Here is a 56218-nt window from a genome sequence, read left to right on the forward strand (position 1 = left end):
GCGAGCGACGTGCCTTCGACGATGTAGTAACTGGGATTGGTGGTGCTGGATGTGGCGTTCTTGTCCACCACGATCACGTCGCCCGGTGCAGCCAGGCAGTAGTTCATGGCGACGCCGCACTTGTTCGAATAACTGTCGAGCTGCGTCGGGTTGTTGCTGTTCAACGCCACCGCGACCAGCCAGCCTTTTTGCAAGTTCGCATCGGTCACGTAGCTCGGCAACGAAGCGATCGTGCTCGGGTTGGCCTGCGCGTCGTTGCCGGCTGCAAATACAACCAAGCCACCGTTGTTGACGAATGGCGCATAGGCGGAGTCGAACGCAGCGTTGAGCGAGGCATTGGTGGTGTCCCAGGTAATCCCGCCCCAGGAATTGTTCATTACTTTTACACCAGCGTTTATCAGATCCGCGTTCACCTGCTTGAAGAAGGTCGCGTCGTCGGCTGTCACCGTTGAGGGAGGCGTGCTGCCGTTATCGTCCGGCGCAGTGTCGGAGATGATGCGCGCGGAAACCAGGTTGGCGCCGGGCGCGACACCGCCGGCATAGTTGGGAAATTGCGAGGAGGTCGCACCGGCTGCAATTTCCGATACCCACGTACCGTGGCCGACCACGTCGTCGATCTTCGTGTTGTTCTGGGTCGGATCGACGTAGATGAGCTCCTGCAGCACCCGTGAACCAACCGTCGGGTTGGAGCGCATGATGCCGCTGTCCACAACGCCGATGGTGACGCCGGCGCCGGTATAGCCTTTTTGTTGCAACCCGCTCGCATTGGTCAGCGACAGTTGGGCATCGATCGGCGGCGTCGGCACGTTGGTACTGGGCGACGGCGATGTACCCGGTGACGGCGACGGACCGGGTGACGGCGTCGGTGTGGGCGTAGGTCCGGATGAGGGCGGAAGGGTTTGCGACGGTCCGGGCGGCAGCGATGCTTTTACCGCGCTATTGCTCCCTCCCCCACCGCAGCCGCCCAGGCTCAAAGCCAGACAAATCAAGAGCGCGAGTTCACGGCGGCGCCCGGCCTGCATTTCCATTGTCATATTTCCTCACCCTGTGATCGATCTACATCCCCAGAACGCATTGGAATGCCACTGCTCCCCAATGCGGCATTACCCCATAGCTTATTCGTTTGATTTGTAAGATTGCGAGTGGGGCAAATGCACGGCGTTTCACGAAAAAAAGCACATTTGCTGCAAAGCATCGCGGGCTGCGATAATTCGCAAATTCCTTCCCTGGCGCGACGCGCCCAAAGCTCCCCCGGAGACCCCCATGTCGGACGTCAGCATTGTCATTGCCGGTGCCAAGCGCACTGCCATCGGCTCCTTCCTCGGCCAGTTCACCGGCGTACCCAGCCCCACGCTCGGCGCCACTGCGATCCGCGCGGCGCTGGAGCAATCGGGCATCGCCGCCAAGGATGTGAGCGAGGTGATCATGGGCTGTGTGCTGCCGGCCAACCTCGGCCAGGCACCTGCCCGCCAGGCAGCCCTCGGCGCAGGGTTGCCGCCCGCCACCGGCTGCACCACCGTCAACAAGGTGTGCGGATCGGGCATGAAGGCGATCATGCTGGGCCATGACCTGATCAAGGCCGGGTCGGCCGGCGTGGTGGTGGCCGGCGGCATGGAATCGATGACCAACGCGCCGCACATGGTCAACGCCCGCGGCGGCATCCGCTATGGCGATGGCAAGCTGGTCGACCATATGGCATGGGACGGCCTGACCAACCCGTACGACGGCAAGGCGATGGGCGTGTTCGGCGAACTGTGCGCCGACAAGTACCACTTCAGCCGCGAAGAACAGGATGCGTTCGCGATCGAGTCGGTCAAGCGCTCCCAGGCGGCGCAGGCTTCGGGCGCCTTTGCCGACGAGATCGTGCCGGTGACCGTGGCCGGCAAGAAGGGTGACGTGCAGGTCGACACCGACGAGCAGCCCAGCCGCTCCGACATCAATAAGGTGCCCGCACTCAAGCCGGCCTTTCGCAAGGAAAACGGCACCATCACCGCCGCCACCTCCTCCAGCATCTCCGACGGTGCGGCAGCCCTGATCCTGCTGTCGGCCGACGATGCCAAGGCGCGTGGCGTGAAGCCGCTGGCGCGCATCGTGGCCCATGCCACCCACTCGCAGGAACCGGAATGGTTCACCACCGCGCCGGTCGGGGCGATCAGCAAGGTGCTCGACAAGGCCGGCTGGAAGGTGGGCGACGTCGACCTGTTCGAAGTCAACGAAGCCTTCGCCGTGGTGGCCATGGCGCCAATGCGCGAGCTGGGCATTGCTCACGACAAGCTCAACGTCAATGGCGGCGCCTGCGCACTTGGCCATCCGATCGGCGCCAGCGGCGCGCGCATCGTGGTCACCCTGCTCAACGCCCTGAAAACCCGCGGCCTGCGCCGTGGCGTTGCCGCGCTGTGCATCGGTGGCGGCGAGGCCACCGCCATCGCCGTGGAACGTTTGGATTAAGCAAGGTGCTTGCTTATGCTGCCGGCCGGGTGCCTAACCCAGCCCGGTTTAATGCGGCATAAAAGTTGTTTGTAGAAACCGGTAGCGCCGTAAACGTGAAAGCGCTATTAATAATCCGCCAATTGGCATTCCACGGCTAAGGAGATCCACCATGAAGTTCACGCGTACCCTTCTCGCCTCTGCGCTCGTCGCGCTGCTGGCGGCTTGCAGCAACGGCGCACAGGAAGGCGCGCAGGACGCACAGAAGTCGGCTGATCAGGCCCAGCAGGCAGCAACGCAAGCTGCTGACCAGGCTCAGAAGGCTGCCGCTGCTTCCACCGCTGCTGCCCCGGCAGCCGCTCCGGCTTCCACCGCTGCTGCTCCGGCTGCTGCTCCGGCGTCCACCGCCGCTGCCGCTCCGGCTTCCACCGCACCGGCTGCTGCTGATGCGATGAAGAGCGCCGCCGCCAACGCTTCGGACGCTGCCAGCAAGGCAGCCGACGCTGCCAAGTCGGCCGCTTCCGCTGCGAAGGACGCCTCCAAGGACGCTTCGAAGGATCACTAATCCTTCTTCGTTCTGGTTGCATGAAACCGGCCGCCATCTGGCGGCCGGTTTTTTTATGGTCGCCTGCAACATGCGGAAGAACGGCACGCCCCGTTATCATCCGTGGTTTGCCCCGGTGATCTTCGCACGACCCCATGAGCGTCCTTACCTCGCAGATCGATCCCCGCTCTTCCGACTTCCAGGCCAGCAGCGCCCAACTGCGCAGCCTGGTGGATGATCTTCATCGCCAGCTTGCGCGCAGTGCCGAAGGCGGCGGCGCCAAGGCACGCGACAAACACACGGCGCGCGGCAAGCTGCTGCCGCGCGAACGCATCCGCGCCCTGCTCGATCCCGGCTCGCCCTTCCTGGAACTTTCCCCGCTCGCCGCGCACGGCATGTACGACGATGCGGCGCCGGCCGCCGGCATCATCACCGGCATCGGCCGCGTGCATGGCATCGAGGTGGTGGTCGTGGCCAACGATGCCACCGTCAAGGGCGGCACCTATTTCCCGATGACGGTGAAAAAGCACCTGCGCGCGCAGGAAGTGGCGCTGGAGAATCGCCTGCCGTGCATCTACCTGGTCGATTCCGGTGGCGCGTTCCTGCCCATGCAGGATGAAGTGTTCCCCGACAAGGAGCATTTCGGACGCATCTTCTACAACCAGGCGCGCATGTCGGGCTTAGGCGTTCCGCAGATCGCCGTGGTGATGGGCTCGTGCACCGCCGGCGGCGCCTACGTACCGGCGATGAGCGATGAAACCGTCATCGTGCGCGAGCAAGGCACGATCTTCCTCGGCGGCCCGCCGCTGGTGAAGGCGGCCACCGGCGAAGTGGTGGATGCCGAGACGCTAGGCGGCGCGGACGTGCATACCTCCACTTCCGGCGTAGCCGATCATTTCGCCGAGAACGACACGCATGCGCTGTCGATCGCGCGCGACATCGTGGCCAGTCTCAATCGCAGCAAGTCAATGCCACTGGCCGTGCGCCCGCCGCTCGAGCCCCGCTATGCGGCCGAGGAACTCTATGGCGTGGTTCCGCAAGATACGCGCCGCCCGTTCGACATCCGCGAGGTGATCGCACGCATCGTCGACGGCTCCGAATTCCACGAATTCAAGGCTCGCTACGGCAAGACGCTGGTGTGCGGCTTCGCGCATATCCATGGCTATCCGGTGGGTATCGTCGCCAACAACGGCATCCTGTTTTCCGAATCCGCGCTCAAGGGCGCGCACTTCATCGAGCTGTGCAACCAGCGCAACGTGCCGCTGGTGTTCCTGCAGAACATCACCGGCTTCATGGTCGGCAAGAAGTACGAGAACGCCGGCATTGCCAAGGACGGCGCCAAGATGGTTACCGCGGTAGCCTGCTCGCATGTGCCCAAGTTCACCGTGGTGATCGGCGGCAGTTTTGGCGCCGGCAACTACGCCATGTGCGGTCGCGCCTATGGCGCGCGTTTCCTGTGGATGTGGCCGAACGCGCGCATCAGCGTCATGGGCGGCGAGCAGGCGGCCAGCGTGCTGGCCACGGTCAAGCGCGACGGCATGGAAGCGGCCGGCCAAAACTGGAGCAGCGCGGAGGAGGAAGCCTTCAAGGCGCCGATCCGCGACCAGTACGAACGCCAGGGCCACCCGTATTACGCTACCGCGCGGCTGTGGGACGATGGCATCATCGACCCGGCCGATACGCGCCGCGTGCTGGGGCTGGCGATTTCGGCGTCGTTGAACGCGCCGATCGAGCCGCAGCGGTATGGCGTGTTCCGCATGTAACATGGGCTGCGTAGGTTGGGGTACAACCCCAACATGGCTGTCAATGCGGCATGGCGACGTTGGGGTTTGCACCCCAACCTACGGGAAAGCATCGGATCGTTTTTCAAGGAAGTACAGGGGCAAGAAACGCATGATCGTCGGCATCGATCTGGGCACCACCCATTCACTGATCGGCCACTACGGCGAGCAAGGGCCGCAACTTTTCCGCAACGCACTGGGCGATTACCTTACGCCTTCCGTCATCAGCGTCGACGATGACGGACACATGCTGATCGGCGCCGCCGCGCGCGATCGCCTGATCAGCCATCCGAACGCCAGCGTCGCCGCGTTCAAGCGCTGGATGGGTACTGCGCGCGAAGTTCAGCTGGGCAAGCGCAGCTTCCGCCCAGAGGAATTGTCCGCGCTGGTGCTGCGCTCGCTGCTGGCCGATGCCGAAGCCGCGCTGGGGGAAAAAATACTGGAAGCCGTGATCAGCGTGCCGGCGTATTTCTCCGACGCGCAGCGCAAGGCCACGCGCGCTGCCGGCGAACTGGCCGGCATCAAGGTGGAGCGCTTGATCAACGAACCCACCGCCGCCGCCCTCGCCTACGGCCTGCAAGAACGCAAGGAAGGCAGCCGCTTCCTGATCTTCGACCTGGGCGGCGGCACCTTCGACGTATCGGTGCTGGAAATGTTCGAAGGCGTGGTCGAGGTACATGCCAGCGCCGGTGACAATTATCTGGGCGGCGAGGATTTTCTCGACGCCCTGCAGAGCGCCTGCCTCGCCGACCTGAAACTGCGTGCGGATGAGTTCTCGGCGGTGGAACGCGGCCTGTTGCGGCGCCGGCTGGAACTGGCCAAGCGTTCCTTGAGCCAGCAAACCGAAACCAGCGTGGAATGCCAGGTCGGCAAACATGATATCCATTGGCGCATCGATCAGGATCGCTTCCTGCACTTGGCCGAACCCCTGCTACAACGCATGCGCATGCCGCTCGAACGCGCCTTGCGCGACGCACGCCTGCGTCCCGACCAGCTCGACGAGGTGGTACTGGTCGGCGGCGCCAGCCGCATGCCGCTGGTGTCGCGACTGATCGCGCGGATGTTCGGCAAGCTGCCGCTGCGCCACGTGAATCCGGACGAGGCCATCGCGCTGGGCGCCTGCGTCGCTTCCGGCCTGAAAAGCCGCAACGCCAAACTGGACGAAGTCATCCTCACGGATGTGTGCCCCTACACGCTGGGCGTAGAAATCGGCGAACGCGACGCACAAGGGCATGTGCAAAACGGCTTGTTCTCGCCGATCATCCAGCGCAACAGCGTGGTACCGATCAGCCGCGAAAGCAGCTACTACCCGCTGGCCGAACGGCAGGCCAAGCTCGGGCTGAAAATCTACCAGGGCGAAAACCCGATGGTGGAAAACAACATCAAGCTGGGCGAACTGGAAATCGCCCTCAACCCGACCTTGCCGATCCATGAGAACGAAGTGGTCGTGCGCTTCACCTACGACATCAACGGTGTGCTGCAGGTGGAAGCCACGCCCAAGGCCAGCGGCATCCGCCACGAGCTGGTGCTGCAGCAGAACCCCGGCATGCTCGACGACGCGGAAATTCGCGCCCGGCTGGCCGCGCTTTCGGAGCTGAAGATCCATCCGCGCGCGAAGCAGGAAAACATCGCCCTGCTTGCGCGCGCCGAGCGTCTGTACGAAGAACATCTCTCCGCGCGGCAGACCTTGCAGCAGTGGATCGGCCACTTCCGGCAGGTGCTGGAAACGCAGGACGAACGCCTGATCCAGGAACACCGGCAGAACTTCAGCCAGGCGCTGGATTCGCTGGAGGCGCACGTTTGAACTGGGCGTTCGAACTGCTGGGGCTCCGGCCGGATGCGGAGGCGGCTGACGTCAAGCGCGCTTATGCACGCCTGCTGCGCACGACGCGGCCGGATGAAGATGCAGAGGCGTTCCAGCGGCTGCATGCGGCGTACAAGACGGCCCTGGCGCACGCCAACCGAAAAGCCGCCGCCAGCCCTGCGGCATCGATAAGCGCTCCACATACCGAAGCAGCGCGGCCATCACCTGCGCTCACGGCGGCACCCGCAACGCCACCCTCGACACCGGCCCATGCGCCGAATGTGAGCGTACCCGTCGTTGCGATGGGTCCGCTGACCGGCGCGGTCATTCAAGCCGCGGTGGACGCCCAGAACGGCAACGCGTTGCTGCGCTGGCTGCAGAGCCGCGCCGAGTTCTGGTCCATCCAGGTCAAAAGCCAGGCCGCGCAAGTGGTGCTGCAACGCCTGTTCCAGCAACCGCAGGCGATATCCGCCGAATGCATGGACACGTTGCTGCAGTTCTTCGATCTCAACCACGTGCTGTCCGGCGTCAATCCGGTTGCCTTGCAAAATTTGCGCATGCGGCAGCGGACTTTGTGGGAGCTGGTTCCGCAGAACCATCATGAACTGGCGCGACGCGCTGGCCTCATGCGCAATGGCCGGCCTGACGTGCTGCTGCTGAGGAAGAATCTTGCGCTGCTTGAACGCACTTTGCATTGGATCGGCGCAACCCGCGCGGCCATGCAATCCGATCGCGCGCGTAGCTTGGCCAACCTGGTTCGCGTGTTGTCCAACAACGGCCGTATCGATGACCTGCCACCGTCCATTGACCGGCCGCACGCGACGTTCTGGCTTCGCGCCGCAACGGCTGGTGCGCAACTGACACGTGAGCGCTTTATCCTCAATTCGTTGCGTGCAAGCGTGTTTGCGCTCATTACCGTGCTTGTGGTGGTTGGCGTTGGCGTGCTCAGCGCAGGTAGCGACGGCGTGAATTGGAGGGAGATGGCACGCGTATCGGGCGTTCTGGGCGGAAGCGTGCTCGGGCTGTGGCTGCTGCTTGCCGGATGCTGGTGGTTCGATCAATGGCAAGGCATGCCCGAAAGCGCGCCGACACGCTGGCCGTGGCTGCGCCGGCTTGCCATTCCCGCGGTATGCGCATCGAGCCTTGCCGTATACAGCATCAATCAGGCAACGCTGACGCAGCTGCTGATTTCGCTGTGCTTTATTTTCAGTATCCGCAAGCTTCGACGGCGGCTTATCGATGCAGGCGGCATCGGCAAGCGCTTCGATATTCCGCTCACCCCGATCATCTGGGTCGGCATCATGACGATAAGCGTGCTGTCGCGCATGCATAGCATCAGCGATATTTCCTTGATGCCGGTGCTGGCACTGCTCACGCTTGCGATCTCGATCGCAGATTTGTGGCGTCATCGCGCCTATCTGCATCCCAAGCTTGCACGTAACTGACCTTCGCTGCGCCTTCGTCAGATGCGTGCAAGTTACGTATCACGTTTCGATCGATCTGAACCGCTTCGCGTTCACTCGCTTGTGACGAAGGCGCACGCCGCTTAAACGCGCACCGCGTTTGCCACCTCGCAGAAAGATTCCTGTCATTCGCACCCGCTGAGATGCGCGCCTTCGGCTGAAGGGGAAAACCCGGCATCGCCGGCCAGCCGAAAGGTCGCGCACGGAGGGAGGGCGACAGGGGATCAGCGCAGGGAGTGCGACAACCTAACTCGACATAAGGACCAAGTCATGAAAAATCGTTGTGAACGTTCCAGCCTTGCCAAGGCCGCGCTGGCGGCCGTTTGCGCTTTCGGCGTCGCGCTGCCTGCGTTTGCGCAGCAGACGCTGGTGATCGAACCCGACCAGGGGCTTAGCTCGATCTACAGCCTGATCAACTCCGCCAGGTCGACCATCGACATGACGATGTACGAGCTGCAAGACACCACGGCGCAGAACGACCTGTGCAATGCAGCGGCACGTGGCGTCAAGGTGCGCGTCATCCTCGACGTGAACCATGAGCAGAGCAACAACACCTCCGCGTTCAACCAGCTCAGCAACTGCGGTGTGAGTGTGAAGTGGGCCTGGACCACATACGCGGCCACACACCAGAAGAGCATCCTGATCGACTACGGCACCTCGAATGCGCAAGTGGCGATCATGTCGCTGAACCTGACCAGTCGCTACTACAGCACCAGCCGCGACTATGCCGTGATCGAGAGCGACCCGGTCGACATGGGCGCGATCGAGGCCACCTTCAACAAGGACTTCGCGCATACCTCGGTGACGCCCTCGAACGGCGATGACCTGGTATGGAGTCCCACCAACTCGCGCACGACCCTGCTCAACGTCATCAACAACGCCACCACCAGCCTGCTGGTGGAAAACGAGGAGATGAGCGACAGCGGCATCGTCAGCGCGCTGGAAAACGCGGCCTCTGCCGGCGTGAACGTGACGATCGTGATGACCGACAACAGCAAGTACTACACCAATCTCGACGCGTTGAAGTCGTCCGGCGCGAACATCGCCACCTATCCGAACGACAACACCTCGCTGTACATCCATGCGAAGGCGATCGTGGCCGATTACGGCACCTCGAGCGCGGTGGCGTTCGTGGGCTCGGAGAACTTCTCGTATTATTCGTTGAACAAGAACCGCGAGCTGGGCTTGACCACGACCGATTCGGGCGTGCTGGATCAGCTCAACAGCACGATCAGCAACGATTATTCGGGTGCCAATCCGTACTAAAGATGTTTACCTGCGGATTGGAGCGGGCCTTGCGCTCGCTCCAATTCGCCGGCAAGCACAGTAGGTTGGGGTGCAAACCCCAACGTCGAAATGTATGGGCACGGCAACGTTGGGGTTTGCACCCCAACCTACGGAACTCAACGCTGCCGCGGCTTGAATTCCAGTGGCATGGCTTCGCCACGCGCACTCGCCGGCGGCTTGGGGCCGCACGCACCGCAGGTGCTGCAGCCATCGCTGCAGTTGCCGGTCGCCTGCGTTGGCTGCAGGCGACGCCCGAACGCGCGCACCCATGCCGCATGACCGGGCGCGCTGAAATGGATCGACGCGGCCGCCAGCCAGCGATTGGTGACCTGCGGCGCCAGCTTGCGGAACGCATACGTTGCACTGGCCAGCACCGCGAGGCCAATCACTACATATTGAAGCAGCAGACTCATGCTCACGAGAACAACCTCGCCACCTGATAGGTGATGAAGGATGCTGTGTACGCCACGGCAAACATGTAGCCGAAGGAGATCGCCACGTTGCGCCAGGAATTGGTTTCGCGGCGGATCACCGCCAACGTCGACATGCACTGGGGCGCAAACGCAAACCACACCAGCAGCGACAGCGCCGAGGCCAGCGAGAAATTATCGGTAAGCGCGTGCGCCAGGCCGCCGCTCTGCGCATCGCCACCAACGGCGTAGATCGTCGCCAGCGTGGCCACCGCCGTTTCGCGCGCCGCGAACGCGGGAATCAGCGACAGGCTGATCTGCCAGTTGAAGCCCAACGGCGCAAAGATGTGCTGCAGGAAACGCCCGAGATAGCCGGCGAAGCTGTAATTGATCGCCGGCCCGGTGGCGCCTTCCGGCGGCGCCGGGAAGCTGGAAATGAACCACATCAGCACCGTCAGTGCCAGGATCACGCCGGTCAGGCGCTTGAGGAAGATGGTGCCGCGTTCCCACAAGCCGATCGCGATGTCGCGCGCCCGCGGCAAGCGGTACGAAGGCAGTTCCATCAGCAATGCATGCTCGCTCTTGTCACGACGCAGGCGCTTGATCACCCAGCCCACCGCCATCGCGCCGGTGATACCCGCCACATACAGCGCAAACAACACCACGCCCTGCAGATTGAACACACCCAGCACACGCCGCGCGGGAATGAATGCGCCGATCAACAGCGCGTACACCGGCAGGCGCGCCGAACACGTCATCAGCGGCGCGACCAGGATAGTGGCCAGGCGATCGCGCGGATCGGTGATGCTGCGCGTACCCATGATGCCGGGAATGGCGCAGGCGAAACTCGACAATAGCGGAATGAACGAGCGACCGGTCAGGCCTACCGACACCATCAGGCGATCGAGCAGGAACGCCGCGCGCGGCAGGTAGCCCGATTCCTCCAGCATGAGAATGAAAAAGAACAGCACCAGGATCACCGGCAAAAAGCCGAGCACCGTGCCGAGGCCGCCGAAGATGCCGCTGACCACCAGATCGTGTAGCGGCCCAGCCGGCAGCACTGCGGCGGTATGCTCGCCCAGCCAGGCGAAGCCGTTGCCGATCAGGTCGCTCATCGGCTTGCCCGATGCATACACCGCCTGGAACACCAGGAACATCACCAGCCCTAGCGTGAGCAAGCCGAACACCGGATGCAGCGCCCAGCGATCGAGCGCATCGTCGATCACCGCCGTCGCGCGCGGCATCGTCACGGTGGCGGCCATCAGTTGACGCACTTCGCCGTGCAGATCGGCGCGGCTGGCCGGATCGTCCGGCAAGGCCGGGGGCGCTTGCGGCAAATCGCCATCCACGCGCTCGACCAGCGCGCGCGTACCGCCGCGTTTCACGGCGATGGTTTCCACCACCGGGATGCCGAGGCGACGCTGCAGCTCCGGCACGTCGATGGTGATGCCGCGATGGCGTGCTGCATCCATCATGTTCAAGGCCAGCACCACCGGACGGCCCAGGCGCTTCACTTCCAGCACGAAGCGCAGGTGCAGGCGCAGGTTGGTGGCGTCGGCCACGCAGATGATCAGATCGGGCGCCGCTTCGCCCGGATAATTGCCTTCGAGTACGTCGCGGGTGATCTGTTCGTCGGGGCTGGCCGCATCGAAACTATAGGTGCCGGGCAGGTCCAGGATCTGCATCACGCGGCCGGAGGGCGCGGTGAATCGCCCTTCCTTGCGCTCGACCGTGACGCCGGCGTAATTGGCGACCTTCTGGCGCCCGCCGGTGAGCTGGTTGAACAACGCCGTCTTGCCGCAATTGGGGTTGCCGACCAGGGCGATGCGCAGGCTGCCGGCGCTCATGCGATCTCCCGTACTGTCACGCGCGCGGCCTCGGCGCGGCGCAGCGCGAAGCGGGTCGAGCCGATCTGGATCAGCAGCGGATCCGCGCCGACCGGCCCGCGCGCCACCAGGCGCACCCGCTCGCCCGCCACAAACCCCAAGTCGCGCAGGCGCTGCGCGATCAGGTCTTCGGCATGGGCATCTTCGACTCGTTCAACCACGGCGTAAGCACCTTTCGGCAAATCGGACAGGCGCACGGTTGTCATGCTTCTAAATAAGAATGGTTCGCATTGTATCCTCTTTTCGCATTGGGTGCAGGACCGCACTCCCGAAGCGAGCGGGGCTTGCTCTACGCTTTAAGAAATCCCCGCACGGACGACCCCATGCCCACGACCATCCAGATCGCCGACCACGCCGGCATCCGCGAGCTTCGCCTCAACCGCCCGGACGTCCACAACGCCTTCGACGACCGGCTGATTGCCGAGCTTACCGCTGCCCTGGAAGACGCCGGCCGCGATCCTGCAGTGCGCGTAGTGGTGCTGACCGGCGTGGGCGCAAGTTTTTCCGCCGGCGCCGACCTCAACTGGATGCGCGGCATGGCCAAGGCCAGCGAGGCGGACAATCGTGCGGATTCGCTACGGCTGGCCGCCCTGATGCGCACGCTGCAGTTCCTGCCCAAGCCCACCATGGCCCGCGTGAACGGCGCCGCTTATGGCGGCGGCGTGGGCCTGATCGCCTGCTGCGACATCGCCATTGGCGTGGACACCGCCAAGTTCGGGCTGACCGAGGTGAAGCTGGGCCTGGTGCCGGCGGTGATCTCGCCGTACGTGATCGCCGCGATCGGCGTGCGGCAGGCCAGGCGCCTGTTCCTGACCGGCGAAATTTTCGACGCGGATACCGCCGCACGCATTGGCCTGTTGCATGAAGTGGTGTCGGCCGAATACCTGGACGACACCGTACACACCTTACTCAAGCAACTGGCCAAGGCCGGACCCGTGGCGCAGCACGAAGCCAAGCAACTGGCCTTCGGCATGCATGGCCTTACGCAAGCCGCGGCCGAGCGTATCGATCAGGAAAACGCTGCGCTGATCGCCCGCCTGCGCGTATCGCAGGAAGGCCAGGAAGGCCTGGCGGCTTTTCTCGACAAGCGCACGCCGGCCTGGATACAACCCAGCTGACGCCATGCTGGCAGCAGTTCCCCGCTAGCTTGTTCTCCACCCTTCCCCACCGAACGCGAGGCACGCCATGAAGCGCATCATCAATGTCGCCGATATCGAACTGGAACCCCGCCCACCCGGCTTCGCCGCCACCGGCGATGCCGCGCAACGCTTCGATGCACGCATGGGTCGCGTATCCATGCAACTGGGCGCGCAGAAGCTTGGCTACAACATCACCGCGGTGCCGCCCGGCAAGCGCGCGTTTCCGTTGCACAACCATCGCGTGAACGAAGAGATGTTCTTCGTGTTGGAAGGCGAAGGGGAAATCCGCATCGGCGAGGAGCGCCACCCGATCCGCCAGGGCGACATCATCGCCTGCCCGCCCGGTGGTCCGGAAAGCGCGCACCAGATCGTCAACACTGGATCGGTTGAAATGCGTTATCTCGCGGTGAGCAGCAAGCTATCCCCGGAGATCTGCGAATACCCCGACTCCAACAAGTACGGCATCCTGGGCGAGTTCGGGCCGGATGCGGAAGGCAAGCCGCAGATGGTTCGGATCGTAATGCGGCAAGGCGATACGACCGATTATTGGGAAGGCGAGTAGGTTGGGGTGCAAACCCCACCATCACGCGGCATGAAGATGGCGACGTTGGGGTTTGCACCCCAACCTACCTGTGCTGCGCCGCGCATCGGCGAGATCGCGCAATTCTGCTAGCTTTATGCGCTTTGCATCCCCAAGCAGCCCGGTGGAACCCGCATGTTCGAGCGCGTACTGATTGCCAATCGCGGCGAGATCGCCTGTCGCGTCATCCGCACCTGCCGCCGCCTGGGTATCCACACCATCGCGGTGTATTCCGAAGCGGACAAGGATGCGCAGCACGTACGCCTGGCCGATGAAGCCTGGCCGATCGGCGGGCCGCGTCCGGCCGAATCGTATCTGCGCGGCGATGCGATTCTCGACGTCGCCAAGCGGACCGGTGCGCAGGCAATCCATCCCGGTTACGGTTTTCTTTCCGAGAACACCGCCTTTGCGCGCGCATGCACGCAAGCCGGCGTGACGTTCATCGGCCCGCGTCCGGAGAGCATCGAAGCGATGGGTTCGAAGGCAGCCGCCAAGGCGTTGATGGAGAAACACAACGTTCCGCTGGTGCCGGGCTATCACGGCGACGACCAGGACACTGCCGTGCTTGCCGAGCAGGCGCGCAAGACCGGCTTTCCACTGATGATCAAGGCCGCGGCCGGTGGCGGCGGCAAGGGCATGCGCATCGTGCGCACGGAAAAGGAATTCGCCGATGCGCTGGCTTCCGCGCAGCGCGAAGCGGCCAGTTCGTTCGGCGATACGCGCGTGATTCTGGAGCGCTACGTCGAGCATCCGCGCCACATCGAATTCCAGGTATTCGGCGATGCGCACGGCACCGTCATCCACTTGAACGAACGCGAGTGCTCGGCGCAGCGCCGTTATCAAAAAGTGCTGGAAGAAACACCCTCGCCGTTTCTCGACGCCAAACGTCGCCAGGCAATGGGCGAAGCCGCCGCCGCCGCGGCCAAGGCGGTGAACTACGTGGGCGCGGGCACGGTGGAATTCATCGTCGGCCAGGACGGTACGTTCTATTTCATGGAAATGAATACGCGCCTGCAGGTGGAACACCCCGTCACCGAAGAAACGCTCGGCCTGGACCTGGTCGAATGGCAACTGCGCATAGCCGCCGGCGAAGTGCTGCCGCTGCAACAGCACCAGATCCAGGCGCGCGGCCATGCGATCGAAGTGCGTCTGTATGCCGAAGATCCGGATCAGAACTTCCTGCCCGGCTCGGGCAAGCTGCGCACGCTGCGCCTGCCGGCGCCATCCCGCCATGTCCGCCTGGATGGCGGCGTGGTCGAAGGTGACACCGTAACGATTTTTTATGATCCGATGATCGCCAAGCTGATCGTGCACGACTCCAATCGCGTGCAGGCCTTGCAACGCCTGCGCGAGGCACTGGCCGATTGCGAGATCGTCGGGCCGAAATCGAACATCGCTTTTCTCGAACGCCTGGCACGCCATCCGATAGTGGTCGAAGGCCGCATCGATACCGGTTATCTGGATCGCCACCTTGATGAATTTCTAACTGGTGATGCGGCACCCTCCGAGCATGCCCTACTCGCTGCCGCCACCGCTGCGTTGCTTCACGACGAACGTGCGGTGGTCGCCGCGACGGCGCACGGTAGCGATCCGCATTCGCCCTGGTCGCGCGCCGATGCATGGCGCATCGGGCACGCCGGCAAGCGCATCGTCGCGCTCAGTCTGCGCGAGCAGCGCTACGAGATCGAAGCGCATGGCCATGACGGCAATTATTCATTGCGACATCATTCGGCGCAGTGCGAAGTGCATGGCGCGCGCTTGCAGGATGACGCGCTCAGCGCACGCTTCGATGGCCAGGGCGTTCGCCTTGCCGTGCATGTCGATCAGGATCGCATCACCTTGCACGATGCAAACGGCCAACGCTACGCCTTCGCCCGCGCCGCGGCCTTTGCCTGGGCATCGAAGGAAGGCAGCGGCGGCAACCAGATCGTGGCGCCCATGCCCGGGCGCGTCGTGCTGGTGAAAGCAAACGCCGGCGATACCGTGGAAGAAGGACAGGAACTGCTGGTGATGGAAGCCATGAAGATGGAACTGGCCTTGAAGGCGCCGCGCGCCGGCACTATTGAAAGCGTGGGTGCAACACAAGGCGAATTTGTGGAAGCTGATGCCGTACTCGTTCGGTTCGCATCGTAACCGGCGCAAAAGTAACAGGAGCATCACATGAATACGAAGAGTCTTTATTCGTATGCCAACTGCTTCGCGTTGTGCCTGGGTGATCGTCAGGCGGCAGCGCGTGGCGCAGCGCCAGACGGGCCGTCTGGTAAAGCCGCGCGCTGCCGCCTGACAGTCACCCAGGTGCAACGAGGAGTGCTTGGCATATGAATACAGACTCTCAGGTCCGCATCGTCGAAGTTAGTCCACGCGACGGCTTGCAGAACGAAAAGACGCTACTGCCGCCCGACATCAAGATCGCGCTGATCGATCGGCTGTCCGCCACCGGGCTCAGGACCATTGAAACCACCAGCTTCGTCAGTCCGCGCTGGGTGCCGCAACTGGCCGACGCGGCGGAAGTGTTTCAACGCATCCGCAAGGTGCCCGGCGTGACCTACCCGGTGCTGGTGCCGAACGAACAGGGCTATCGGATCGCGCGCGAAGCGGGCGCCACCGAGGTATCGGTTTTCACGGCGGCTTCCGAAGCGTTCAATCGCGCCAACATCAATGCATCCATCGAGGAGTCACTGCAGCGCTTCGAACCGGTACTGCAGGAAGCGAAAGCCGAAGGCGTGAAAGTGCGCGGGTATGTTTCCACCGCGCTGGGCTGTCCGTACCAAGGTGACGTGCCGATCGAGGACGTAGTCAACGTCGCCAAGCGGCTGTACGAGATGGGCTGCTATGAGATCTCGGTGGCCGACACCATTGGCGTCGGCACGCCGGCCAAGGCGCGCGCCATGCTGCACGCCGTGGCGCAGGAAATTCCGATGCGCGCCTTGGCCGTGCATTTCCACGATACCTACGGCCAGGCGCTGGCCAATATCCTCGCCTGCCTGGAAGAAGGCGTACGCGTGGTCGACAGCGCCGTGTCCGGCACCGGCGGCTGCCCCTATGCAAAAGGCGCCAGCGGCAACGTCGCCAGCGAAGATGTGGTGTACATGCTGCACGGCATGGGCCTGGAAACCGGCATCAACCTGGACATGCTGGTCGCCACCGGCGCGTGGCTTTCGGCGCAGCTCAACAAACCCACCGCCAGCCGGGTGACCAAGGCGCGCACCACGGCGGCATGATCGAGGTGGGTGTTGGGGTTTGCACCCCAACCTACGTCACTCCCCTTGCGTCCGGGCGACCTGATATTTTTGGCGCCATGCCCAACGTCTTGATACGTCCCATCGAGCCGCGCGACAACGCCGCCATCGCCGCGATCATCCGCACGGTCATGCCGGAGTTCGGCGCCGATGGCCCCGGCTTCGCCATCCACGATCCCGAAGTGAACGACATGCACGCTGCCTACACGCGACCGCGCAGCGCGTATTTCGTGGTGGAACGCGATGGCGTGGTGGTCGGCGGCGGTGGCGTCGCCCCGCTGGAAGGCGGCGAGGCGGATGTCTGCGAGCTGCGCAAGATGTATTTCCTTCCCGAGGCGCGCGGCATCGGCGCGGGCAACGCGATGATGCTGCGCTGCCTGGAGACGGCTCGCGATTTGGGTTTCAAGCGCTGCTATATCGAAACGCTCACCGGCATGGACGCCGCGCAAGCGCTTTACCAGAAGCACGGTTTCACCGCTTTATGCGCACCGCTGGGTGGCACCGGGCATTTCGGTTGTGATCGGTTCTTCATCCGCGATTTGTAGCGAGCCACGCCATGACCCACCGCGATCCACGCATGAAGGCAAGCTCCGCAATTGGAAATACATGAAATGATTCGCACCGCCCGCCCCGACGACGCCGAAGCGATACACACGATCTACGCGCCCGCCATCGCCCATACCGCCATTACCTTCGAAACCGAATTGCCGGGCGCGGACGTGATGCGCCAGCGCATCATCACTCGCTTGCAGCATTACCCATGGCTGGTGTGGGAGGACCACGGCGAAGTGCTTGCGTATGCCTACGCCACGCGTTTCCGTGAACGCGCCGCCTACGACTGGATCGCCGAGACGTCGATCTATGTACACGAGAACGCCAGACGTCGCGGCATCGCGCGCAAGCTTTATGGCGTACTGCTAGACGTGATACGCCTGCAAGGCATCAACCAAGCGGTGGGCGTGATCACCATGCCGGGCGAAGTCAGCGTGGCATTGCACAATGCGCTGGGTTTCGAACCGGCCGGGATCTGGCGCAAGGCCGGCTACAAGCTGGGGAAGTGGTGGGACGTGGGCGTATGGCAAAAGGAATTGCAGACGCCGGTTATATCGCCCGCCTCCGTCGTTCCATTTCCTGCGCTTGATGCAGCGCCATTGCAAGCCGTGTTGAACGCCGCCGGATAAACTGCGCGGTATCCGGATTGGCCGACACATCACCAGCGACCCCTCCATATATATCGCGCAAAAATCCGACCCGACCGTCGGCTTTGGCGTCTGTTTGTTCGTCTTCCACCGGTGCTCAATGGAACTGCGTCGCAAGCGACGCATATCTACATTGCACGGGGAAACTTATGAACATGCATACCATCGTCAACTCGGCAGCCTGCTGTGCCATCGTGTTGCTGGGCTTGTGCTCAACGCCGCCTGCGCGGGCTGCCAATGCAGCTTCCATCAGCGCAGCCTACGTCGACATGTCCGACTACCTGCCTACCTGGCAACAGCAGGAAGCCTGGCTCAATCTTCAATATGCCCTGAAGCGGGATTTCGATAACGTCTGCGGCGATACCTTCTGTTCCGGGGAATACACCAATATCCAAGCGCTGAGGTATCGCTGCTCGGTCAACCGCACCACCGGGGTCATCGGCGAATGCATCTGGACCTTCGCAGCCAGTGACGAAAGCATCGATCCCGGCAGTGGCAAGGTGGTGGTACAGCCGCGCATATGGCAATGCCGCAGCCCGCTCGCGCCGTATACGCACGCGGAGGAACTGATCCAGGCCCTGGGAACCAGCCAGCCGTTGAGCAGGCCCTTGCCGCGTAGCAACCAGTCCTTGCATTACTCGTTGTCGGATTGTCTGTATTGAATGCCCATCCCACCGGCGGCGGCCCCCTCTCCTGCTTGCAGGGGAGGGTTGGGGAGGGTTGTACAAACTTGCCGCGCCGCTGAAATACACTGCGAGGTTGCTTCATCCCACCCTAGCCCTTCCCTCCTACACGTAGGGAAGGGAACACATTCCGGCACCCTGGTTACGGCCGAACCGTACCTGCCCTGGGTTACCATTACGCCTTTCGCTTTCCAGGGCATCCCATGCAACTCAACCAAGTCAAAGCCATCGTGACCGGCGGTGCGTCCGGTCTCGGCCATGCGGTGGCGCAGCATCTGGTGGCCAGCGGCGGACGCGTCGCCCTGTTCGACGTGAACGAGGACAAGGGCCAGGAAGTCGCCAAGGCGCTGGGCGCGTCGTTCCACCGCACCGACGTAACTTCCGAGGAAGGTGTAAGCGGCAACGTCGCCGCCGCCCGCGATGCATTGGGTGGATTGAACGTGGTGGTCAATTGCGCAGGCATTCTTGGCGCCGGACGCGTACTCGGCAAGGAAGGCCCGATGGCGCTCAGCACTTTCGCCACCACGGTAATGGTGAACCTGGTGGGCAGCTTCAACGTCGCCAAGGCCGCCGCTGCCTTGATGCAGCACAACGAAGCCGGCGAAGACGGCGAGCGCGGCGTGATCATCAACACCGCCAGTGTGGCCGCCTACGAAGGCCAGATCGGCCAGGCCGCGTATTCCGCATCCAAAGGCGGCGTAGTGGGCATGACCCTGCCGATGGCGCGCGAACTGTCGCGCTTCGGCATCCGCGTGGCGACGATCGCGCCGGGTATCTTCTGGACGCCGATGGTGGACAACATGCCGCCACAGGTGCAGGAATCGCTGGGCGCGTCGATCCCCTTCCCTTCGCGCCTGGGCAAGCCGGAGGAATTCGCCAGCACCGTGGCCTTCATCCTCGGCAATCGCTACATCAATGGCGAGACGATTCGCCTGGATGGCGCGGTGCGATTGCAGACCAAGTAATCCCCTTCATTCCAACTACCGACTCTTCTCATGAAAGCTTCCGACGTCAAGAAAGGTAATGTGGTCGAACACGAAGGCACCGTCTACCAGGTGCGCGATATCGAGCGCAGCTCGCCCACCGCGCGTGGCGGCAACGTCACCTTCCGTTTCACGCTGTATTCGATTCCGGGCGGACGCAAGTTCGACCTTAGCCTGCGCGCCGACGATGATCTGAAGGAAATGGATCTGGTACGCCGCGCCGCCAATTTCTCGTACATGGATGGCGACAATTACGTGTTCATGGACAACGAGGATTACACGCAATACACGCTCGGCCCGGAACTGATCGGCGACAATGCCGGCTACATCGTCGAAGGCGTGGAAGGCTACTACGTGCAGGTGATCGACGATGCGCCGGTCGGCTTGCAGGTGCCGACCAGCGTACTGCTCACCGTGATCGACACCGCGCCGGAGCTGAAGGGCGCCAGCGCCACCAAGCGCACCAAGCCGGCCAAGCTCGATACCGGCATTGAAATCCAGGTGCCCGAATACATCACCACCGATGAAAAGGTATGGGTGAATACGCTTACCGGTGAGTTCGCGGGGCGTGGGTCGGAAAAGACGTTCTGATCGGCTCGTCGTCACAAGCGAAACATCCTGAAGCCGATGAAATGGCACCTATTTGGCGCCATTTTCACATTCGTCGTCGCTAAATTCACAAAGCCGTTCGTCTGGACGGCTCGATGCCATCGACATCAAAGCAAAGCGTCACGTTCCACGCTTAAGTTCCCAGGCTTCCTCCATGAGGGCATTCAACGAATTTCTGGAGAGGTGTGCCATGAAAGCTTCCGAAGTGAAACAAGGTGACTGGGTTAAAGCAACTTTCCGAGTAGACGGTATCAGCTGCACCGTGTCGGCGAACGACCAACCCAAGTATCAATTTACATTAGTACAGCCTAACGGAAACGGACTCCTAACTGCGCTTGCCAACGATGATCTTGAAGTCACGCGCCCTGCCCAGTCTCCTGTCGAAGCCGGTTATGTAAGACCTTCAAGCCCGGGTCATTCGCCTGGAGTTGGATAGTAGAGACATGCCACAGCGAAGCACATAAGTCACCGCACGCGCATATGGCGCCCGTCGTGGCGCCTTTTTTTGCATGGACAAATAGACACCACGGGATGGCCATAAGGCATCATTCCCGCCATGCCCACCCGAGCCTACTCGCTACGCGCCAGCGTGCTGCAAAGCCTGACCGCGACCAAGCGTCCGGACGTGCCGCCGTGGGTGGTGATCCGCAATACGGCGGCAGTGGTGTTGCCGCTGGCGGTCGGCATGCTCACCGGTTACGAGGCGGCGGGCCTGGCGATCGGCGCAGGTGCGCTGGACACCATGTTTTCCGACCAGCCCGGGCCTTATCGTCAACGCGCGTGGCAGCTTTTTCTCGCTTCGCTGGCGGCCGGGCTCGCATCGCTGTGTGGTTTCCTGATCGGCGGCAACCTGCCGTTGATCCTGCTGGCAATGGCGGCCTTCGGCTTTTTCGGCGGCTTGCTGGTGGTGTTCGGCGTGGACATAGCGCGCGTGGGCATGACCAGCATGATCCTGCTGGTGATCACCGCTGCGACGCCGACCACGCTCGACCATGCCTTGATCGGCGCCGCGCTGATCTTTGCGGGTGGCCTGTTGCTGGCGCTGTTCTCCGTGGCGGCATGGCCATTGCAGCGTTACGGCCCCGAACGGCATGCACTGGCCACGGTCTATCGCGGCCTGGCTTCGCTGGCCCGGGAAAAGCGCCATAACGACGAAGACGTCCCCGCGCTGACCGAAGCGATGACCACGCTGCAGCAGACCTTGCTGGGCCGTCATCATGCCAGCGGTCGCGCGATGGAAGCCTTCGCGGTGTTGCTGGAGTTGGCCGAGCGTCTGCGCCTGGAGCTGGTCGCCATGGCCGAGCTGCATGGCGCCGCCAGCATCATCGCGATGTTCCGCGCGGATGCCGCACGCGTGCTCACCGCCGTCGCCGATGCGCTGGAAATTGGCGATTCGCCGGAACAAGCCGCGCGCGCCCTGCAAACCCTTCAAGCAAGCGAACGCGCCCTGCTCGATGACCACACGCGCAGCGACAGCGTGGCGGCGCACATCCACGCGCTTTCCGGCCAGCTCGCGGCGGCCGTACGCAACGCGAACTGGGCCGGATCGAACGGCGAGAAGCGTGCGGAAGCGGCGGAAATACGCCTGCCCGGCGCCTTGCGCGGCAGTTCGCCGCTGGCCACGCTGCGCGCCAATCTCACCACGCATTCGGTCGCGTTCCGGCATGCCATGCGCTGCGCGGTGTGCCTGACCATCGCGCTGCTGGTGTCGCGCGTGTGGCAGCTGCCGCACGGCTACTGGTTGCCGATGACCGCCGCGATCGTGCTGCGTCCGGATTTCGCCGCCACCTTCAACTTCGGCCTGCTGCGCGTGGTCGGCACCATTCTCGGCCTGGTGCTGACCACCGCCTTGCTGCACATCACGCCCCACGATCCCTGGGCGCACCTGGCCTTGATGGCGGTGTTGTGCATGGCGTTCCGCTATCTCGCCACCGCGCACTACGGCATTGCAGTGGCTGCGCTGACCGGCACGGTGGTGATCCTGTTGTCGTTCGAAGGCGTCAATTCCGGCACGGCCGTGATGGACCGCGTGCTCAATACCGCGCTGGGCAGCGGCATGGCCCTGCTTGCCTATGTGGCCTGGCCTACCTGGGAACGCGGTCGCGCCCGCTCCGCTCTTGCGGACATGCTGGATGCCTATGCCGATTACCTGCGCGCGCTGGCACGGCCGGAGCAGCGGCATGCCCATCTGGAAACGCGCACCGCGGCCCGCACCGCGCGCACCAATGCGCAGGCGTCGGTGGATCGCATGCAGGCCGAACCGGCCACGCCGCTGCATCTGCTCGAACTGGCCAATGCGCTGTTCCTCAACGGCAACCGGCTGGTACGCACGGCGATGACGCTGGATGCATTGCTGCACGACTGCGATACCTTGCCCGAGCAGGTGGAAGTCACCCACTTCGTGGAGCGCGCGGCCACCCATCTGCACAATCTGGCTGTTGCGCTGCGCAACAAGCAGGTGCCCTCACCCGCGCCGGACCTGCGCCAATTGCAGCGCAGCCTTTCTACCCTGCTCGCGATGGCGGACGACCGCTCGCGCGCCGAACAGCTCGTGCGCATCAGCGACCGGCTGGTCGACAACATCAACACGCTGGCCCACGTGGTCGGGCGCGGACCGCAGGAGGCCGCGGCAGCGCAGAACGGGAAGCACGTGCGGCCTTGAAGCCCGCGGCGGCCCCTGAAACGGCATGTCATGGGTCGCCGGCCGACGACAAACTGTTACATCTGCAAGCGTTACACTGGGCGCATGCTGAAAATCGACACCCACGCCCACATCCTCCCGCGTGACTGGCCCAATCTCGCCGCCAAATACGGCAACGACGCCTTTCCGGTGATGATCCATGGCGACGGGCGGCATCGCATCTACAAGGACGGCAAGTTCTTCCGCGAGGTGTGGGAATCCTCGTTCGATGCGCAGCACCGCATCAACGACTACGCCCGCTTCGGCGTCGCGGTACAGGTGATTTCAACTGTGCCTGTGCTGTTCTCGTATTGGGCGCCGGGCTATCAGGCGCTGGAGTTGCATCGGCATTTGAACGACCACATGGCCGGCGTCTGCCAGGACCATCCCACGCATTACGCCGGCATCGGCACGGTGCCGCTGCAAGCGCCGGACCTGGCCATCCGCGAACTGGAGCGCTGCATCGACGAGTTGGGCCTGTGCGGCGTGCAGATCGGCTCGCATTGCAACGACTGGAACCTGGACGCGCAGGAACTGTTCCCGTTCTTCGAAGCCGCCGCCGATCTCGGTGCAGCGATCATGGTGCATCCATGGGACATGATGGGCGCGGCCAGCATGCCCAAATACTGGATGCCGTGGCTGGTGGGCATGCCCGCGGAACAATCGCGCGCGGCCTGCTGCCTGGCCTTCGGCGGTGTGCTCGAACGCTTGCCCAAGCTGCGCGTGATGCTGGCGCACGGCGGCGGCAGTTTTCCGTGGACCATCGGGCGCATCGAGCACGGCTTCCGCATGCGACCGGATCTGGTCGCTACCGACAACCCGCGCAATCCGCGCGAATATCTCAAGCGCCTGTATTTCGATTCATGCGTGCACGACCCTGCGGCGCTGCGCTATCTCCTGGATGTGACCGGCGTCGACCGCGTCATGCTCGGTACCGATTATCCTTTCCCGTTGGGGGAGCAGGAGCCGGGCAGCGGCATCGAATCGCTGCACTTGGACGAACCGACCCGTGCCCGCCTGTTTCACGGCACCGCGCTGGAATGGCTGGGGTTGCCGCAACGCCGCTTCGTTCAAACCACTATTCCTGAGGAACACGCATGACTTTCAGCCGTTATCTGGCGACCGCTTTTCTCGCATGGGCCGCCATCGGCGCCGCGCATGCCGACGATGTCACCATGGCATCGAGCAGCGTGCACTTCAGCACCCCCTCGACGTGGGTCGGCATCATGCAGGTGGATGGCGATCCGGAAGTGCGTGTGTTCCAGGTGCCCGATCCGTCGCCCAGCGCCAGCAGCACGCTGGCGCGCGTCAGCATCACCGTGAAACAAGAACCGGATGTGCAGGCGTTCAACGACTACGTCAACGCGGCGATGAGCAAGGCCAGGAACCTCAAGGATTACCAGCCAGGCACGCGTCCGGCAGGCGACCAGAACAGTTTCATCTACACCGCCAGCGAAAGCGGCACGCCCTACACCTATGTCGAGCGTTACTGGTTTCGCAGCGGCCACGCCATTCAACTGCGTTGCGCGCGCCCTTCGGCCAGCCAGGCTGGACAAAGCTGGGCGGCGACGTTCGACAAAGGCTGCAGTGACATCGCTGTTGCGTTGAATGGCTGATCCATCACTACATACGGTCCTCCCTCGTCGTCATTCCCGCGAAAGCGGGAATCCATTTTGCTCCCAAGCAAAAGGCGAAGATGGATTCCCGCTTTCGGGGAATGACGGCGAGGGAGACAAACACTATCTCAGGCTTGGAAACGCCCATGCCCACACCCTACGAAGCCACCAACGAATGGTCGCAAGCCCAGGACGCCGCCGATCCACTGCGCGGATTCCGCAATGAGTTCCTGATTCCCCCGCACGAAGGCGGCGACAGCTACTATTTCTGCGGCAACTCGCTCGGCCTGCAACCGCGGGCCGCACGCGAGGCGGTCAACGCGGAGCTCGATTACTGGGGCGAACTGGGCGTAGAAGGCCATTTCAAAGGCCGGCTGCCGTGGATGGACTATCACGAATTCGTGCGCGACCACCTGGCCGAACTGCTCGGTGCACAGCCCGAAGAAGTGGTCGCGATGAACACGCTGGGCGTGAACCTGCACCTGATGATGGTGAGCTTCTACCGTCCCACACCGGACCGCCACGCCATCCTGATCGAAGCCGGCGCCTTTCCCACCGACCGCTATGCGGTGGAATCGCAGATCCGCTATCACGGCTTCAGCCCGACGCTGTCGCTGATCGAACTGGAAGGCGATGAGCCCAACGGCACGCTGTCCATGCAGGCGATCGAACGCGCACTGGCCGAACACGGTTCACGCATCGCTTTGGTGCTGCTGCCGGGCGTGCAATACCGCACCGGCCAGGCGTTCGACCTCAAAGCCATCACCGAGCTTGGACACGCGCAAGGCTGCCAGGTCGGCTTCGACCTCGCCCACGCCGTGGGTAACCTGCCCATGCAGTTGCACGACAGCGGCGCCGACTTCGCCATCTGGTGCAGCTACAAGTACCTCAACAGCGGCCCTGGCGCGGTGGGCGGCGCCTTCGTGCACGCACGCCACGCCAATGCCGCCCTGCCACGCTTCGCCGGCTGGTGGGGCCATGACAAAGCCACGCGCTTCCAGATGGGGCCGGAATTCGTACCCACGCATGGCGCGGACGGCTGGCAATTGTCCAATCCTCCGATTCTCTCGCTCGCACCGATGCGCGTTTCGCTGGATATCTTCCACCGCGCCGGCATGCAACGCCTGCGTGAGAAATCCCTGCAGCTGACCGGCTATCTGGAATGGCTGGTGCAAACGCAGCTGCCCGATGTGCTGGAAGTGGTCACGCCGAAGGAACCCGAACGCCGCGGCGCGCAACTATCCATCCGCGTGCTAGGCGGCCGCACGCAAGGGCGCGCGTTGTTCGAATACCTGATCGACAACGGCATCATTGGTGATTGGCGCGAACCGGATGTGATCCGGATTTCGCCAGTGCCGTTGTACAACCGCTTTGCGGATTGCCTAGCGTTTGCGCAGGCGGTGAGGCGTTGGAAAGAGCGGGTGTAGGTTGGGTTAGCGCAGCGCAACCCAACATCTTCAGAGCAGCATCGTTGGGTTACGCTGCGCTAACCCAACCTACCCTACTACGCAATTACGAAGACGCCATGCGCGGGGTGCCGATCTTCAACCACGCCTTGGCGATCTTGCCCGCCTGCACTTCATAGATCGCGATGACGTCGATCTCGCCCACGCCTTCGGGAAAATTGCGCGTCACCAATTCCTGATCGACGACCAGGTTGCCGACGCGCATGCGGTGGACCAAACGCGCGTGCAAATCCGGTTCCTTGAAACGCAGGATATGCCGCTCACGAATCTGCGCTGCGCTATTGGCGAGCAGTTCCGATGGGAAGAGGTGATATTGGCAATCGTCCGCCCACCATTGCATGAAGCGGTCGATGTCCTTCGCGTTATAGGCGTCCAGTTGCTCTTGCACTGGGCGGAGGATATCCGCTTCGTTCGGTTCGTTTGTCATGAATACCCTTGTGATTACAGACGGCTTTGCGGATGACGCACTTGCCCGTCACCACGCACGATAAAACGCTCCACCGTCAACGCTTCGGCGCCCATCGGGCCGTAGGCATGCAGGCGCGTGGTGGAAATGCCGATTTCGGCGCCCAGGCCCAGTTCGCCGCCATCGGAGAAACGCGACGAGGCGTTCACCATCACCACCGCCGAGCGAATCGCCTGCACGAAACGGCGCGCAGCCTGCTCGTCGCGGGTAGCGATGACTTCGGTGTGATCGGAGCCGAAACGCTGGATGTGGCCGATGGCCATGCCGAGGTCGTCGACCACGCGCACGGCGAGGATGAGGTCGAGGAATTCGGCGGCGTAGTCGTCATCGGTGGCAGGGCGCATGCCTTCGACCAGCGCGCGCGAACGTTCGCAGCCGCGCAATTCCACGCCGCGCTCCTGCAGCGCCTCGGCTGCCTTCGGCAGGAACGAGGCAGCAATATCGCGATGCACCAGCAAGGTTTCCAGCGCGTTGCACACGCCGGGTCGCGAAGTCTTGCCGTCGACCAATAGATTCAAGGCCAGCACTTCGTCCGCGCTGGCATCCACGTACAGATGGCACACGCCTTTGTAATGCTTGATCACCGGTACGCGCGCATGTTCAGCCACGAAGCGGATCAGGCCTTCACCACCACGCGGAATCGCCAGATCGATCACGTCGCTGAGCTGCAGCAGTTCCACCATGGTTTCGCGGCGCAGGTCTTCGACCAGGGTGATCGCCGCAGCGGGGATGTCATGTTTTTCCAGCGCCGCGTGCAAGGCCGAGGCAATCGCCATGTTGGAATGCAGGGCCTCGGAGCCGCCGCGCAGGATCACCGCATTGCCGGCCATCAAGCACAGCGCCGCCGCATCGGCGGTTACATTGGGACGGGCTTCATAGATCATCGCGATCACGCCGAGCGGTATGCGCACGCGTTCCACTTCTAGACCGTTCGCAAGCGTGTCGCGGCGCGTCACCAGGCCGACCGGATCAGGTAACGCGGCGATCTCGCGCACGGCGTTGGCGATGCCGGCCAGGCGCGATTCGTCCAGGCGCAGGCGATCGAGCATCGCGCCTTGTGTGCCTTTGGCCGTAGCCTGATGCAGGTCGCGCGTGTTCGCATCGAGGATCGCATCGCGGCGTTCCTCCAGCATCGACGCCATGTCGTGCAGCAGCTTGCGCTTGGTGCCGGTATCCAGTGAAAACATTGCCTGCGATGCGTCCTTGCAGGCCAGGGCCAGGGTACGAATCTCGCTCATGCTTGCGCTTCTCCTGCCGGATCAATCAAGGTGGCCAGGTCATCGCGATGCACGATCTCCGTGCCATAGCTGTAACCGAGCACGGTGGCGATGTCGCGACTGTGGCGCCCCGCCAGGCGGCGCACTTCGGCCGCACCGTATTGGCTCAAACCGCGCGCCACCGGGCGATCGTTGGCGTCGACGATCTCGACCAGGTCGCCACGATGGAATTCGCCCGCCACATCCAGGATACCGCCGGGCAGCAGCGACGCGCGGCCACCGGTCAACGCGCGCACGGCGCCGGCGTCCACGCTGATGCGACCGCTGCCGGCCGGTGCGTGGCGCAGCCAATACTTGCGCGCCTGCAACCGATTGCCGGCGACCTCGATCAGCGTGCCGCGTAGAAGCCCCTCTTCAAGCGCCCGCACCGTGGCTGTTTCGCGGCCACTGAACAAAGCGGTAGGAATGCCGGCCGCTGCCGCTTTTTCGGCAGCCTGCAGTTTGGTGCGCATGCCGCCGGTACCCACGTCCGTACCGCTGCCACCGGCCATGGCAATGATGGCCGCGGTCAGTTGCGGCACGTGCCCGATGGGCTCGGCGGACGGATCGCGCCGCGGATCGGCGTTGTAGAGCGCATCGACGTCCGAGGCAATCAGCAGCAGGTCCGCGTCGACCAGCGCGGCAACGATAGCGGCTAGGTTGTCGTTGTCGCCGAGCTTGAGTTCGTCCACGGCAACGGTGTCGTTTTCGTTCACTACCGGCAGCACGCCCAGCATCAGCAGCTCACGCAAGGTGGCGCGCGCGTTGAGATAACGGCGGCGGTTGCGCAGGTCATCATGCGTCAGCAACACCTGCGCGACGGCGCGTTCCGACAAGCTTTGCCACAAGGCAATCATCGGCGCCTGGCCCAACGCCGCAAGCGCCTGCTTGGCGGCGAGTTCGGGACCCAGCGCGGTGCGTTCGCGCAGTAGCGCGCGACCCGCTGCCACGGCGCCGGAGGAAACCAGCACTACTTCGCGCCCTGCCTTGTGACTGGCCGCAATAAAAGCTGCCAACGCCTGTGCATACCGCGACGTCAATCCACCACCATCGGCGGCAAGGAGATTGCTGCCCACTTTCAGTACGGCGCGGCGCCACGTCGGCAACCTGTGTTCGGGTAACGCACGACTCGTCACAGCGAAGTGCCCTCCTGCGGCGCAGCCATCCGGTCGCCATGGCTTTGGGGTGACGACACCACGATGAAGCGTGCGTCTATAGCACCAACGTTGCGCACCTGATGTGCGCTTCCCGGCGGCACGTGCAAGCCTTCGCCATCATGCAGACGGTGCACGTTACCTTCCAGCTCGATCGTCACCTCGCCTTCAAGCGCATAAAAGAACTGGCGCGCACGCGCGTGACGGTGCCGCTGTTCGAAACTGCCGGGTGGCATGCGTTCTTCGATCACGCTCAGTTCGTCCAGCGCGAGCAAATGCCAGCCGTCGCAGGACTGTCCCCAATGATAGTGTGGTGCGTTTGCCGTGCTGACGATGCTCATGCGGGCTCCACTATGACGACAGGCTGTCCAGACGTTGCCGCAGGAGATCCAGGCGCAGATCGTTACCCGAACCCGGCGACGTGCGCGCCGCCAGACTCGATTCAGGCGTGCGCCCCTGCCCAGCTTCCGAAGCGGCTTGCGCCGCCGCTTTGTAGGCATCGCGGAACGGCACGCCGGCAGCGGCCTGCTCGATCGCGACGTCGGTGGCATACATGGCCGGCTCGATCGCCGCACGCATGGCGGCTTCGTTCCACTGCATGCGCGCGAGCAGGTCCGGCAACAGTTCCAATGCAGCCAGACCGTGCGTGACACCATGGAACAGCGAACCCTTTGAGAACTGCAGGTCGCGCTGATAACCCGACGGCAGCGAAAGCAGGTTCTCAATCTCGCAACGCGCCGCAGCAACCGTGGCGTAGGAGGCACGCAACAATTCCACCACATCCGGATTGCGCTTGTTGGGCATGATCGAACTGCCAGTGGTGTATTCCGGCGGCAGCGAGACGAAGTTGAATTCCGCGGTGGTAAACAGCGACAGATCCCATGCCAGGCGACGTGCATCCAGCATCGCGCTGCTCAAAGCTTCCATCGCGGCCATTTCGAATTTGCCGCGCGAGAGCTGCGCGTAGATTGGCGACACCTGCATGCGGCCGAAGCCCAGCGCCTGCGTGGTGTGTGCGCGATCCAGCGGCAGGTTCACCCCATAGCCGGCGGCGGTGCCGAGCGGATTGGCGTCGATCCACGCCGCCGTCTGCTTGGCGCGCCATGCGTTGTCGACAAAGCCTTCCGCGAAACCTGCAAACCACATCGCGGTGGACGACACCACCGCGCGCTGAAGATGCGTGTAACCCGGCAACGGCAACACTGGCTGCGCGGCGCGTTGCAGGCAGGTTTCGGCAATCGCACGGCAATGCGTTTCCAGCAGGGCCAGCTTTTCCTTCAACCACAGGCGCGTGGCGACCAGGATCTGATCGTTGCGACTGCGACCGGTGTGTACGCGGCGGCCCGCATCGCCCAGGCGCTCGGTAAGGCGCGCTTCGATGGCGGAGTGGCCGTCTTCGTAGCGCTCGTCCAGCACGAAGCGGCCAGCGCGAAAATCCTCGGCCAGCGCATCCAGTTCGCGCTTGAGATCATCCCGTTCCGTCGCGCTGACCACGCCAATGTTGGCCAGGCCTTCCACATGCGCCTTGCTGGCGGTGATGTCGTGCAGGAAGAACTCGCGATCCAGCAGCACGTCATCGCCGGCGAGGAACTTCATGATTTTAGCGTTGGTTTCGACGCCGGCTTTTTGCCAAAGGAGGTTGGTCATGATGGATAACTCTTGGAGTGCGGCCGATTTTTGATGGGCGTCATTCCCGCGAAGGCGGGAATCCATGCCGCTCCAGGGCCAGAAGCCAAATGGATTCCCGCCTTCGCGGGAATGACGTCAAGAAACAACAAACAGGGCGGAAAGTGAAAGCGCATTAAGGAATCAAAGCGGAATCGCCGCGTACTCATCCACCCCGATCGCGCGATTGATGTTCTGGATCGCCTGCGTGGCTGCGCCCTTCAGCAGATTGTCCAGCGTCGCCACCACCACCACGCGCTTGCCGTCGGCCGACAGCGTGAAACCGCCGACTTCGGCGTGATGCTTGCCGGCCACCCGGCTTACCCATGGCGCTTCGTCCAGCACGTGCACCAGCTTTTCGCCTTCATAGGCATGCTGGAAACGCGCCAATACATCCTCACGCTTGAGCACACGCGAAAGATAAAGATTGGTGGTAACCGTGAGGCCCCGAAAATGCGGTGCTACATGCGGCATGAATTCCACCGGGATGCCTAGATGCCGGCTGGCTTCCTTCTCGTGCATATGGCCGGTGAGCGAATACGGCATCAGATTGTCGCGCAGCTTTTCCGGATCGTTCTTGTCGGAGGGCGTGGTGCCGGCGCCGGAGTAACCGGATACGCCGAAGCACACCGGCGGCGCGGCCAGCAGATCCTTGAGCGGCGCAACGGAAAGCTGGATCGCCGTGGCGTAGCAGCCGGGATTGCTGATGCGCTTTTCGCCACGCCACTTGTCGCGGGTGAGTTCCGGCAGGCCGTAGTACCAGCTGTTGTCGAAGCGATAGTCCGCCGACAGATCGACGATCACCGGATCTTTTCCGGCCGCATCGAACGCTTCCACATAGGCCGATGCTTTGCCATTGGGCAACGCCAGCACCACCACGTCGGCGTCGAGCGCGGGCAATTCTTCCGCCGTAGGCGAGCTGTAGCGCAGATCGCCCTGGTAGCCGTCGATGTTGTTCTCAACGCGCTGTCCGTTCAATTCGCGCGAGGAAACGTAGGCAAGCTCCAGCGCAGGATGCGCCGCAATCAGCCGGATCAGTTCCGCGCCCGTATAACCGCGCGCGCCGACGATACCGATGCGTTTCTTGGAAGTGGCCATGGTCATCAATCGATCAAGGTGGGTTGGCGCATGGCGCAATGCTCCACGCAGCGCGCGATAGTGTCGAAACCGTCCAGGCCGTACCAGAACACTTTCCAGCGTTCCTGCTTGTAGCAGCCATCCGATTCGGCGTAATAGAAATGGTTGATCTGGTTGCCGTGGCGCGAACGCCAGAACAGGCGCGGATTCTCCTCGCGCATCACCAGCCACACGGCACGACCCAGGCCTTCGCCTTGCGCGTCGTCGAGCACGGCGAACTTGTCGAGATAGATCAGGCCGTTCTCGTTGGTGAGAATCATCGCGGCGCGATAGTTCTCGCTGACGTACACGCGATACGGTGTGGTACGCGTGAAGTAATCGTCCACCAGCGTGCGTCCGAAGCTCGACTCGATCAGCGTACGCATGCGCGCCTGGTCGATGCCTTCCCAGCTGTCGAAGCGGAACACCTTCTCGCCACGGCGCACCAGCGTGCCCGACCCTTTGTGCGTGAACAGCTCCTTCGCCAGTTCCGACGGGCGCGTGATTGACACCGACGAGGTCAACGGCAGGCTTTGCAAGAGATCCGCGATCTGTTCGATCTTCACGCGCATGCCACCGTTGATCCACGGCTGCTGGATCAGGTGCTCGAACTCCGTGCTCAGGTTGATCGAATCGATGATCTGGCCTTTGTCATCGAGCAGCCCGCCAGTGCCGGTGAGGAAGATGATCTTGTACGGCTGCAGCACGCGCACCAGTTCGTTCGCCGCAAAATCGGCATTGATGTTGAGGAACTGGCCTTCGTCGGTTTCGCCGAGGCTCGCGATCACCGGAATGGAGCCGGCGCGCAGGCTGGCTTCGATTGGCGCGAGGTTGATGCTGTCGACCTTGCCGACCATGCCGTAGGTGTCCTTGTCCAGGAAGCTGGACATGAACACGCCCGACGGCACCGACGTGGCGCGCGTATCCATCGCCTGCAACGCTTCGACCAGGCGCAGGTTTTCCTGCTGGAATACGCGGCGTACGATGCCCAGCGCCTTGGGCGAGGTGACGCGCAAGCCGTTCACGGTCTGCTTGGTGATGCCGGCCGCTTCCAGTTCCACATCGAGCTGCGGGCCGGCCCCATGCAGCACGATCGGCGTCAAGCCGACTTGCTGCAGGAAGGTCAGCGACGAGGTCAGATCATTCAATTCGTCGCGCAGCACCGCGCCACCGACCTTCACCACCGCGAAGCGCTTGGCGTCGAGCTGCGAAAAACGCTTGAGATACTGCTGGATTTCCTTGGCGCTGCCCATCGCGGACAGCAGCCGCACGATGGTCTGGCGAGTGTTTTTATGCGCTTCCACGGTTATGTATCCTTTGCGTTCATCCCTGAACGCGATGAGTCAAAAAGTGGCCGTCCTTGGCCACACTTTTCAACGATCCGGTAAATGGTTTCTGCGTAATCTTGTAGTTGGTCCAGCGCGACCCATTCGTCTGCGGTGTGCGCCTGTGCGATGTCGCCAGGACCGTAGACGAATGAGATATAGCCGGCTTCGGAAAACAGCGCCGCTTCGGTCCAGAAGTTCACCGCGTTGCCAACGGGAATGCCCAGTTCGTCGGCGATGTCGCGTGCGGCGAGGCGACGCGTTTCGGCATTGGGCACATCGCCCGCGGGCAGCGACATGCCGCGGAACAATTCTTCGTAGCTCTCCGGATGGGGTTCCACCAGGGTGCGGAAGGTTTCCAGCAACTGATCCGGATCCATGCTGGGCAAGGGGCGAAAACCGAACCGCACATCGGCGGTGGGCGCGATCATGTTCGCCTTGATGCCGCCTTCGACGCGACCGATGTTGAAGCGCAGGCCGGTGAGACCGCCGAAGCGTTCGTGCGACAGCTTTTCCACATGATCCAGCGCAGCCGCGCCCCAGCGGATCGCCTGATGCACGGCGCTGTCGCTGGCCTTGATTTCACCGGATGCATGCCCGGCCTGCCCGCTGAAACGCATCTGCACCGAATGGATGCCGCGATGCGCCAGCACCGCTTCACCGCGCGTGGGTTCGGCCACGATCACCGCATCGTATTTCGGCGCATGCTTGAGAAAGGCGGCGATGCAGCGCGGATCGTTGGCTTCTTCGTCGGTGGAAAACAGCAAGGCCAGATCGCCATCGCAGGCATTCGCCACCGCGACGAGTGCGGCAGCGGCGCCCTTGATATCGCACGCGCCAAGACCGATCGCGCGATCTTCCGTCACCTCCAATACATGTGGATCGCGCGTCCAATGCGGCGAATCCGGCACTGTGTCCAGATGTACGTTGAACAAATACTTCGGCGTGCCGCGCACGGCGTATAACGTCACTGCGCCAGCACCGTGATCGGTCACCGTAACCTCGAACCCCGGTAATTGCTCGCGCAGGTAATCGAAGATGCCGCCCGTACCGATTTCGCGCGGTGGGTTGCGCGTGTCGAACGACACGAGCGCGCGCAGATGCGACAGCGTTGCATCCAGCAAGGTTGCGTTCCCCAAGGCTGCACTCATCGATTGACCTCAGCCCACAAGGTGCTGCTCATGCCGAACAGCTTGATAAAGCCCTCCGCCTCGGCCACGCCCCAATCGGCGGCCTGCGCATAGGTGGCGTTCTTGGCATTGAGAATATGCGCCGACTCCACCGCGACCGCAGTGACGGTGCCGCCATTGGTTTCCAATGTGACCTCGCCTTCCACCTTGGACTGGCTGGAGGCCAGGAAGGCTTCCAGGTCGGTCTTGAGCGGATCGTGGTAGAAGCCTTCGTACACCAGTTCCACCCACTTGCGCGCCACGTCCGGTTTGAAGCGATTCTGCTGTTTGGTAAGCACGGTTTCTTCCAGCGCACGGTGCGCCGCCAGCAAGGCGGTGAGGCCCGGCGCTTCAAAAATGATGCGGCCCTTGAGGCCGATGGTGGTATCGCCGGTGTAAATGCCGCGTCCCACGCCGTATTGCGCGAACAGCTGATTGAGCTTGGCCAGCAGCATGTGGCCTTCGATCTTCTCACCATCCAGCGCCACCGCTTCGCCGTTGACGAAGCGCAGCTTCACTCGCAGCGGTTTGGACGGCCATTCGGCGCGCGGCTTGCACCAGCCGATGGCGCCCTCGCCCGGCGCCTGCCAGCGGTCGATCTCGCCGCCGGACATGGTCAGGCCCAGCAGGTTCTCGTTGATGGTGTAGCTCTTCTGCTTGGCGCGCACGCCAAAGCCGCGCTGCTCCAGATAGGCCTGTTCGTAGGCGCGGGTCTGGGTGTGTTCCTTCTGGATCTCGCGGATCGGCGCCACGATCTCGTAATCGCCCTGCGCCTTCACGGCCAGGTCGAAACGCACCTGGTCGTTGCCCATGCCCGTGCAGCCGTGCGCGATCGCCTTGGTGCCCAGTTCTGCGCAACGCTTGAGCGCGGCGTCCACGATCAGGTAGCGATCGGATACCAGCAACGGATACTGCCCCTGATAACCCTCGCCCGCCCACACGAAGGGCTTGACGAAACCGTTCCAGATCGCCGGGCCGCCATCGACGGTGACATGGCTGGCCGCCTTCAGTTCCTTGGCGCGCGCTTCGATATAGGCGCGCTCCTCGGCGTCCACGCCGCCAGTATCGGCGAACACGGTGTGCACGGCCCAGCCCTGTTCCTGCAGATAGGGAATGCAGAAGCTGGTGTCGAGACCGCCGGAGAAGGCCAGAACGATGTCTTTGCTCATGATGCTTGGGATCCAAAAAGAAAGGTTGTTTACACGGTTTCGATGACAATGCGTGGTTCGCAACGCACGGGAAAATTGACGGAATTGGCGATGAAGCAGGCGTGGTGGGCGTCCTCGTGCACGCGCTTGGCCACTTCCGGATCGCTGTCGGCGGTGATGGTCACGCGCGGGCGCAACACCGCCTCGGTGAAGCGGCCATCGTTGCCGCGTTCCTGCAAGGTGCCCACGGCATCGTCGACGTATTGGGTAACCACCACGCCCGCCACGGCGGCCAGATGCAGGTACCACAGCATGTGGCAACCCGACAGCGCAGCTACCAGCAGGTCCTCGGGATTGTGCTTGCTGCCATCACCGCGAAAAGCGGCGTCGGACGAGCCGGCGATCACGGGTTTGCCGGCCACGTGCACTTCATGCTCGCGGCCATAACCTTGATAGGTTCTGGTGCCGCTGCCATGGTTGCCGGTCCACACCACTTGCACGGGATACTGGTGTTGCCTATCGGTCATGTCGACGTTCCTCGGCTTGTTGCATCAGTGTGGCCAGCTCGCCATCGCGCCGGCCGGCGCGTTCGGCCAGGCCGTGAAGTACGCCGGCGCGGTTGGCATCGGGGTGGTTCTGGCTCAGTTTGAATTTGCCTTCGATGCGCTCAACAGCGATGTCGATGCCGACGATCATGCCGAGCATCTTTTCGATGTGATCCTCCGGCGCGTCATCGACATGCCAGGGCTTTGATTGGGTGGCTTCGTGGCGATTGGTCAACCGTTCCAGCAGCTCGCGCAACCAGGCCTTGTCTTCCACCACGCGCAGACGTCCATGCACGTGCACTACGGCATAGTTCCAGGTGGGCACTTCGCGTCCGGTGACGTGCTTGCTCGGATACCAGTTGGGGCTGATGTAACCGTCGGCCCCGTGGAAGATCACCAGCACCTGCGCGCCGTCCGCCTTCGCCAGCTCGTTGCCGCGCGCCACGTGGCCGTGCAGCGCGGTGTCGCCGACCAGTTCCAGCGGCACGTGATTCGCCGCCAGACCATCGGCGCCGTGCATGATCACGGTGGCGAACGGGTAGTCGCCAATCAGCGCGTGCAGTACGTCGCTGCGCGTTTCGTGGAAGGACTTGGGCAGGTACATGGATCGCTCAGCGCTGTGCGATCAGCGAGGCCATTACCGCTTTCTGTACGTGCAGGCGGTTCTCGGCTTCGTCGATGGCGATGCAGGCGGGCGAATCCATCACCGCATCGGTGGCCTTGATGTTCCGGCGCAGCGGCAGGCAGTGGCTGAACACGCCGTTGTTGGTCAGCGCCATCTTCGCCTCGTCGACGATGAAGTGCTTGTGCGCATCGCGAATCGGCTTTTCGTTTTCCCAGCGGCCGAAGAACGGCAGCGCACCCCAGCTCTTGGCGTAGACCACGTCGGCGCCGCGATAGGCTTCTTCGATGTTGTGGCTGACGGTGAGCGAACCGCCGTTTTCCTTCGCGTTCTGCGCGCCGAACGCCATGTAGCGCTCATCCAGCACGTAGTCGGGGTTGGGACACAGCAGCGTGACGTCCATGCCCATCTTGGTGGCGATCAACAAGGCGGAATTGGCCACCGCGGTGTTCAAGGGCTTGGGATGATAGGTCCAGGTCAGCACGTACTTGCGGCCGGTGAGATCACCGTAGCGCTCCTTCAACGCCAGCGCGTGCGCCAGCTCCTGGCACGGATGCGTGATGGTTTCCATGTTGATCACCGGCACGCTGGCGTACTGGGCGAACGCCTTGATCACCGCGTCCTCGCGATCCACCGACCAGTCCTGGAATTTCGGGAACGCGCGCACGGCGATCAAATCCACATAACGGCTCAGCACACGCGCCACTTCGGCGATGTGCTCTTCGGCTTCGCCACCCATCACCACGCCGGGACGGAATTCGATCGGCCACGCATCCTTGCCGGGCGACAGCACGATGGCGTGGCCACCCAGATGGAACGCACCCAGTTCGAAGCTCGTGCGGGTGCGCATCGAAGGATTGAAGAACAGCAATGCCACCGATTTGCCGGCCAGTTGCTGGCCGCGCGGCGAGCGTTTGAACGCGGCAGCCTGTTCAAGCAGTGCGTCGACCTCGGCGCGGCTGTAATCCTGAGTGGTGAGGAAATGACGAAGTGACATCGTTGACTCCAGTCCGAAAAGCAAAAAACCCGGCGCGAGGGCCGGGTTTCGTCGTCGTATTACACATGCAACGTGGCGACAGCCTACCCGGCCGAATGTCGGTTCAGCGGTCGGCGCGCACGCGAGGTCATGCCAGCGGCCATGCGGGCGCTGGTAAGCACGGTAGCGGTATAGACGGCTGAAGACATGAGGTGTCCGGGCGGTTGAAAGGCAATCATGACGGGAATCCCGCTGCTATGCAACAGGGATGAATAGGGCGATAGGGAATAAAAAAAGCCCGCCACGAGGCGGGCCTTTCCGCTCCTGTTCGCGCTTGCCGGCTCAATCCGCCGGCGAGACGCTTACGCGCACCCGCAGGCGTTCACCCGGGTCGTAGCCAAGGCGCGACATGTAGACGTCGCCGTGATAGCGGTATTCCACGTCGTAGCCGATGATCTGGCGTTGCTCGCTGACCTGGGTGACTGGCTGGCAGACGGTCTGGGTGGAGCTGTAGGTCTGCCCGCCGCTGGCCACCGAGTTGCCGACCGCGCCACCGGCCACGGCGCCGCCCACGATGGCGGCGGTGTTGCCGCGGCCATGGCCGATGGTGCTGCCAAGCACGCCGCCGACAACCGCGCCCAGCACGGTGCCGACGCCCTTGTTGCCCGGGGTCTGCTGAACCACCTGCTGGTCGTAGCACTGGGTGGTGGGGGCGGAGGTTCGCGCGATGCCATAGACCGGATCAACACGGAGCACATCGGCCCAGGCGAAGTGGGCATTGTCCGGACCGGGCGCACCTGGCGGCGGCGGATACCCTCCCTGCTGCGCCATCGCCCCAGCGGAAACCACGGCGAGCGTCAACACGGAGATCAACAGCGTTTTCTTGTTCATGGACAGCCTCCGGCAGAGGGTTTCGGGCACTAGAGCCACATAGCGCCATTGCAGCAAATTCACACTGAATCCACGCTTAGAACGGACGTAACTTAATGCCCTGTTTTTAGGTCGTTTTTCGAAACTTTTAAAGTGATTTCCAGCGGCAACCGTGCAAGAGCTTGATAAGATGGCGGGCTCATTGACCCGACCGCGCCCTCCGCCATGCCGATCTCGCTCTATAACAGCCTCAGCCGCCGCATCGAGCCCTTCTCGCCGCTCGATCCGAACCGGGTGACGGTGTACCTGTGCGGGCCCACGGTCTACAACTATGTGCATATCGGCAATGCGCGCGGGCCGGTGGTATTCGATGTGTTGGTCAAGCTGCTGCGCCGGCATTACCCGCAAGTGGTGTACGCCCGTAACATCACCGACGTGGACGACAAAATCAACGCCGCCGCGATCGAACAGGGCGTACCGATCGGCAACATCACCACTCGCTTCGCCCAGGCCTATCGCGAGGACATGGCCGAACTGGGCATTGCCCCGCCGGACGTGGAGCCGCTCGCCACTGCGCATATCGGCCAGATCATCGCCATGATCCAGACCCTGATCGAGGGCGGCCATGCCTATGCGGCCCAAGGCCACGTGTTGTTCGACGTGGCCTCCTATCCCGCGTATGGCGAGCTGTCCGGCCGCGATACCGACGAGCTGATCGCCGGCGCCCGGGTGGAAGTGGCCCCCTACAAGAAAAACCCGACCGACTTCGTGCTGTGGAAACCCTCCACGCCGGAACTGCCCGGCTGGGACAGCCCGTGGGGACGTGGCCGTCCCGGCTGGCATATCGAATGCTCGGCGATGAGCGCGGCGCACCTGGGCGAAACCATCGACATCCACGCCGGCGGCGTGGACCTGCAGTTTCCGCATCACGAAAACGAGATCGCGCAATCCACCTGCGCACATGGCGGCAAGGTGTTCGCGCGCTGGTGGCTGCACAACGGCATGCTCACCTTCGACGGGCGCAAGATGTCCAAGTCGCTGGGCAACGTGCTGCACGTGCATGAACTGCTCAAGCACCATCCGCACGAAGCGCTGCGCCTGCTGCTGTTGCGCGGCCACTACCGCCAGCCGCTGGACTGGTCGGACGCGGCGGTGGCGCAGGCCATCAGCACGCTGGACGGCTGGTATCGCGTGCTGCGCGAACTGGGCGACGTCACGGTCGACACCACCCAGCCGCTGTCGGTGCCGGAACGCCTGGAAGCGGCGCTTTGCGATGACGTGAATACGCCGCAAGCCCTGGCCGAACTGTCCCTGCTCGCCGATGCCGCACGCCAGGCGCCCAGCCCCATCAGCAAGGCCGCCCTGCTCGGCGGTGGCGCGGCGCTCGGCCTGTTGCAGCAGGATCCGGAAACCTGGTTCAAGCAGGCAGGCGGCCACGCGGTGGATGCCGGGCACGTGGAAGCGCTGCTGGAAGAACGCCGCAGCGCACGCGCCGCTCGCGATTTCGCCCGGGCGGACGCAATTCGCGCGGAATTGGCCGCCATCGGCGTGGTGATCGAGGACGGCGCCCAGGGTACGCGCTGGAGCGTGGTCAAGCATTGATGGCCGCGGTTAGGCCTGATGAACCTCCATCGCGCGATAATGGCCGCATGAACACGATTGCCAACACCACCGCCGTCCAGGCCCAGCAAGAGATCGCCGACGAGTTTGCCTTCTTCGGCGACTGGACCGAGCGCTACCAATACCTGATCGACCTCGGCAAGCAGCTGCCGCCCTTCCCCGAGGAGTGGAAGAACGAGGACTACCGCGTGCACGGCTGCCAGTCGATGGTGTGGCTGGTGCCCAGCGGCGATGCCTCGAACATGCACTTTGACGCCGCCAGCGATTCGGCCATCGTGTCAGGCCTGATCGCGCTGGTGCTGCGGGTGTATTCGGATCGCCCGGCCGCGGAGATCGCGGCCACCGAACCGGCCTTCATCCAGGAGATCGGACTGGCCAAGCATCTGTCGCCAACGCGTTCGAACGGCCTGTTGGCGATGTTGGCGAAGTTGAAGGCGTACGCGGCGGCAGCGCTGTAGGTCGGGGTGCAGACCCCAACGGCGATGCACCAACATAACGACGTTGGGGTTTGCACCCCAACCGACGAAAAGCCCCGCACCAGGCGGGGCTTTGTCGTTGCGGCGAACGCCTGAAAATCAGTCGCCCATCTGCTTTTGCAGATGCTCGCGACGCTCCTGCGCATCCAGCGACAGCGTGGCGATCGGGCGGGCGTCTAGGCGCTCGAGTCCGATTTCCTCGTCGGTTTCTTCGCAGTAGCCGTAACGTCCTTCTTCGATGCGGCGCAGGGCTTTGTCGATCTTGGAGATCAGCTTGCGATAGCGATCGCGGGTGCGTAGCTCCAGCGAGTTTTCGGTTTCGCGGGTGGCACGTTCGGCTTCGTCGCCGACGTCGCGCACTTCGTCGCGCAGGTTCTCCATGGTCTGGCGCGATTCTTCCACCAGCTGTTCGCGCCAGACGCGAAGCTTATTGCGGAAGTAGGCGAGATGACGAGGGTTCATGTACTCCTCGTCGGGCGAAGGACGATAGCCCGGGGGCAGATCGATGTTCGTCGTGAGAGGCAGGGCGTAACGGCCGTCTTCGCGGGTTACACCATTGTCGAGCGTTGTAGCGGAGCTATTCATTGAGGACTGCGTGGTCTTCTGCTTTTTGCTGGTGGAGTTATGCGCAGTGGCATTCGCTACGCGCGGCGCCGTGGGGCCCACGGCACTTGCTACCTTACCCGCAATGGGCCGGGCAGCGAGTGATGATACGGGTTGTGGTGTTGCAGTTTGTGTAACCTGCGTTGGCCGTTTGCCTGCGGCGGGCGGAGCGGGTGCCGGCGCTGGCTTGGCAGCCGGCTTTTCCGCCGCCTGCTTGGCGGGCGCGGGCTTGGCGGCCGGCGCGGCAGGTTTCGGCGCCGGCGGCTTGACCGCCTGCTTCACGGCCTTGACCGGTTCGGCCTTCTTCGGCTGCGGCTTGGGAGCGGGCTTGGCCACGGCTTGCTTGGCCGGCGGCGCCTTCTTGGCGGCTGCCTTGGCCGGCGCTTTCTTCACCGCAGCCTTCTTGGCAGGCTCGGCCTTTTTCACGGGTTTGGCGGCAGCGACCTTGACCTTGCTGGTCTTGGCTTCGTTGCTCTTCCCCGCAGCCTTTCCCTTTGCAGCTTTCTTGACGGCGGTGGTACTACGCGTGGTTTTCGCCATTTACCTTCACCATTTTGGCCTTGGCGGCCGGCTGTTATAGCCCAATACCCTTCACACCGGCAACCATCCTTCTGGAATACTTGCACCATCGGGCGCCACAGGCGGTTTCGGCGACGTGAATGCCGTGAGTCGATTGATCCTCTTCCTGCTCAACTTTTACAAGCGCTACGTGAGCCCGCTGTTGGGACAGCGTTGCCGCTTTTACCCCAGTTGCTCCGATTATGCACGTGTCGCGGTGGCCCGCTTCGGTCCGTGGCGGGGTGGCCTGCTGGCCGGATGGCGGATCGTACGCTGCCAACCGCTGTGCTCGGGCGGCAACGACCCGGTGCCCGACCATTTCCACTTTGCGGGCTGCCGCGGCTTGAACCGGCAGGCAGGGGACGCAGAACACTGAGTGCGTCGTACACTGCATGGCCCTGCCCCATCCGCGCTGCTCAAGGAATGCTCATGTCCACCGATTGGCTGATCAAGAACGCCGAACTGGTCAATGAAGGGCGTCGTTTCCACGCCGATCTGCGCATCAGGCACGGTCGTATCGACAGCATCGGCGACAGTCTCGACTCCCGCCCCGGCGAGCAGGTGATCGACGCCACCGGGCTCTGGCTGCTGCCGGGCATGATCGATGACCAGGTGCACTTCCGCGAACCAGGCCTTACGCACAAGGCCGACATCGCGCACGAGTCGCGCGCCTGCGCCGCGGGCGGTATCACCAGCTTCATGGAAATGCCCAACACCAGGCCGCCGGCGCTGGATCGTGATTCGCTGGAAGCCAAGTACGCCCGCGCCGCCGAAAGTTCGGCGGTGAACTACGCGTTCTACCTGGGCGCCAGCAACGACAATCTCGAAGCGATCCGCTCGCTCGATCCCAAGGCCGCACCCGGCATCAAGGTGTTCATGGGCGCCTCCACCGGCAATATGCTGGTGGACAATCCCGACACGCTGGACGGCATCTTCCGCGAAGCGCCCACGCCGATCATCACGCACTGCGAAGACACGCCGATGATCGACGCCCTGCACGCCAAGGCGCGCGAAAAATACGGCGAAAACATTCCCGCGCGCGAACACCCGCTGATCCGCTCGCGCGAGGCCTGCATCAAGTCCACGCGACTGGCGATCTCGCTGGCGCAGAAACACGGCACGCGCCTGCACGTGCTGCATATCTCTACCGCCGACGAGCTTGCCCTGTTCCAGCCCGGCCCGCTCAAGGGCAAGCGGATCACCGCCGAAACCTGCGTGCATTTCCTGCATTTCAGCGACGAGGATTACGATCGTCTGGGTTTTCTGATCAAGTGCAATCCCGCCATCAAGACGGCCGCCGATCGCGAAGCCATTACGAAAGCTGTTGCGGAACGCCGCATCGACGTGCTCGCCACCGATCACGCACCGCACCTGCTGGAAGAAAAAGGCCAGCTCTACGACAAGGCGCCCTCTGGTCTGCCGCTGGTGCAATTCGCCCTGCAAGCCGCGCTGCAACGCGTGACCGAAGGCAAGCTCACGCTGGAACGCGTGGTGGAGGCGGTAAGCCATGCGCCGGCCACGTTGTTCGACGTGCACGCGCGCGGCTTCCTGCGCGAAGGCTATGCGGCCGACCTGGTGCTGGTGGATCCCAACAAGCCGCATACGGTGCGCCGCGAAGAGGTGTTGTCCAAATGCGGCTGGTCGCCATTCGAAGGCTTTACGTTCAGCAGTTCGATCGCAGCCACCTTCGTCAATGGACAGCGCGTGTGGAATGGCTCGAAGGTGGATGACGCGGTGCGCGGGCAGCGGTTGGCGTTCGATCGCTGATCGCCGAACGCAGTGTCGTCGCTCCCGCAACTGCGGGAGCTGCGATCAGTGCAACTCGGAAACCACTACCAGCACCGGGCCGTCGTTACCGGAGTTGCCCAGCACCCGCGGCTGGATATCGCTGTTTGCCAGCGTGCGATCGCCCTGCTTGATGCTCGCCGATACGGTGAAGTCGGTGCCATTGCGCACATCGTCCGGCTCGTAGCTCAGCACGAACGACACCGGCGACGGGCCGATCGGTGCGATGCGATCGGTCGCGATCACGCGCGCAGGGGCGTCACGGCGATTGAGCGAAACTTCCAGGTACGCGTCGGGCGGCAGATCGTGCACGAGGTGATAGTCGACTTCGCCGGCCAGCGACTTCATCAGCGTTTGCTGCGCGGGCGGCGCCTCATGATGCTTGCCAAAATGCGGCATCCAACTGCAACCGGCCAGCACGAACACGCCGGCCAAAAGCATTCCATGGCGAATTTTCATCGCGACTCCTCGATCTCAATCGCACGGATCAATCGCAGGGATGATAGCAACAGCGGCTGGGGCAGATCAGGCGCGTGCGTCGCCATAACCGCCCGCGACGCCCTTGCTGGCGTAAGCCACCGCATCGTGCGGATGCAGGCTTTCCTGGTGTTCGAGCCGCACGTGGAAATCGGCGATGCTGTCGTCGGCATCGAGCGCGCGCTGGATGCGACGCGCCGCGTCTTCGCAGAACATCAGGTTGCCGCCGTTGGCCAGCGCAAACGCCTGTTCGTCTTCGCGCTTCACCGCAGTTTGCACCGGCGTGCCCAGCGATTGTTCGGCACGATCGAGCAAGCCGATCAAATTTAACGGCGCGCCCTGGTTGAAACGCACCAGCAAGCGCGCCACGCTGCGCTGCGCATGCGGCGTGGCGACGATGCCTTTCTCGCTGCCCAGCCAGGCCAGCACGGCGGCATGATCCAGCGGCTTGCCGGCGTCGAAATCCCTGGCGAACTGTTCCTGGATCAACTGCCGCGACAGCGCAGCCGAAGCCGGACAGGTGGAGGAGTAGACCACTTCGGTGCCCAGCTCCAGGCGAAAACCGTCTTCGCACAGGCTGGCCTCGATGGAAACCGGATACGCACGCCAGCCGCTGTTGCTGCTGCGCAAGGCCGCGCGGCGCACGAGCTGGTCGAAACGTATGCTGATGCGGGCGCGATCGGACAGCTCTTGATGCGAATCGAGGAAGGCGCGCAGCAAGGCTTCCAGCATGCCCACATCCACCAGCTTGTTGCTCAGGTATTCGTCGACCAATAGGTACAGGCGCGACATATGGATGCCGCGCTTGTCCGGCCGGGTAAGGTTGACGAACGCGCCGACCTGGGCGCTGGAACGCTGCGCCGTACCGTCGCCCGCATCGAACAATACCGGCACCTCGATGCCATCCATCCCGACCCAATCCAGCGCGCCGGCCAGATGCGGCTGCGCCTGGCTGGCCACGTCGGGCATCAGGCGAACAGTGCTTTCGTGGGTATGCATGGGGATTCCTTGAAATGCGCGACGTGCTGAGCGCCCGCACGCTAATGTTGGGGCAGCTTGCCGTGCCGCAACAGACCCTACTCGGGAAACGGTGCGTTTATCGGCCTTAGTCGGCGACCCGCTGCCGCCAGCGTTGGGCGGCCCGCCAGGCGCGCAGTGTGGCCAGGAAGCCGCCGTCCGGCAGCCCTTTTTGCAGCACCCCCAGCGGCGCACCGGCTCGCGCCGCCTTGCGCGCCAGGCGCTCGCCCTCGCCCGCCTCGATGGCGCGGAACACGCTTAGCGGGCCATCAAGCCGCGCGGCGTCGCTCCAGGCGGTGCGCAGATCGACCAGTTGCGCCTTGACGGCCTCATCGCGCGCCTCGCTGCCCTGGCGCAGGCCGGCGCGGCTGAGGCCGAAGCGGGCCAGGCGCGCCATCGGCAGCGGCAGGCGGTCCCGTTCGGCATCGTCCTGCAGGCGGCGCAAGGCGAACAGCAGATGGCTGAGCGTGGCCACACGCGCCGCGCGCGCCGATGACGCGGCTTCGCCGAACCACCAGGCGGTTTCCAATTCGGCCAGCGCACCGTGCAGCGCCGAGGCGGCGCCAAGCTGCGCGGCGAAATCCACTGCCGTCCCCTCTTCCAGCTGCGCCATGGCAGCCAGGACCGGCGCCAGCCAGCGTTGCTGCGGCATCGCGTGGGCGCGCTCGTCGTCGAACAGCACGCGCGTCAGCGGATGCCGGCCACCGCTGGACGACGCGCCGTTCAATTCTTCCGCCCACCAGTTGAGCTTGGTAGCCGCCACGTGCGGCTCGCGAATGCCGTAGGCTGCCGAAAGCAGCTCCTGCTCCAGCGCGGCCAGCGCGATGTGGCCGGGATATTTATTCGGTTCGACGAACACCAGCGCCATGCGTTGCTGCGGTTGCACGGCCAGCCATTTGTCGACGTAACTTTGCAGCGCGCCTGCTTCGCTCACGCCAGCGCCTTCAGGTTGAGCATGTCCAACAATTCGCGCGGATGCGCCACCACCGCGTCGGCGCCCCAGTCATGCGGATTGCCGCCATCGAGATAACCCCATTGCACGGCGATGGTGTAGAGCCCCGCGTTACGCCCCGCCTGCACGTCGCGGCGATCGTCGCCGACAAACAAACAACGCGCGGGATCGAGCCCGGCGCGCTCGCAGGCCAGCAGTACGGGCGCGGGATCGGGCTTGCGTACCAGCAGTGTGTCGCCGGATACCACCGCGCATACGCGCTCGCCCCAGCCGATCTGCTCGATCAGGTCGTCGGTGAGGTAGCCCGGCTTGTTGGTGACGATGCCCCAGGCGATGCCGCCGCTTTCCAATGCTTCGAGCAACGTGTCGATGCCCTCGAACGGACGGGTGTGGCGGGCCATCATGCCGTGATAAAGCTCGAGGTAACGCGGTGCGCGCTCGAGCAGGGCTTCATCGCTTTCGTCGAACGCGCAGCGCAGGATGGCGCGCGAACCACGTGATACCACCGCACGCACCGTCGCGTACGAGGGCACCGTAGCACCCACTTCGCCGCAATAGGCGGCCAGTGCCGCATGCAGGTCCGGTGCGCTGTCGAGCAGGGTGCCGTCCAGATCGAACAGCATGCCGTGAGGGGAGTGAGGCAGCGACTTCATGCGGGTTTACGCGCGCACACGAGATAGTTGATGGCGGTGAAGCGGCTCAGCCACGCCTTGCGCTGGATCGGGTTGTAGCCGAGCCCGCTGATGTCTTCCACTTCCAGTCCTTCGTGCCGCAGCAGGCGCGCCAGTTCGGACGGCTTGAGGAATTGCGCGTAGTGATGCGTGCCGCGCGGCAGCAGGCGCGCGATGTATTCCGCGCCGATGATCGCGGCGCCGAACGCGGCCGGCGTACGGTTGAGGGTGGACATGAACAGGCGCGCGCCCGGCTTCAGCATCGCGGCCAGGTCGTGCACCAGCGCGGCCGGATCGGGTACGTGCTCGATCAGTTCCATGCAGCACACGGCGTCGAAGCTGGCCGGTTCGGCTTGGGCGAGTTCCGCCGAGGATTGCTTGCGGTAATCCACCTGCACATTGGATTCATGCAGATGCAGTCGCGCGATCTCGATCACCTTCAGGCCCATGTCGATACCGACCACATCAGCGCCCGCGCGCGCCAGCGCTTCGCTCAACAGGCCGCCGCCGCAACCGACGTCGGCCACGCGCGCGCTGCGCAACGCCACGCGCTTGGCTACGTAATCGACGCGCACGGGATTGAGATCATGCAGCGGTCGCGATTCGCCGTCCGGATCCCACCAGCGGGAGGCCAGTTTGTCGAAGCGTGCGATTTCTTTGTGGCTGACGTTTTGCGTAGCTTGCATGACGAACAACTCCGGTGGACCCGCTTGAGGCAGCACTAATCTAGTGTGCGTCCCATTCGTAAACCGTGACATCCCAGCCACCGCTAGTATGCGCCGGATCGCTGTGTGCGATCGCCAGCGCCTCCTCCATCGATTCGGCGCGCAGCAGATAGGCGCCGCCGGATTTGTCGGCAAAACCGCCGGACATCTCGTTGCGCCCCTGCTCGCGCAGGGATACCAAAAACTGATGGTGCAGCGGCACCACTGCGAGGTCGACCTGCGGCCGGCGCATCAGCATGACCAGGAAATGCTTCATAACAGGTGCCCTGACTGGTTCTGCATAGGTGTCAGAAGGGTGGCGTCCATGAGACCTGCGCGGAATCAATCAGGGCGCCCCAAATCCAGCACCGCAATACGTTCGCGCCAGGCATGGGTGCGGGCCATGACGCCGGGCAGATCCATGTCCACCAGCTCGCGCGCGGCCAGCTTGCGCTTGCCGGCGATCCACACGTCGGTGACCTGGTGGCGGCCGGTGGCGTAGACCAGCTGCGAGATCACGTGGAACAAGGGCTGGGTTTCCAGGTCGCTCAGCCGTACTGCCGCCAGGTCCGCCTGCTTGCCGGCTTCGATCGAGCCGATCTCGCCGTCCAGCCCCAATGCCTTGGCCGCCTGGATGGTGGCGGTGCGCAGGGTGAAACCGGCGTCGAACGCCGCGGCGTCTTCGGCGACCGCCTTGGCCAGCAACGCGGCGGTGCGCATTTCGCCGAACATGTCCAGATCGTTGTTGGACGCCGTGCCGTCCGTGCCCAAGGCCACGTTCACGCCTGCTTTGCGCAGCTTTTCCGCTGCGCAGAAGCCGGAAGCGAGTTTCAAGTTGGATTCCGGGCAATGCACCACCGATACGCCGGCTTCGGCGCAGGCGGCGATCTCGCCATCGGTAAGCTGCGTCATGTGCACGGCGATCAGGCGATCGTTGATCAAGCCGAGTTTCTGCAACCGCTGGAAGGGACGCAGGCCGCTTTGCTTGCGCGCCTCTTCCACTTCGTGCGCGGTTTCGTGCAAATGCAGATGCACCGGAATATCGAGCTGGTCGGCCAGCATGCGGATGCGCTCGAACGATTCGTCGGACACCGTGTACGGCGCGTGCGGCCCGAACGTGGTGCGGATCAGCGGATCGTTGCGGAAACTGTCGTGCGTTTCGCCGGCGCGCTCGAAGTATTCGTCCTGCGTACGCGCCCACGCGGTCGGAAACTGGATCACCGGCAACGCAACGACCGCGCGGAAACCGTGCTTGCGATAGGTCGCGCCGATCGCATCCGGAAAGAAATAGTTTTCGTTGGCGCAGGTGGTGCCGCCACGCAACATCTCGGCGATGGCCAGTTCCACGCCGTCGCGCACGAACTCCGGGCCGATCACCTTCGCTTCCACCGGCCAAATGTGTTGCTGCAGCCACACCATCAGCGGCAGGTCGTCGGCGAGGCCGCGCATCAACGTCATCGGGTTGTGCGTGTGCGTATTGATCAGGCCGGGGATCAGCACGTGCTCGCCCAGCGCCACGCGCTCACGCGGTGCATAGGCGGCGCGTGCTTCGGCGATCGGCACGATGGCGACGATGCGATCGGCGTCGACCGCCACTGCATGCTGTTCCAGCACCACGCCATGCGGTTCGACCGGCACGATCCAGCGGGCTTCGATCAGGACATCCACGGGCTGGGGCACGGTCTGGCTCGTCATGGGATTCTTTGTTGGGGGAGTTGATATGAAACGGGGCGGTACATCTTACGATGACCGCCCCGGTGGGTTGCTTGCTGTCCGGTAGAGGAGTTTGCGTGCTTCGCACCCCATCTTTCACTGGATCCCGGCGTTCGCCGGGATGACGCATCGGCAAGCCGCGTTAGAGCGCGGGCCGATGCGTCACTTACCGACGCGGCTGACGTATTCGCCGGTGCGGGTGTCGACCTTGATCACCTCTTCCGTGGTGACGAACAGCGGTACGCGCACCACGGCGCCGGTTTCCAGCGTGGCCGGCTTGCCGCCGCCGCCGGAGGTGTCGCCGCGCAGGCCCGGATCGGTTTCCGTGATCTTCAGTTCCACGAAGTTCGGCGGCTGCACCGCGATGATCTCGCCGTTGAACAGCGTGACCACGCATTCTTCCTCACCCTTGAGCCACTTGGCCGCATCGCCCACGCCGACCTTGCTGGCCTGGTGCTGCTCGAAGCTTTCCTGGTGCATGAAATGCCAGAATTCGCCGTCGGAGTACAAGTACTGCATATCGGTATCGACGACGTCGGCGACTTCGAAGCTGTCGCTGGACTTCATCGTCTGCTCGGTGGTGCGCCCGTTCTTGAGGTTGCGGATGAAGATGCGGGTGAATGCCTGGCCCTTGCCGGGCTTGATGAAATCGGCGTCGGTGATGACCCACGGGTCATTGTTGTGAAGGATCTTCATACCCTTCTTGACGTCGTTCAGACCGACGGTGGCCATGCGCTTTGTGCTCCAGATGTGATGAGGCCGACGGGCGGCTAGAATAGGGAGTTCCCGGGCTCTGGACCCGGTTCAAGACTCACTATGATAACCGCAAGCCACGCCGCCCGCCTATCACCGCCCGAAGCCGACTGGCGCACGCTATGGCGTGAAGCCGTTACCGATGCCCGCCAATTGCTGGCGCTGCTGGACCTGGCACATCTCGCCGACACACTTCCCGCCGATGACGCCGGCTTCGCCCTGCGCGTGCCGCGCGGTTTCATTGCACGCATGCGTAGCGGCGACGCGCGCGACCCGCTGCTGTTGCAGGTGCTGCCGCAACTGGCCGAGCTGGTGCAGGCGCGGGGTTTCACGATGGACGCCGTCGGCGACATGGCCGCCCGCGAAGCCCAGGGCGTGCTGCACAAGTACCAGGGGCGCGCCTTGCTGATCGCCAGCGGCAGTTGTGCAGTGAACTGCCGCTACTGCTTCCGCCGGCACTTTCCCTACGGCGACGAAATGGCCGCGGCGGGGCAGTGGCGCCAGGCGCTGGAACACGTTCGCCGGGACGCCTCCATCAACGAGCTGATCCTTTCCGGCGGCGACCCGCTGGCTCTGGCCACCGGCAAGCTGGAAGAACTCAGCCGCGGCCTGGCCGACATACCCCAGGTCACGCGCCTGCGCATCCATACCCGCCTGCCGGTGGTGCTGCCCGAACGCATCGACGGCCCCTTTATCGACTGGCTTTCGGCGCTGCCCATGCAGAAAGTGATCGTGCTGCATGCCAACCACGCCAACGAGTTCGACGATGGCGTGGACGAAGCCTGCGCGCGCCTGCGCAATGCCGGCGTCACGCTGCTCAACCAGTCGGTGCTGCTAAAGGGAATCAACGACGACGCCGATACCCTGGTAGCGTTGTCCGAGCGCATGTTCGCCGCGGGCGTACTGCCGTACTACCTGCATCAGCTCGATCGTGTGCAAGGCGCGGCGCATTTCGAAGTGACGGATGCGCAGGCGCAGTCGTTGATCGATGCGATGCGCAACCGCCTGCCGGGATACCTGGTACCCAAGCTGGTGCGCGAGGTCGGCGGCGACCCGTCCAAGCGGCCGCTTTGAGTAGTCCGTACGGGCCAGCCAACCGCCGGGATGGAGGGCGGTCGGCATGAAACGCAGGTGCGCCCATGCGTTTCGTCACCAATGGATGCATTGATGCTGGCGAGGCTGGGCGGAATCCGTTAAAACAACAGGGATGCTCTGCTTCACCCTGCACGGGCGTAAGTGGTTCTGTCCGTTCGCAGGCCACAGGACCATCGGCGAAGGCGGGCGGCCGTCTATCGAGGTGATGGGTCCAAGGCATGCGAACACATGGCGCCGCTGATGGTTGTGCAGAGCGAACCTGATCATCCCCCTGTGCCGGCTAGCCCTCGGATGCCTTCCGCGCGAGCAGCCTTATCGAAGGAAAGCACGACACGCCCATGAAGACAGACTCCGTCATCAAGATCCTCTTCATCGAAAGTTCGGTGGAGGACGCGGAACAGATCATCACCCTGTTGCGTAACGCCGGCACCGCCGTGCGCCCTACGCGGGCGACCACGCCTGAGCAGATCCAGGAGGCACTGACGGAACTCGGTCCCGACCTGGTGCTGTACAACCCGGCGATGAAGGGCTTGCCGCTGCGTGGCGTGATGCAGCAGATCGACGCCAGCTCCCGCGACATTGCCCTGATCGCCTGCGTGGCCAAGATCGACGAGCAGAGCGTCGCGGACATGTTCCAGGAAGGCGTGCATGGCGTCGGCTCGCGCAGCCAGCCCAAGCAGCTCATCACGGTGATCCGGCGCGAGTTCGAAGCACTTAATGCGCGGCGTCAGGTACGTCGGCTGGAAACCGCCCTGCGCGAATCGGAGCGTCGCTGCGACGCTCTGCTGGATTCCTCCAACGACCCGATCGCCTACGTGCACGAAGGCATGCACGTGCGCGCCAACCGTTCCTACCTGGACACTTTCGGCTACACCGAATTCGACGACTTGCTCGGCCTACCGGTGCTGGACCTGATCGGCCCTTCCGACGCGGACGCCTTCAAGAATCTGCTGCGCGCACTGTCCAAGGGCGAGAAAACTGAGCTCCGCCTGGAGCTCCACGCACGCCGCGCCGATGGCAGCACTTTTCCGGCCACGGCCGAGTTCGCGCACGCCACCTTCGAAGGCGAGCCCTGCCTGCAGATCGTGTTCCGCCGCCAGCAGATCGACCCAGCCCTGGTGGAGCAGTTGCAGCGCGATGCAGTCACCGGCCTGTTCAACCGCGCGCGCACGCTCGAATGCATCGACAACTCCGTCGCCGCGGCGAGCGAAGGCCGCAAGGGCCAGACGCTGCTGCTGATCGAACCGGACAACTGGGCGCCGATCGTCAACAACGTCGGGCTGGGCAAGGCGGACGAACTGCTGGCCGCGTTCGCACGCCGCGTAAGCGCGCAGCTCGGACAGGACGACATTGCCGGCCTGCTCGCCGACCACACCGTCGGCGTGATCCTGCATACGGAAACCGACGAGGCCATCCGCGCCTGGATCGATGACCTGCAGAAGGCCATTTCCAGCGAAATTTTTGATCTCGGCACCCAGTCGATCACGCTCACCGCCAGCATCGGCGGTAGTCTCCTTGGCGAAAAAAATGCCAACACCGACATGCTGCTGAACCAGGCCGGCCAGGCCTTGCGCAGCGCGCAGGGCCAGGGTGGCCACCGCAGCGAGTTGCACGATCCCGCCGCCAGGGAAAAGGCCGATGCCGAGCGCGAACGCAACTGGCTGAATCTGTTGCGTCGTGCGCTCACCCAGAACGAATTCGCGCTGTATCACCAACAGACCATCAGCCTGCAGGACGCCGAGGGCGACTACTCGGAAATCCTGCTGCGCATGAACGGGCCGCAGGGCGAAGTCTCGCCTGGCTTCTTCATGCCGATCGCCGAAAAGCACGGCCTCAACGCCGAAATCGACCGCTGGGTGCTCAACCAGGCGATCACCGCGCTGAAGGCGCGCGACCGGCATGGCATCCCGACCACCTTCTTCGTCAAGCTCACGCCCGATTCGATGCAGCCGCAGGCCAACCTGCTCCAGTGGCTGGACCGCGCGCTGAAGCAGGCCGCGCTCAAGCACGGCCGGCTGGTGCTGGAAATGACCGAAAGCAAGGTGGTGACGATGCTGCGCCCGGCGCAGGAATTCATCACCGCGTGGAAGAAGCTCGGCGGTTATTTCGCGCTGGAGCAGTTCGGCTCCGGCCTCAATTCCTTCCAGTTGCTCAACCACATCGACGCCGATTACCTGAAGATCGACCGCAGCTTCATGGCCGACCTGCCGCAGCACCCGGAAAACCAGAAGAAGATCACCGAAATCTGCACGCAGGCGCACGAAATGAAGCGCTTTGCGATAGCCGAATGGGTAGAAGACGCCGCCAGCACCTCACTGCTGTTCGCCTGTGGCGTGGATTTCGTGCAGGGCAACTTCCTGCAGGAGCCGCAGCCGCTGGTGGTGAACATGTAGGTTGGGGTGTAAACCCCAACGTCGCCATGGGTACGCCCCCGCGCCATGTCGGGGTTTGCACCCCGACCTACGAAACAAACAAAAGCCCCGCGGAGCGATCCGCGGGGCTTTTTGCATGATGCTGCAACCGTCGACTTAGTCGGCGGAGTTGGAAGCGGCGATGTCTTCCTTGATGCGCGCGGCCTTGCCTTCCAGGTTGCGCAGGTAGTACAGCTTGGCGCCACGCACCTTGCCCTTGCGCTTGACCTGCACCGATTCGATGCTCGGACTGTGCGCCTGGAACACGCGCTCCACGCCGGTGCCGTGCGAAATCTTGCGCACGGTGAAGGCCGAATGCAGGCCGCGGCTGCGCTTGGCAATCACCACGCCCTCGAACGCCTGCACGCGCTCGCGGTTGCCTTCCTTCACCTTGACGTTGACCACCACGGTGTCGCCAGGGCCGAACTCCGGCAGCTGGCGGGTGATCTGCTCGGCTTCGAACTGTTCGATGATCTTGTTCATGACAACACCTGTCTTTGTTCAATGACTGCGGTCTTCATCGGCCGCATCGTTTTGCCGTAGCTGTGCTTGAGCATGCTCACGGCGGAATTCATCCAACAGCGCTCGGGACTCTTTATCCAGCGCGCGCTGCGCCAATAAATCGGGACGCCTCAACCAGGTCCGTCCCAGCGATTGTTTCAGGCGCCAGCGGCGGATGGCCGCGTGATCGCCGGAAAGCAACACCTCCGGTACGTCACCCAGTGCGTCGTGCACCGGTTTCGCGTAGTGCGGACAATCCAGCAAGCCGTTCGAGAACGAATCCTGCTCGGCGGACTGCGCATCGTTCAACGCGCCTTCCTGCAAGCGGCCCACCGCGTCGATGATCACCGCGGCGCCCAGCTCGCCGCCGGACAACACATAGTCGCCGATGGACAGCTCCTCGTCGACCTCGTGCGCCAGCAAACGCTCGTCCACACCTTCGTAACGTCCGCAGAGCAGTGCGATGCGCGGAAACTTGGCCAGCGCTTCCACCCTGCCCTGCGTCAGCCGCGCTCCTTGCGGGCTGAGGTAAATCACATGCACCGGTTCCGGTGCCGCCGCACGCATCGCCGCGAGGGTTTTGCGCAACGGCTCGATCAGCATCACCATGCCGGGACCACCGCCGCAGGTGCGGCCATCCACGGTACGGTAGTTGTCGGTGGCGTAATCGCGCGGATTCCAGGCTTCCACCTGCAGCAGCTCGCGTTGCTGCGCGCGTCCTACGACACCAACGGCGGCACACTGGCGCATGAAGTCCGGAAACAGCGTGACGACATCGATGCGCATAGGATCCTCAGAACTCCGGATCCCAGTCCACCACCATGCGCCCGCCGGAAAGATCCACCGAACGCACGTAAACACCCTGGACGAAAGGAACCAGCCGCTCGCGCTCGCCGTCCCTTACCACCACCACATCGTTGGCGCCGGTCGCGAACAGGTGACTGACGCGTCCCAACGCTACGCCTTCGGTGGTGACGACCTCGAGTCCTTCGAGATCGACCCAGTAGTACTCATCCTTGCCGGGTGGCGGCAGCAGTTCGCGGGCGACGTAGATGTCCTGCCCAACCAGTGCCGCGGCGCCGTCCCGGTCGTCCACCCCGGGGAGCTGGGCGATGAGCCCTTTGCCCTGAGGCCGACCTTTGACACCTTCGATCTCCGTTTCCTGGCCCGGCGCCGTGGAGAGCAGCCAGGGCTGGTACTTGAAGATCTGCGTGCGTGGCTCGGTCCAGGATTCCACCTTGAGCCAGCCTTGCACGCCGTACAACCCGACGATGCGCCCCACCAGGACGCGCCGACCGGCTGCACTCATGCTCAGGCAGCCTGCTTGGCGGCTTCCTTCACCAGCGAGGCGACCTTGTCGCTCAGCTGGGCGCCCTTGGCCACCCACTCCTGCACGCGCGCGACGTTCAGCTCAAGGCGCTTGTCCTTGCCCGAGGCGACCGGGTTGTAGAAACCCACATTCTCGATGTTGCGGCCATCGCGCGCGCTGCGCGAGTCGGTCACAACCACGTGGTAGAACGGACGGCCCTTGGCGCCGCCGCGCGAAAGACGAATCTTGACCATAGTAAAAAGCTCCAGAGTTGCCGACTTGCCCGGCAAGCACGTCCTAGGCCGGACGCGGTAAACGCGACATTTTAATGAAATTTGGGGAAAAAGGAAGGGTTGGTCTGGCGGGAATCGCGAATCGTCAATCGGAAATGGTAAAAAGCGCCCGCTTGGGGCACCGCTCTTGACGATGGACGACTCCCGATTGGCGATTTCCGGCCTTCAGCGCCCCATCGGCGGAAAACCGCCGCCCATCCCGCCCATGCCCTTCATGGCCCCGCGCATCTGCCGCAGCAGCCCCTTGGTGCCGCCCTTGGACAGTTTGGACATCATCTTTTCCATCTGCATGTACTGCTTCAGCAAACGGTTGACGTCCGCCGGCTGCGTACCGGAGCCACGCGCCACGCGGGCACGGCGCGAACCGTTGAGCAGGTCCGGATGGCGGCGCTCCTTCTTGGTCATCGAGCCGATGATGGCGATCATGCGCTTGATCTCGCCGTCGTTGACCTTGGATTTGACGTTGTCCGGCAGCGAGGACACACCCGGCAGCTTGTCCATCAAGCCGGCCAGCCCACCCATGTTGTTCATCTGCTCGAGCTGGTCGCGCATGTCGTTGAGGTCGAAGCGCTTGCCTTTCATCACCTTGGTGGCGAGCTTCTGCGCTTTTTCCTGGTCGACCTTGCGCTCCACCTCCTCCACCAGCGAGAGCACGTCGCCCATGCCCAGGATGCGCTGCGCGACGCGGTCCGGATAGAACGGCTCCAGCGCATCGGTCTTCTCGCCCGCGCCCAGGAACTTGATCGGCCGGCCGGTGACGTAGCGTACCGACAGCGCCGCACCGCCGCGGGCGTCGCCATCGGTCTTGGTCAGTACCACGCCGGTGAGCGGCAGCGCCTCGGCAAAGGCCTTGGCGGTATTGGCCGCGTCCTGGCCGGTCATCGAGTCGACCACGAACAGGGTTTCGATCGGGGTGATCGCGGCGTGCAGGGCCTTGATCTCGGCCATCATCGCTTCGTCGACGTGCAGGCGGCCGGCGGTGTCGACCAGCAGCACGTCCATCACTTCCTTGCGCGCGGCGGCAATGGCTGCCTTGGCGATGTCGACCGGGTTCTGGCTGCCCTCGGATGGGAAGAAGTGCACGCCGACCTGTTCGGCCAGCGTGCGCAACTGCTCGATGGCGGCGGGACGATAAACGTCGCAGCTCACCACCATCACGCGCTTTTTCTTGC

At 63.6% G+C, this 56218-nt stretch carries 56 protein-coding genes (1 of these 56 cut by a window edge); 25 read left to right on the forward strand and 31 right to left on the reverse strand.

The genetic code is table 11. The features are described 5' to 3' along the window. Nucleotides 1-1028, reverse strand: a 1028-nt coding sequence (locus tag ACTHNE_RS10840) for a S8 family peptidase (protein WP_440269250.1), incomplete at its 3' end; no start/stop codon positions are given. 235 nt (nt 1029-1263) lie between these two features. Here ACTHNE_RS10840 and ACTHNE_RS10845 point away from each other — a divergent pair. The 6 genes from ACTHNE_RS10845 to ACTHNE_RS10870 all read left to right on the forward strand — a co-directional run bounded on the left by ACTHNE_RS10845 (nt 1264) and on the right by ACTHNE_RS10870 (nt 9285). Then, entirely contained in the window at nt 1264-2448 is a 1185-nt protein-coding gene (locus ACTHNE_RS10845) for a thiolase family protein (protein ID WP_440269251.1), read from the forward strand. A gap of 151 nt (nt 2449-2599) precedes the next feature. Then, nucleotides 2600-2992, forward strand: a complete 393-nt coding sequence (locus ACTHNE_RS10850; protein ID WP_324939860.1) for a hypothetical protein — start codon at nt 2600-2602, stop codon at nt 2990-2992. A 134-nt stretch (nt 2993-3126) separates the two neighbouring features. Next, complete coding sequence (locus tag ACTHNE_RS10855; protein ID WP_440269252.1) at nt 3127-4734, forward strand: carboxyl transferase domain-containing protein; 1608 nt, start codon at nt 3127-3129, stop codon at nt 4732-4734. Nucleotides 4735-4864: 130 nt separating this feature from the next. After that, nucleotides 4865-6556: an Hsp70 family protein gene (locus tag ACTHNE_RS10860; protein ID WP_440269253.1), complete on the forward strand. Its 1692-nt coding sequence runs from the start codon at nt 4865-4867 to the stop codon at nt 6554-6556. Further along, complete coding sequence (locus ACTHNE_RS10865) at nt 6553-8001, forward strand: J domain-containing protein (protein ID WP_440269254.1); 1449 nt, start codon at nt 6553-6555, stop codon at nt 7999-8001. The genes ACTHNE_RS10860 and ACTHNE_RS10865 overlap by 4 nt, the downstream gene beginning before the upstream one ends. Before the next feature lie 288 nt (nt 8002-8289). Continuing rightward, nucleotides 8290-9285: a phospholipase D-like domain-containing protein gene (locus ACTHNE_RS10870; protein WP_440269255.1), complete on the forward strand. Its 996-nt coding sequence runs from the start codon at nt 8290-8292 to the stop codon at nt 9283-9285. Between the two features lie 137 nt (nt 9286-9422). Here the strand turns inward: ACTHNE_RS10870 and ACTHNE_RS10875 are convergent, their stop codons facing one another. From ACTHNE_RS10875 to ACTHNE_RS10885, 3 genes are read right to left on the reverse strand one after another with little or no spacing between them, the layout of a single operon-like run. Then, nucleotides 9423-9719 (reverse strand): DUF6587 family protein, encoded by a 297-nt coding sequence (locus ACTHNE_RS10875; protein WP_414649770.1) that lies wholly within the window; start codon nt 9717-9719, stop codon nt 9423-9425. 2 nt (nt 9720-9721) lie between these two features. Continuing rightward, nucleotides 9722-11563 carry a ferrous iron transporter B gene (gene feoB, locus ACTHNE_RS10880; protein WP_324945772.1) on the reverse strand — a complete coding sequence of 614 codons (1842 nt, stop codon included), beginning with the start codon at nt 11561-11563 and terminating at the stop codon, nt 9722-9724. After that, nucleotides 11560-11799: a FeoA family protein gene (locus tag ACTHNE_RS10885; RefSeq protein WP_324945769.1), complete on the reverse strand. Its 240-nt coding sequence runs from the start codon at nt 11797-11799 to the stop codon at nt 11560-11562. The genes feoB and ACTHNE_RS10885 overlap by 4 nt, the downstream gene beginning before the upstream one ends. Before the next feature lie 126 nt (nt 11800-11925). Between ACTHNE_RS10885 and ACTHNE_RS10890 the strand changes: the two genes are divergently transcribed. The 13 genes from ACTHNE_RS10890 (at nt 11926) to kynU (ending at nt 25757) form a co-directional block, all read left to right on the forward strand. After that, the gene (locus tag ACTHNE_RS10890) at nt 11926-12720 is read left to right on the forward strand and encodes an enoyl-CoA hydratase-related protein (protein WP_324945767.1); all 795 of its coding nucleotides are present in this window, start codon (nt 11926-11928) and stop codon (nt 12718-12720) included. A gap of 67 nt (nt 12721-12787) precedes the next feature. Beyond that, nucleotides 12788-13303 (forward strand): cupin domain-containing protein, encoded by a 516-nt coding sequence (locus tag ACTHNE_RS10895; RefSeq protein WP_324945764.1) that lies wholly within the window; start codon nt 12788-12790, stop codon nt 13301-13303. Between the two features lie 153 nt (nt 13304-13456). Further along, the gene (locus ACTHNE_RS10900; protein ID WP_440269256.1) at nt 13457-15454 is read left to right on the forward strand and encodes an acetyl/propionyl/methylcrotonyl-CoA carboxylase subunit alpha; all 1998 of its coding nucleotides are present in this window, start codon (nt 13457-13459) and stop codon (nt 15452-15454) included. 185 nt (nt 15455-15639) lie between these two features. Next, nucleotides 15640-16542, forward strand: a complete 903-nt coding sequence (locus ACTHNE_RS10905; RefSeq protein WP_324945757.1) for a hydroxymethylglutaryl-CoA lyase — start codon at nt 15640-15642, stop codon at nt 16540-16542. Nucleotides 16543-16619: 77 nt separating this feature from the next. Further along, a complete protein-coding gene (locus tag ACTHNE_RS10910) occupies nt 16620-17105 on the forward strand; it encodes a GNAT family N-acetyltransferase (protein WP_440269257.1) in 486 nt (161 codons plus the stop codon). Between the two features lie 66 nt (nt 17106-17171). After that, a complete protein-coding gene (locus ACTHNE_RS10915) occupies nt 17172-17741 on the forward strand; it encodes an N-acetyltransferase family protein (protein ID WP_440269258.1) in 570 nt (189 codons plus the stop codon). A 167-nt stretch (nt 17742-17908) separates the two neighbouring features. After that, nucleotides 17909-18421 (forward strand): hypothetical protein, encoded by a 513-nt coding sequence (locus ACTHNE_RS10920; protein WP_324945748.1) that lies wholly within the window; start codon nt 17909-17911, stop codon nt 18419-18421. A 224-nt stretch (nt 18422-18645) separates the two neighbouring features. Beyond that, nucleotides 18646-19407: an SDR family oxidoreductase gene (locus tag ACTHNE_RS10925; protein WP_324937983.1), complete on the forward strand. Its 762-nt coding sequence runs from the start codon at nt 18646-18648 to the stop codon at nt 19405-19407. A 30-nt stretch (nt 19408-19437) separates the two neighbouring features. Continuing rightward, complete coding sequence (efpL, locus tag ACTHNE_RS10930) at nt 19438-20016, forward strand: elongation factor P-like protein EfpL (protein ID WP_324937981.1); 579 nt, start codon at nt 19438-19440, stop codon at nt 20014-20016. A gap of 574 nt (nt 20017-20590) precedes the next feature. Then, nucleotides 20591-22696: an FUSC family protein gene (locus ACTHNE_RS10935; RefSeq protein ID WP_440269259.1), complete on the forward strand. Its 2106-nt coding sequence runs from the start codon at nt 20591-20593 to the stop codon at nt 22694-22696. A gap of 84 nt (nt 22697-22780) precedes the next feature. Continuing rightward, nucleotides 22781-23815: an amidohydrolase family protein gene (locus ACTHNE_RS10940; protein WP_440269260.1), complete on the forward strand. Its 1035-nt coding sequence runs from the start codon at nt 22781-22783 to the stop codon at nt 23813-23815. Next, a complete protein-coding gene (locus ACTHNE_RS10945; protein ID WP_440269261.1) occupies nt 23812-24330 on the forward strand; it encodes a hypothetical protein in 519 nt (172 codons plus the stop codon). The genes ACTHNE_RS10940 and ACTHNE_RS10945 overlap by 4 nt, the downstream gene beginning before the upstream one ends. Nucleotides 24331-24476: 146 nt before the next feature. Then, nucleotides 24477-25757: a kynureninase gene (gene kynU, locus ACTHNE_RS10950; RefSeq protein WP_440269262.1), complete on the forward strand. Its 1281-nt coding sequence runs from the start codon at nt 24477-24479 to the stop codon at nt 25755-25757. A gap of 85 nt (nt 25758-25842) precedes the next feature. Here the strand turns inward: kynU and ACTHNE_RS10955 are convergent, their stop codons facing one another. From ACTHNE_RS10955 to ACTHNE_RS11015, 13 genes are all read right to left on the reverse strand, one after another. Then, nucleotides 25843-26223, reverse strand: a complete 381-nt coding sequence (locus ACTHNE_RS10955) for a nuclear transport factor 2 family protein (protein ID WP_324937971.1) — start codon at nt 26221-26223, stop codon at nt 25843-25845. A gap of 14 nt (nt 26224-26237) precedes the next feature. Further along, entirely contained in the window at nt 26238-27500 is a 1263-nt protein-coding gene (locus ACTHNE_RS10960; RefSeq protein ID WP_440269263.1) for a glutamate-5-semialdehyde dehydrogenase, read from the reverse strand. Next, nucleotides 27497-28654 (reverse strand): glutamate 5-kinase, encoded by a 1158-nt coding sequence (gene proB / locus ACTHNE_RS10965; RefSeq protein WP_440269264.1) that lies wholly within the window; start codon nt 28652-28654, stop codon nt 27497-27499. Before proB ends, ACTHNE_RS10960 begins: the two co-directional genes overlap by 4 nt. Continuing rightward, nucleotides 28651-29013, reverse strand: coding sequence for a cupin domain-containing protein (locus ACTHNE_RS10970; protein ID WP_324937965.1), 363 nt, complete (start codon nt 29011-29013; stop codon nt 28651-28653). Before ACTHNE_RS10970 ends, proB begins: the two co-directional genes overlap by 4 nt. A 10-nt stretch (nt 29014-29023) precedes the next feature. Further along, nucleotides 29024-30319, reverse strand: coding sequence for an argininosuccinate lyase (argH, locus tag ACTHNE_RS10975; RefSeq protein ID WP_324937963.1), 1296 nt, complete (start codon nt 30317-30319; stop codon nt 29024-29026). A gap of 162 nt (nt 30320-30481) precedes the next feature. Beyond that, entirely contained in the window at nt 30482-31435 is a 954-nt protein-coding gene (gene argC, locus ACTHNE_RS10980) for an N-acetyl-gamma-glutamyl-phosphate reductase (protein WP_440269313.1), read from the reverse strand. A gap of 5 nt (nt 31436-31440) precedes the next feature. After that, complete coding sequence (locus ACTHNE_RS10985) at nt 31441-32706, reverse strand: acetylglutamate kinase (protein ID WP_324937987.1); 1266 nt, start codon at nt 32704-32706, stop codon at nt 31441-31443. A 53-nt stretch (nt 32707-32759) separates the two neighbouring features. After that, nucleotides 32760-33929, reverse strand: a complete 1170-nt coding sequence (locus tag ACTHNE_RS10990; protein WP_440269265.1) for an acetylornithine deacetylase — start codon at nt 33927-33929, stop codon at nt 32760-32762. After that, a complete protein-coding gene (locus ACTHNE_RS10995; RefSeq protein WP_324937985.1) occupies nt 33926-35119 on the reverse strand; it encodes an argininosuccinate synthase in 1194 nt (397 codons plus the stop codon). Before ACTHNE_RS10995 ends, ACTHNE_RS10990 begins: the two co-directional genes overlap by 4 nt. 26 nt (nt 35120-35145) lie before the next feature. Further along, complete coding sequence (locus tag ACTHNE_RS11000) at nt 35146-35622, reverse strand: OsmC family protein (RefSeq protein WP_324937957.1); 477 nt, start codon at nt 35620-35622, stop codon at nt 35146-35148. Further along, entirely contained in the window at nt 35612-36244 is a 633-nt protein-coding gene (locus tag ACTHNE_RS11005; protein WP_440269266.1) for an FMN-binding negative transcriptional regulator, read from the reverse strand. Before ACTHNE_RS11005 ends, ACTHNE_RS11000 begins: the two co-directional genes overlap by 11 nt. 7 nt (nt 36245-36251) lie before the next feature. Then, nucleotides 36252-37259, reverse strand: coding sequence for an N-acetylornithine carbamoyltransferase (locus ACTHNE_RS11010; protein WP_324937953.1), 1008 nt, complete (start codon nt 37257-37259; stop codon nt 36252-36254). A gap of 321 nt (nt 37260-37580) precedes the next feature. After that, on the reverse strand, nt 37581-38129 hold the full coding sequence (locus ACTHNE_RS11015) for a glycine zipper 2TM domain-containing protein (RefSeq protein WP_324937951.1): 549 nt from the start codon (nt 38127-38129) through the stop codon (nt 37581-37583). A 204-nt stretch (nt 38130-38333) separates the two neighbouring features. On the opposite strand from ACTHNE_RS11015, the gene cysS reads away from it, so the two are divergent. Continuing rightward, on the forward strand, nt 38334-39710 hold the full coding sequence (cysS, locus tag ACTHNE_RS11020; protein WP_440269267.1) for a cysteine--tRNA ligase: 1377 nt from the start codon (nt 38334-38336) through the stop codon (nt 39708-39710). A gap of 47 nt (nt 39711-39757) precedes the next feature. After that, nucleotides 39758-40186: a SufE family protein gene (locus ACTHNE_RS11025; RefSeq protein ID WP_440269268.1), complete on the forward strand. Its 429-nt coding sequence runs from the start codon at nt 39758-39760 to the stop codon at nt 40184-40186. 117 nt (nt 40187-40303) lie between these two features. Here the strand turns inward: ACTHNE_RS11025 and dksA are convergent, their stop codons facing one another. Then, nucleotides 40304-41347: an RNA polymerase-binding protein DksA gene (gene dksA, locus ACTHNE_RS11030; RefSeq protein ID WP_440269269.1), complete on the reverse strand. Its 1044-nt coding sequence runs from the start codon at nt 41345-41347 to the stop codon at nt 40304-40306. 124 nt (nt 41348-41471) lie between these two features. Here dksA and yidD point away from each other — a divergent pair, with 124 nt between their 5' ends. Together yidD and ACTHNE_RS11040 are read left to right on the forward strand one after the other, a co-directional pair. Then, complete coding sequence (yidD, locus tag ACTHNE_RS11035; RefSeq protein ID WP_440269270.1) at nt 41472-41741, forward strand: membrane protein insertion efficiency factor YidD; 270 nt, start codon at nt 41472-41474, stop codon at nt 41739-41741. A gap of 53 nt (nt 41742-41794) precedes the next feature. Continuing rightward, the gene (locus ACTHNE_RS11040; protein WP_440269271.1) at nt 41795-43132 is read left to right on the forward strand and encodes a dihydroorotase; all 1338 of its coding nucleotides are present in this window, start codon (nt 41795-41797) and stop codon (nt 43130-43132) included. A 45-nt stretch (nt 43133-43177) separates the two neighbouring features. Here the strand turns inward: ACTHNE_RS11040 and ACTHNE_RS11045 are convergent, their stop codons facing one another. The 8 genes from ACTHNE_RS11045 to efp form a co-directional block, all read right to left on the reverse strand. Further along, entirely contained in the window at nt 43178-43609 is a 432-nt protein-coding gene (locus ACTHNE_RS11045; RefSeq protein WP_440269272.1) for a YbaY family lipoprotein, read from the reverse strand. A 66-nt stretch (nt 43610-43675) separates the two neighbouring features. After that, complete coding sequence (folE2, locus tag ACTHNE_RS11050; RefSeq protein WP_440269273.1) at nt 43676-44626, reverse strand: GTP cyclohydrolase FolE2; 951 nt, start codon at nt 44624-44626, stop codon at nt 43676-43678. A 106-nt stretch (nt 44627-44732) separates the two neighbouring features. Then, a complete protein-coding gene (locus tag ACTHNE_RS11055; RefSeq protein ID WP_440269274.1) occupies nt 44733-45578 on the reverse strand; it encodes a squalene/phytoene synthase family protein in 846 nt (281 codons plus the stop codon). Next, nucleotides 45575-46249 (reverse strand): HAD-IA family hydrolase, encoded by a 675-nt coding sequence (locus ACTHNE_RS11060; RefSeq protein WP_440269275.1) that lies wholly within the window; start codon nt 46247-46249, stop codon nt 45575-45577. The genes ACTHNE_RS11055 and ACTHNE_RS11060 overlap by 4 nt, the downstream gene beginning before the upstream one ends. Beyond that, the gene (ubiG, locus tag ACTHNE_RS11065; protein ID WP_440269276.1) at nt 46246-46953 is read right to left on the reverse strand and encodes a bifunctional 2-polyprenyl-6-hydroxyphenol methylase/3-demethylubiquinol 3-O-methyltransferase UbiG; all 708 of its coding nucleotides are present in this window, start codon (nt 46951-46953) and stop codon (nt 46246-46248) included. Before ubiG ends, ACTHNE_RS11060 begins: the two co-directional genes overlap by 4 nt. Nucleotides 46954-46993: 40 nt before the next feature. Beyond that, nucleotides 46994-47248 (reverse strand): YciI family protein, encoded by a 255-nt coding sequence (locus ACTHNE_RS11070; RefSeq protein WP_440269277.1) that lies wholly within the window; start codon nt 47246-47248, stop codon nt 46994-46996. A 65-nt stretch (nt 47249-47313) separates the two neighbouring features. After that, the gene (locus tag ACTHNE_RS11075; RefSeq protein WP_440269278.1) at nt 47314-48666 is read right to left on the reverse strand and encodes a TRZ/ATZ family hydrolase; all 1353 of its coding nucleotides are present in this window, start codon (nt 48664-48666) and stop codon (nt 47314-47316) included. Nucleotides 48667-48846: 180 nt separating this feature from the next. Next, nucleotides 48847-49416 (reverse strand): elongation factor P, encoded by a 570-nt coding sequence (efp, locus tag ACTHNE_RS11080; protein WP_440269279.1) that lies wholly within the window; start codon nt 49414-49416, stop codon nt 48847-48849. A gap of 84 nt (nt 49417-49500) precedes the next feature. On the opposite strand from efp, the gene epmB reads away from it, so the two are divergent. Both epmB and ACTHNE_RS11090 read left to right on the forward strand, forming a co-directional pair. Continuing rightward, entirely contained in the window at nt 49501-50511 is a 1011-nt protein-coding gene (gene epmB, locus ACTHNE_RS11085) for an EF-P beta-lysylation protein EpmB (RefSeq protein WP_440269280.1), read from the forward strand. A 359-nt stretch (nt 50512-50870) separates the two neighbouring features. Then, a complete protein-coding gene (locus tag ACTHNE_RS11090) occupies nt 50871-52925 on the forward strand; it encodes an EAL domain-containing response regulator (RefSeq protein ID WP_440269281.1) in 2055 nt (684 codons plus the stop codon). A gap of 135 nt (nt 52926-53060) precedes the next feature. Here the strand turns inward: ACTHNE_RS11090 and rplS are convergent, their stop codons facing one another. The 5 genes from rplS to ffh form a co-directional block, all read right to left on the reverse strand. Beyond that, entirely contained in the window at nt 53061-53426 is a 366-nt protein-coding gene (rplS, locus tag ACTHNE_RS11095; protein WP_324947142.1) for a 50S ribosomal protein L19, read from the reverse strand. 18 nt (nt 53427-53444) lie between these two features. Next, the gene (trmD, locus tag ACTHNE_RS11100; protein ID WP_324947144.1) at nt 53445-54230 is read right to left on the reverse strand and encodes a tRNA (guanosine(37)-N1)-methyltransferase TrmD; all 786 of its coding nucleotides are present in this window, start codon (nt 54228-54230) and stop codon (nt 53445-53447) included. 7 nt (nt 54231-54237) lie between these two features. After that, nucleotides 54238-54753 carry a ribosome maturation factor RimM gene (rimM, locus tag ACTHNE_RS11105; RefSeq protein ID WP_324947146.1) on the reverse strand — a complete coding sequence of 172 codons (516 nt, stop codon included), beginning with the start codon at nt 54751-54753 and terminating at the stop codon, nt 54238-54240. A gap of 2 nt (nt 54754-54755) precedes the next feature. After that, a complete protein-coding gene (gene rpsP / locus ACTHNE_RS11110) occupies nt 54756-55007 on the reverse strand; it encodes a 30S ribosomal protein S16 (protein WP_192678481.1) in 252 nt (83 codons plus the stop codon). A 204-nt stretch (nt 55008-55211) separates the two neighbouring features. Beyond that, on the reverse strand, nt 55212-56218 hold the 3' portion of the coding sequence (gene ffh, locus ACTHNE_RS11115) for a signal recognition particle protein (RefSeq protein ID WP_440269282.1). Its footprint extends 379 nt past the window's final position; the window shows 1007 of its 1386 coding nt (coding positions 380-1386); the start codon falls outside the window, past its right edge — the gene reads right to left on this strand; its stop codon occupies nt 55212-55214.

Source organism: Dyella sp., assembly GCF_051954575.1.
In the GTDB taxonomy this organism is placed as follows: domain Bacteria; phylum Pseudomonadota; class Gammaproteobacteria; order Xanthomonadales; family Rhodanobacteraceae; genus Dyella_B.

Bases quoted from the DNA above. Each gene is read 5' to 3' on its own strand.
- ACTHNE_RS10845 (WP_440269251.1), top strand. From the start codon at position 1,264: ATGTCGGACGTCAGCATTGTCATTGCCGGTGCCAAGCGCACTGCCATC.
- ACTHNE_RS10850 (WP_324939860.1), top strand. From the start codon at position 2,600: ATGAAGTTCACGCGTACCCTTCTCGCCTCTGCGCTCGTCGCGCTGCTG.
- ACTHNE_RS10855 (WP_440269252.1), top strand. From the start codon at position 3,127: ATGAGCGTCCTTACCTCGCAGATCGATCCCCGCTCTTCCGACTTCCAG.
- ACTHNE_RS10860 (WP_440269253.1), top strand. From the start codon at position 4,865: ATGATCGTCGGCATCGATCTGGGCACCACCCATTCACTGATCGGCCAC.
- ACTHNE_RS10870 (WP_440269255.1), top strand. From the start codon at position 8,290: ATGAAAAATCGTTGTGAACGTTCCAGCCTTGCCAAGGCCGCGCTGGCG.
- ACTHNE_RS10875 (WP_414649770.1), bottom strand. From the start codon at position 9,719: ATGAGTCTGCTGCTTCAATATGTAGTGATTGGCCTCGCGGTGCTGGCC.
- feoB (WP_324945772.1), bottom strand. From the start codon at position 11,563: ATGAGCGCCGGCAGCCTGCGCATCGCCCTGGTCGGCAACCCCAATTGC.
- ACTHNE_RS10890 (WP_324945767.1), top strand. From the start codon at position 11,926: ATGCCCACGACCATCCAGATCGCCGACCACGCCGGCATCCGCGAGCTT.
- ACTHNE_RS10895 (WP_324945764.1), top strand. From the start codon at position 12,788: ATGAAGCGCATCATCAATGTCGCCGATATCGAACTGGAACCCCGCCCA.
- ACTHNE_RS10900 (WP_440269256.1), top strand. From the start codon at position 13,457: ATGTTCGAGCGCGTACTGATTGCCAATCGCGGCGAGATCGCCTGTCGC.
- ACTHNE_RS10905 (WP_324945757.1), top strand. From the start codon at position 15,640: ATGAATACAGACTCTCAGGTCCGCATCGTCGAAGTTAGTCCACGCGAC.
- ACTHNE_RS10910 (WP_440269257.1), top strand. From the start codon at position 16,620: ATGCCCAACGTCTTGATACGTCCCATCGAGCCGCGCGACAACGCCGCC.
- ACTHNE_RS10915 (WP_440269258.1), top strand. From the start codon at position 17,172: ATGATTCGCACCGCCCGCCCCGACGACGCCGAAGCGATACACACGATC.
- ACTHNE_RS10920 (WP_324945748.1), top strand. From the start codon at position 17,909: ATGAACATGCATACCATCGTCAACTCGGCAGCCTGCTGTGCCATCGTG.
- ACTHNE_RS10925 (WP_324937983.1), top strand. From the start codon at position 18,646: ATGCAACTCAACCAAGTCAAAGCCATCGTGACCGGCGGTGCGTCCGGT.
- efpL (WP_324937981.1), top strand. From the start codon at position 19,438: ATGAAAGCTTCCGACGTCAAGAAAGGTAATGTGGTCGAACACGAAGGC.
- ACTHNE_RS10935 (WP_440269259.1), top strand. From the start codon at position 20,591: ATGCCCACCCGAGCCTACTCGCTACGCGCCAGCGTGCTGCAAAGCCTG.
- ACTHNE_RS10940 (WP_440269260.1), top strand. From the start codon at position 22,781: ATGCTGAAAATCGACACCCACGCCCACATCCTCCCGCGTGACTGGCCC.
- ACTHNE_RS10945 (WP_440269261.1), top strand. From the start codon at position 23,812: ATGACTTTCAGCCGTTATCTGGCGACCGCTTTTCTCGCATGGGCCGCC.
- kynU (WP_440269262.1), top strand. From the start codon at position 24,477: ATGCCCACACCCTACGAAGCCACCAACGAATGGTCGCAAGCCCAGGAC.
- ACTHNE_RS10955 (WP_324937971.1), bottom strand. From the start codon at position 26,223: ATGACAAACGAACCGAACGAAGCGGATATCCTCCGCCCAGTGCAAGAG.
- ACTHNE_RS10960 (WP_440269263.1), bottom strand. From the start codon at position 27,500: ATGAGCGAGATTCGTACCCTGGCCCTGGCCTGCAAGGACGCATCGCAG.
- ACTHNE_RS10970 (WP_324937965.1), bottom strand. From the start codon at position 29,013: ATGAGCATCGTCAGCACGGCAAACGCACCACACTATCATTGGGGACAG.
- argH (WP_324937963.1), bottom strand. From the start codon at position 30,319: ATGACCAACCTCCTTTGGCAAAAAGCCGGCGTCGAAACCAACGCTAAA.
- argC (WP_440269313.1), bottom strand. From the start codon at position 31,435: ATGGCCACTTCCAAGAAACGCATCGGTATCGTCGGCGCGCGCGGTTAT.
- ACTHNE_RS10985 (WP_324937987.1), bottom strand. From the start codon at position 32,706: ATGGGCAGCGCCAAGGAAATCCAGCAGTATCTCAAGCGTTTTTCGCAG.
- ACTHNE_RS10990 (WP_440269265.1), bottom strand. From the start codon at position 33,929: ATGAGTGCAGCCTTGGGGAACGCAACCTTGCTGGATGCAACGCTGTCG.
- ACTHNE_RS11000 (WP_324937957.1), bottom strand. From the start codon at position 35,622: ATGACCGATAGGCAACACCAGTATCCCGTGCAAGTGGTGTGGACCGGC.
- ACTHNE_RS11005 (WP_440269266.1), bottom strand. From the start codon at position 36,244: ATGTACCTGCCCAAGTCCTTCCACGAAACGCGCAGCGACGTACTGCAC.
- ACTHNE_RS11010 (WP_324937953.1), bottom strand. From the start codon at position 37,259: ATGTCACTTCGTCATTTCCTCACCACTCAGGATTACAGCCGCGCCGAG.
- ACTHNE_RS11015 (WP_324937951.1), bottom strand. From the start codon at position 38,129: ATGAACAAGAAAACGCTGTTGATCTCCGTGTTGACGCTCGCCGTGGTT.
- cysS (WP_440269267.1), top strand. From the start codon at position 38,334: ATGCCGATCTCGCTCTATAACAGCCTCAGCCGCCGCATCGAGCCCTTC.
- ACTHNE_RS11025 (WP_440269268.1), top strand. From the start codon at position 39,758: ATGAACACGATTGCCAACACCACCGCCGTCCAGGCCCAGCAAGAGATC.
- dksA (WP_440269269.1), bottom strand. From the start codon at position 41,347: ATGGCGAAAACCACGCGTAGTACCACCGCCGTCAAGAAAGCTGCAAAG.
- ACTHNE_RS11040 (WP_440269271.1), top strand. From the start codon at position 41,795: ATGTCCACCGATTGGCTGATCAAGAACGCCGAACTGGTCAATGAAGGG.
- ACTHNE_RS11045 (WP_440269272.1), bottom strand. From the start codon at position 43,609: ATGAAAATTCGCCATGGAATGCTTTTGGCCGGCGTGTTCGTGCTGGCC.
- folE2 (WP_440269273.1), bottom strand. From the start codon at position 44,626: ATGCATACCCACGAAAGCACTGTTCGCCTGATGCCCGACGTGGCCAGC.
- ACTHNE_RS11060 (WP_440269275.1), bottom strand. From the start codon at position 46,249: ATGAAGTCGCTGCCTCACTCCCCTCACGGCATGCTGTTCGATCTGGAC.
- ubiG (WP_440269276.1), bottom strand. From the start codon at position 46,953: ATGCAAGCTACGCAAAACGTCAGCCACAAAGAAATCGCACGCTTCGAC.
- ACTHNE_RS11070 (WP_440269277.1), bottom strand. From the start codon at position 47,248: ATGAAGCATTTCCTGGTCATGCTGATGCGCCGGCCGCAGGTCGACCTC.
- ACTHNE_RS11075 (WP_440269278.1), bottom strand. From the start codon at position 48,666: ATGACGAGCCAGACCGTGCCCCAGCCCGTGGATGTCCTGATCGAAGCC.
- efp (WP_440269279.1), bottom strand. From the start codon at position 49,416: ATGGCCACCGTCGGTCTGAACGACGTCAAGAAGGGTATGAAGATCCTT.
- epmB (WP_440269280.1), top strand. From the start codon at position 49,501: ATGATAACCGCAAGCCACGCCGCCCGCCTATCACCGCCCGAAGCCGAC.
- ACTHNE_RS11090 (WP_440269281.1), top strand. From the start codon at position 50,871: ATGAAGACAGACTCCGTCATCAAGATCCTCTTCATCGAAAGTTCGGTG.
- rplS (WP_324947142.1), bottom strand. From the start codon at position 53,426: ATGAACAAGATCATCGAACAGTTCGAAGCCGAGCAGATCACCCGCCAG.
- trmD (WP_324947144.1), bottom strand. From the start codon at position 54,230: ATGCGCATCGATGTCGTCACGCTGTTTCCGGACTTCATGCGCCAGTGT.
- rimM (WP_324947146.1), bottom strand. From the start codon at position 54,753: ATGAGTGCAGCCGGTCGGCGCGTCCTGGTGGGGCGCATCGTCGGGTTG.
- rpsP (WP_192678481.1), bottom strand. From the start codon at position 55,007: ATGGTCAAGATTCGTCTTTCGCGCGGCGGCGCCAAGGGCCGTCCGTTC.